Here is a 57,671-nt window from a genome sequence, read left to right on the forward strand (position 1 = left end):
GTCAATGGTTTTTATGATGTGCATTTACAAAAAGAGATGGCTCATAAAGCGATAGTCTTGAAAGAACGAGTGGCCAAGGCGGAATCGTTGTCACTGCAATTAAAAGGAGGACTTGGCGGCTTGCAGACGTTGGAAACGAGTACTGCTGCACTCCAGCAACAACTTGCTCCGATTGTCAGCTTGACTGGCAGCATGAATGCTGGGCTCAACCAGTTGGCTAACACTGTCGGCCAAATTGATACCAGCATTGAGCAAATTTCTAACCGTGTAGGCAGCGCGAATGGAGAGACAGCGCAAATTTCGAAAAATGCCGCTTTATTACTTGGTGTATTGCAGCAACTACAAACTACGAATGAAGACGCTAACGCACGGCTGCAAAGCATGACAGCGAGTGAACAGGAGATTAATCAAAACCTGCAACAAATGGACGCTAAAACATCGATGATTCCCTGATAGAGGAGGTTTTTCTATGAGCACACAGCCCGCCCCTCTGCTGCCACAGGGTGTTTCCGAAGCAACGCCCACAAAAGGCGCATTGGCCGCATTCAAACCCTTGTTGCTTAAAGGCGCTGTTGGTCTGGCCTGCTTAGCCACCTTCGCAGGTGGATTTGCTTACGGCGGCGGCAAAGTGAAAGACGCGGCGCAAAAGAATTTGATTACACTTGTCCATCAACTGGATGGAACCACAGGTCAGATTGTGAATCGTTCTGCTGATTTAAAATCACGCGTGGGATTGGTCGATCAGCGACTGTCTCTTTTGCCCACACAAGTTGAAATTCTCCAGGAACAAACGAACACCGGACAACAATTGAGCGCTGCTTTAAATACACAACAACAACTGACTCAACACGGTGTCCAACTGATGCAACAAATTCTCTCCAAAGAACGTACGAATGACCAATTGACTGAACATTTATCTCTTGCAAGCGGAAGCATGATTGGTACGCTCACTCAAAACGCCAACAGTTTGCAACAACTACTAGGAGCTTTGCAAACTGCTACGAACGGATCGGCCGAATTAAATCAGCAGTTAAACACCCTGCTGGCTGCCCTGCAACAATCACTGACGGAATTTCGCCTGTTTGGTCAACTTCATACATTGCTTAGCCAACTCCCTAACCTGTTGCAAAAATCACCCCTTGGCGGAGTAACTGCGCCCGTCAGCAAAGCATTGGGTGGCACGGTTTCATCACTCGGTAACGCTACATCCTCACTGGGTCAATCCCTTGCTTCCACAGGTGGCCTTGGCAAGGGCGCAGGCGGACTACTGAGCAGCCTTGGTAAAGGTATGAGCAGTTTGAACAACAACAGTCAGAGTAGCAGCCCATCAGGAGCAAGTTCGCAAGAAAATCAGACGACAGGGTCATCTGCATCTTCAAGTTCAAGTACAGGTTCGGGTCTAAGCGGTCTACTCTCAGGACTGTTAGGTTAAGACGCGAGTAGAAACCGAAGAGAGGAGTGAAAGGCGATGGTAAAAGGATGGCATGCGGCGTTTATCATCAAGTTTGCCGCTGCACTCTGCGGATTGGGAATGCTTGGTGCTAGCTTAGCCGAGCAAACGCAAATTCAAGGACAAATGAATACGACCATGGCCACTATACGCCAATCTATAGCTGCAACCATTCCGGTTGTGGAAAAAACTGCAGACGCATTGACTCCACTGGTAAATATCTCGACTTCTTTGCAACAAATTGAGCAATCGGAACAGCAAACTGTGCTGAATATTGATGGCATGAACCAGCATTTGTCTATCATCGGCCAAGAGGAACTCTCTATTTTGGGTAATTTCGGAACCTTAAATAACGTCACACTGGAAGTGGGTCAACATTTGAACACGATTGGCAGTCTAAATCAAAACTTACTCTCCGTATCTTCAGCGTCAGCTGCCACTGCTGACAACGAAGATGGATCGGTTTTGATGTTGAACAGAATCACCGCACAGTCTGTGGCACATTTGCAAAATATCAATCGACGCCTGCAAGCTTTGAGTTTATTGCCCTAATTCTGAGTGAATGAAACATAATTTGTAAAACGATGGGCACTATAAAATCAGCGCCTGTAGTTTGGGCTTAGCAATAGGCACTGCCTCAAGACGTCTGTTCTGTTGCATATGCAGACTACAGCGCTTGGGCAGTGCCAGTTGTATAACTGCAGGTTGCTGACTGTTTTACAGCGGCTTTAGATGCACGCTCGCTACCTTTTTAAGCGATGCGTCACAGTTTCCAAGAAGAGAAGGAAAACAGCGCAGAAAACGCCGAGAAACGGGGGACTGGGTCATGCAACAACGTCCTGACATGGGCAAAGTGATTCAAGAAACCGCTCACCAATTGATCCATCAAGGTGTACCTGAGCGAGCAGCAGCTTTTGCTGCAGCCATGGGATATTTGCGCAACCTTAAAAAACCCGGCGCCTCACGTTGATGATTTCCATTCTCAGTAAATAGACCAACATGGCCGCGTAAGACAGCATTACGGTTAGCCAGAGCAAGACATAGGTGACAGCGTGGGTGGGCCAAGCAAGAATGACGGAACAAATGGTGATGTAATAAAACAAGGTAGTCGCTTTCCCACCCACGTTGGCTCTGGGAACCGCACGTTTCCCTTGAAAATAAAAGTAGGCGGCACCCAGAATCATGACGGCATCGCGTAAGATGAGTAACCCAGCTACAAGCCAGGGTATACGATTCGTATCCAGCAACGAGAACAGCACAGCCAGCATCATCAGCTTATCTGCAAGCGGATCGAGCAATTGTCCTGCTTGGGTTTGCCAGTGGAACCTGCGTGCCAGATAACCGTCCAGTATGTCTGTGAGACCAGCCAAAAGCAAAATGCACAATGCGCCTACTTTATGTGAACTTGGCGTTGCATAGAACGCCCATAGATAAACCGGAATTAAAACAAGCCGCAAGATGGTTAATAGATTCGGAAAATACAATGTTTCGCCCCCTGCTTTCTGGGCCATTTTATGAGTGTATAGATTCCTTCAGTCAACCCACGCTGCCACCCCAAAACCCCTACCCACAATGTTCATTATACTGGACTACCAGCTCCAATTTAAATGAGCATGAATGGCAAAAGAAAAATCTGCACAGCGTCTTTAGGAACACTGTGCAGTGCAGAGTCGATCTCACGAAGGATTACCACGCGCCAGATGTGGGAGATGCATCATGAAACGGTTGTGAATCTGGCGCTTACAAAATCGTATTCGCAATCCCCATCATTTGATTGGACATCTTTAAACTTTGAGCGTTTAGACTGTAAAGCTCTTGAGCTTGCATCAACTTGACCAATTCATTTGTAATGTTGACATTACTCTGGCTTAGATACCCTTGTAGAACCGTCGATTGAGGGGAAGGTATGGCTTTCCATCCTTGCGCAATGGCGTATGTGTCATTGCTTTGCGGAATCAAACTTTGACTGGGAACCGCCACTTGGACAATATTGAGCTTGGGTCCCGGTTTACCGTTGAAAAAGATTTGTCCATCTTTACCTATACTCATGCTTGCAGCGGAATTCGGCTGAATAATGGGTTGATGCTGAGTATCCAACAACAAACTCCCATCGGGTAGCGATAAGGCAAAAGAACCGTTTGGCTGTTTACTCCAGATGAAATTGCCTGCTTTCGTGAGTAAAGTTTGGCCGCTCAATGACTGAACGGTAAAGAAACCCGGCCCTGAAATGGCAGCATCCATGGTATTCCCCGTTGCTTGTAGCGGCATTTGGGAAAAATCAATTTCCGGCTGAGTAAAGTACGCGCCACTACCTCCCCAATATCCAGGCAATGTATACCGGCTGGCAACCGAAGGAGCCGTAGCCGCACTACTCAATTGACGGGTCAATGTATCGGCGAAAGAACCGTTCTGGCTGGCATAACCTACAGAATCCAGATTGGCTATGTTGCCTGAAATGGCATTTAACCATTGGGATGCCGCATTGACACCATCTAAACCCGTCCACATGGATTGCATGTAAATAGCCCTCTTTCTCAAACATTTTATCGAAGAATGGATAGAATTATGGAATCTTACCGATATCCTCAGCCGCTACACCAAGTGTTGAATTCTCTGTAGAGAGAACTTGCTGATTCGCTTGATAAAGATTGAGAATTTGCTGCATCTGTACGAGCGCGTTAGTTGCATTGACATTGCTGCCTTCCAAATACCCAGGCATCAAGGTTCCTGTACCGGGCTGCAAATGGGAAAGTGCTGTGTTTGTGGCAAAGCTACCCCCCACTTCAAACTCAGTCGCTCCGAGCGGCGTGACCTGAGTCACGTCCGCATTGACTGTGCCCAACTTGGCACCTGTCACGGACTGACCGTTTTGTCCGACGACTGTGTAAGACAACTGACCGGCAGCATCCCGTACAGCTTGTCCATCCGAAGCAAACAGTGCCTGACCTGTGTAGTTTGGATTGATGATGATACGCGCCCCCACAATCGGCATTCCATTGCTTCCAACAGGCAAAATAGGATGCCCGGCAGCATCCACCAACTCGTGTTGTGCATTGACACTGAAATGGCCGTCTCGGGTCAGTACAACACCTGATTGACCATCTGCCGAAGTATAGGCAACCGCATAAAACGAATGCTGCCCCATATCGTTGCTCGTACCTATTCTGAGTGCCAAACCAGCGGCCTGCAAAGTTCCAGGAACAGCCAGAACCTGACCTTGAGCGTTTGCAAACAAATAGGAAGGTTGACCAGCAGCATCGTAGTTTGGCATGCCGTCTGCGGCATAGAGCGACGTTCCTGTATATTGAGGGTTCTTCATGGCGTACCAGCCAGGAACAGGTTTACCGCTAGCATTAAGAACCGCCAAGGGTTGCTGATTGACCGTCAGCCGTCCCCCCGTCCCTACAGTTACCGGCCCAGCTACAGAAACAGCCTGTCCACCAGGTGAATTTACAGCCGCATAAGGTCCAGGCGGCGTATTGTCTTGAATGGCTACATCCAGCGAACGGTCAGTTTTGTTCAATTGACCTTCCGACCAGAGCGGTACGCCTTCCTGAAAAAGCACACCCGTTCCCATCTGCCCAATCGGCTGAATCAATTGCCCATCTTGGGACTGATACAGATTTTCTACTGGATATTCGCGAGCCGACCCTAAAATTTCTTTAAATCCTGGTGTGTTTAAGTTAGCCAAATCATTCGCCAGAGCGGCTTGCAGCCGTTCTTCAGTCAACATTCCAGCTGCAGCTGTGGTCAATGCCCGAATCATGCTATCCCTCGCTTTCCTGAACCTCAAGCGGCAGTTCTTACAGGCTAGCCACCATTCACGCAAAGTGGAGTGACGCCTTACAAAGCTTCTTTTACCAACGCGACCTGCGCCGAGATTTTCCTCCTGACACAGCTTTATTGACACGCAAATTGTCTCGCATCTCCAAATACTTACCGGTTCCCAAAACCACGCACTGCATAGGATCTTCCGCAATATGCACGGGTACTTCTAATTCTTTCTTCATGAGCTTGTCCAATCCGTTGACCAGCGCTCCGCCACCGGTCAACACAATGCCTTTGTCAAAAATGTCAGCAGCTAATTCAGGCGGCGTGCGTTCCAAAACAGATTTAGTGGCTGCAATAATAGCCGAAACTGGTTCTGCCAAAGCCTGCTCCATTTGTTCCGCATGTACTTCAATCGTCTTTGGCAGTCCCGTCATCATATCGCGACCGCGTACCTCTCGAGACTCGTTGCCCGAACCCGGATAGACGTGAGCCAATTCCTTTTTCAATTCTTCGGCAGTTCTCTCGCCAATCATAAGATTAAATTCACGACGAATAAATTTAATGATGGCTTCATCGAGCTTGTCCCCCGCCACACGCAGAGACGTGGAAGTAACCACATCTCCGAGGGAGAGCACCGCGACGTCCGTTGTCCCGCCGCCAATATCCACCACCATGCTGCCGCTTGGTTCAAAAATATTTAGACCAGCACCAATAGCAGCAGCTTTCGGTTCTTCAATTAAATCTACCTGCTTGGCTCCACTCGCTTCCGCAGCCTCCCGCACAGCCTTCTGCTCTACGGAAGTGATGCCAGCAGGCACACATATCATCAATCGGGGACGCAACATGGAACTCTTCCCAATTGTCTTTCGCAAAAAATGGCGCAGCATGATTTCAGTGACATCAAAATCAGCAATCACGCCCTCGCGCAACGGACGGATGGCCACTATGTTTCCAGGAGTGCGACCCAGCATCTGACGCGCCTCTTCGCCAACAGCCACCACCTGTTTTGTGACTTGATCGATAGCTACGACAGACGGTTCATTCAGTACGACCCCCTGCCCTTTCACATGTACCAGCACATTGGCCGTACCCAAATCAACCCCAATATCCTTGGAAAGCATCTGGCACTTTTCCTCCCCGGCTCGACTGAGCGTACGCAATCTAATATTCTAATCAAATGGTGCGCCCGCATATCCTAGATTATTCAGGTCTAATTTCTACAATCCACCGGGAACTCCTTTTTGCATTTCGTAATCTTTTTCGTCAGATTCATCGAGATCGTCATCTTTGTGGTATTTGAGCTTAGTGGCTTCACCCCCGCGCAAATGGCGAATCGCTTTATGATACTCAAGAATCTCTTTGACACGATTTGCGAGGTCGGGATTGATTTCCGGCAAACGTTCCGTCAAATCTTTGTGCACTGTACTTTTTGAGACTCCAAATTCACGAGCAATGGTGCGCACCGTGTTACGCGTCTCCAGAATGTATTCACCAATTTTGAGCGTGCGCTCCTTGATGTAATCGTGCACATCCTCGCCTCCCCATCCTCCGTGATCGACTGGTTTGGTGCCTGGTCTGATACACTATATGAGGAGATGTACACCGTATTCCTCGCTTTTTTGTGATTATTCAATCTATGCCGCTATTTATTCTGTCTATCTCAAAATATCTCTACGGGAAATAATCAATTTATTATTTCCGAAAATACGATAGTTTTTGTCCTTCAGTTGCTTACCTCTCCTCTCTTTCCTTAAAAATAGACAGAAAAAAACCGCCTACATACAGGCGGAGAAGAAAGAGATAGAAGACTAATATTTTATTCTTTCGGCAACAAATCGAGCGGATTCAACAATTTCCCATCCTGATTGACTTGGAAGTAGAGATGGTTGCCCTGATTCTCTTCGAACCGGCAGGTTCCGCTTGTGCCAATGGTTTCTCCTTGCGACACATTGTCGCCCGTTTTCACGGTGACATTGCCTAACGATTCATACTTCTCTACGTAACCATCATTACTTGTGACTTCTACCGTCCATCCGTAGAGAGGGTTGTTTTCTACCAGAGTGACTTTGCCAGCAAGAGCGGCTAAAACATCAAAACTAGTCCCCGTGTCACTCTGAATATCCACACCCTTGTGCGCATAGTACGATCCGCCATATTGCACTAGCGCCGCTGCTTGTTGTTTCGCCGTGCCGTCAGCAGAGAAAAAGCCCAGCGTAACCTTATGCGCGACATTTACTGGCCAGATAAACGTATCTGCTTGAGTAGTATCCGGAGACGGATTGCCAGTATCCGTAACCGACGGAGACACAACAGGCGCAGTAGCCCCACCGCCTGATTGTGTCTTGGCGTAGACAACGCCAATGATGACGGCTGCTGCTCCCAAATAGAGAGCTGGGTAAATCCAACGACGTGTTTTGCTGCGTTTGAGAATCGGACGAGTCATATTAGGATTTTCCGATTCTGCAGTAGACTGGTCACGTTTGCTTTCTGATGAATTTGGATGTTTTTTCTCATCCATGTAGCGCTCACCTCTTTAACGAGTGTCGCCACAGTCTCTTGATTCTATACCTTGATAAACTGACAGAATGAGAAATTTTTCTTATTCAACTGCTTCAAGGGATTCAATGAGAATCCGTGGTGCTGTCAAGAGAGCCAGGTACTATCCAATTGCAAATGACTGCCCGGATAAAAACGACTGAGTATTTGTGTATCCGTCATTCCAGAAGCCGCCCAAACCGCAGCCTGGTGTAGACTCATTCCCATGCCTGTACCTGTACCATTGACCTCAATTTGCAAGGGTTGGCGTATGGAACCGCCCAGAATATCATAGTTCCAGGAAGGAATACCTAGATTCGCCGCAAATTGCGAACCTGTAAGGCGCTTGTTGCCTACCATGACTTCTAAGACGTCTCCTGACGGAGCGCGATCGACCACTCTAATCCAACCATTCCACGATGCTATGTCTGAAGGTGGTTGTTCTGAAGGGAAAACCTGCCGCCAAGTGCTGCCAGCGATACTGATACGTCGATTTTGAACTGGATAAGACGCATCACTCGGACAATTGACACGAACGAGATATGGAATGGAGCGGCCAAGCACTTGACTGGCTGGAACTGTGGCGCCAGTAGTAACAGGCGTTTGAAAGGACAGAATGGGTTGACCTCGATAAGTAAGTATTTGTCCGTCCGTCGTTTCAATGGCTGCTTTTATCTGGGCCAAAAAGAGGCTACTCTGCTCTCCGTATGCATTTTCTACCTGATGACGCGTCCACAACGGCAAATCGTTGTCTTCCAGTTGCGCTACCCACGGGCCATGACCGGTATTAGATTGTCCGCCGCCAAGAGGCATGAGAGCGCGAATCACCATGGTGCGTGTCGCAATGGCTGCCGCTTCTACAGCCGCTTGCGGAGTATTGGGCGACAATTCAGCAGAAAGCACCTCAATTTCATACTGTGTTAAAGTCATGGTGCTGGAAGTATTTTGTTGAGCAGGAGATTGTAACTTTACCTGCACGCGATTGTCCAATGGATTCCCCACATGATTGGCGTTCACAACGCGCCCTCCAGCCAGTTCTGCTGCTAGTGTGGGCAGTCCCAAAATGACCGCTATAACAGCCGACCCTATAGCCAGACCAGAGAACAACTGGGTAAGCATGCCGCTGGAATGACTCGAAGTATGCGCAGGCGACTTCATGAAGGCAATCGATTCCTTTCTTTCGGCCGATCTCGATAAGACCCACCTTCTAGACTTCATGCATTCAACTTTGCTATTCCGAAATCTATGATTTTTTTTAATAGAATATGCAAAATCTTTCTTTCCTCCGTTATAATTTTCATAGAATTTTGAGTGAATTGGCCCATCCCACCTACGATCCCGTTTTGGAAGGAAAGAAATTATTGTGAATGCAACGCATAACAACCGTTTTTTTCAAGCATCACTGGATTTAACCGACAGTATTCGCATGAAAATTATCCAATTCGCTCATATCCTTCTCAGCGGGGACGAACGAAAAAGTTGGGAATTTATTGAGCAGCAGTTAGTGAACGGAATTCACAGCACGGAGATATTCTGTACCTATATCCCTTTAGCGATGACGTATATCGGGGAATTATGGATAGAAAATGCCATCTCTGTAGTAGATGAGCATATTGCTTCTTGTGTGTGCGACTATCTTATCATGCGCTACCAAGCCCAGTACATCACCCCTCCAGATCAACAAAACTGTCAAGCGGTTGTAGCCTGCGTGGATGGTGACCCGCATGAACTGGGTGCTAAATTGGCTGTTCTTTTGCTTAATAGGCATGGCTTGCAGACACACTATCTAGGCGTTCATTGTCCTCTACACCATTTTCTTGCCTTTATTTCCAAATGGCGGCCATCGATTGTAGCTTTGTCTGTAACCCAATCTCATCATTTGAAAAAGGTACAAGATTATTTGGAGGCCTTGCAGGGACTGCCCTATCAACCAGAAATCATTGTGGGCGGCCGACTGATTCACCACCTGTCTTATACAAGCTCGAAAGGTGCACCGAACAAACAGCGTCTTTTTTTCATGCAAAATCTTCACGAACTCGCTGGATGGTTGGAACAGGATTACTTGCCCATCAAACCGGAGTGATATCTATGGCTGTTTGCCCTGACTTTTCTATACCAGCCCCATTTTTCTATGTAAACACGTTCTACGACATCCTCTATCAATCTGAGGACGCGAAACGTATCTTTGGCGAGCATGCTAATTTTTTCTCACTCATTGATGTGGAGAGTCGGAGGAAATTTCAGCGTTTGGCCGAGCGTCGCTTTGAACCTCAAAAGTTTGAACTGCTTTTAAATACAGTTCAATCACCTGCAATGCTGTTTGATATTCATCTAAAGTGGAACCGAGACAATCATTGCTCTATTCTCTGCATAGAACAAAGTCAACGTTATCAGCAAATCACTGAGGTTCTGACACGTTTTACACAGCGTTTGGGCATGACCAACTACGACCTTCTCCGTCGTAAAGAAGAATTGGAGCGACTCTTAGCAAACCTCCAGCAATCGAACGCGCAAAATGACAGATTGGCCGAACTTGGCAGAATTGCGGCAAGTATCGCGCATGAAATTCGTAATCCGTTAACTTCCATCCGCGGTTTGGTGCAGTTATTAGCGCCGAATCTGACTTCCTCCGCCAAATTATCCTATATTGATATCATTATTAGCGAAATCAATCGCGTCAACAGCATCATCACAGAATTTCTGAAAACTGCCAAACCTGCACCACCGTTGAAAGAAGCCATTCCTGTGACTGACTTATTCGCTGAGCTGGAACTTTTATGCCACAGTGAGTCGCTCTTGCAAGGGATTGAACTGGTGATTTTACCGGTCGATCCGTCCCTGATGATTTATGCGGATCGCTTACAAATGAAGCAAGTCCTGCTGAATATGCTCCATAATGCGATGGAAGCCATTTCCGACTTACCAAACTCGCGTACAGGAATGATTCAGTTTGAGGCGGAACGGTTTGGCAGATATGTGCAGATTCGCATTGAGGATAATGGCGTTGGTATGGATGAACAGACGAGGACACATCTCTTTAGCCCATTTTTCACCACCAAAAATAGTGGAACGGGACTGGGACTCTCGACTTGCTATCATATTGTCGAACTGCATGGAGGTACGATTGATGTGGAAAGCACACCAGGGCATGGTACCGTTTTTCGTATCTATTTGCCAACCGTAGATAAGAAACCCGAATTATCCTAAATAAGACCACTCAGGATACACTCTATGAAAAAACCTCTACATCGGAAAATTTCATGTCGATGTAGAGGTATCTGTAGAAACTCGCACTTGTACGGCATTACGCAGATTCTGCGTCGCTCTCCTCCATAGGAGTTTCCAGACGTTTGATACGTCCACCAAGCTGTTGGAATTTGCTGACCAGATTGTCATAGCCGCGATCGATATGATGCAATCCCAATACTTCAGTCTGGCCCTCTGCCAATAGCCCCGCAATCACAAGGGCCGCTCCCGCCCGTAAATCCGTGGCAGTGACCAGCGCGCCAGAAAGTCGGTCTACACCTTCAATGACTGCCGTCCGGCCTTCTACATGAATATTGGCGCCCATACGTTGCAATTCACCCACATGCAAAAAGCGGTTTTCAAAAACGGTTTCTGTCACCGTGCTTGTTCCGGCTGCTACAGACAGGGCAGCCACCATTTGCGCCTGCATATCTGTGGGATAAGAAGGATAAAAATGCGTTTTCACATCAATAGAGGAAAGCCGTCCACGCTCTGCCGGCCATACCTGAATACCGTCTACCTTGTCTTCAAAGCGGGCTCCCGCTTCTTCGAGCTTTGCAATCACCGACATCATGTGTTGAGACACAGCATTTTCCACATATACACCTGTACCCAGTAATGCACCAGCCACCAAGAATGTACCTGCCTCAATACGGTCGGGAATGACGGTATGCACAGCGCCATGCAGGCTGTCGACACCATCAATACGAATCATATCTGTTCCAGCACCGCGCACTCGTGCGCCCATCGCGTTTAAATAATTGGCCAAATCCACGTTTTCTGGTTCTTTGGCGGCATTTTCAATAATCGTCTGTCCTTTAGCCAGCACGGCTGCCATCATGATATTCTGCGTTGCCCCGACACTGGGAATGTCTAAATAAATGCGTGCTCCTCGCAAACCTTCCCGTGGCGCTTGGAGATGGACAAAGCCATTTTCAGTGTGTGCTGTAGCACCCATGGCTTCAAAACCTTTAATATGCAAATCTACTGGGCGGTTGCCAATTTTACAACCCCCAGGCAGTGAGATGGACGCTTCTTTAAAACGAGCCAACAGCGGTCCTGCCACTACAAACGAAGCGCGCATACGCCTGACCAAATCCTGAGGCGGCTCCACACTATGTATGTGACTGGCCTGAATGCGCACAGTGGTTCCTCTTCTCTCCACTCTAGCGCCCAGGGATGCGATAACTTCAATCATATTGCGTACATCTAATAAATGAGGTACGTCTTCAATCTGACTCACGCCGGACTCTGCCAGCAGACTGGCAGCCAAAATGGGCAATACCGCATTTTTTGCGCCGCCAATCCTTACGGAGCCTGAGAGCGGATACCCTCCGTCAATCACTAATTTTGGCATACCGTAACCCCCGTTACACGACAAGATTGTCTTACGAAGCGTTACGAGGACGATTTTGCATCAATACGTTGTCGTAATGATGGGTGTTCCGACCAGGACGTTCGTGTCGTGTTGATATCCATCGTAATGAACAGCTACCTGCAGGTTGATGGGCTGGCCGCGCGATACAATGTAAGTCAAATTTCGCGGCGCATATCCTGAGATGCTCGTTTCCAAGCCGCTTTGAAACGTCTGCACAGATTTAGCATCTACTGCATGCAGCGCTCGCTCAGCCAGTTGATTCGCTTGAACGCCGACCATTTTAGCATCGAGATGACCAATCAGACAACTGCTAATTTGCGGTTTAGCACCAATCTGCAAAAGTGCTGCTGCCAACTGTTCTTCATCCGCAGTCAATGCCTGTGATGTATAACCTTGATGCTCTTCTGTCACTGCCAGTACGGTGGAGGAATCAACTAATTCTCCGGCTGTAGTACCTTCCACCGAAGTCGTAGGAGCAAAAGAAGTGACCACCAATTCCACTCGGCTTCCGGTTGGACTCAACGCATCAACCAATACATAGTGTTCTACAGAAGTAGCCGTATGATACAATTTCGCTCTGCGCAGTTTCATTTCCTGCACCATTTCCCGTGCAATGGACAAATCCTCGTTTTCGCTTAAAAATTGATGGTTTAAGCTGTCCCAACTATTCAGCAAATATTCATCAGGTTCAGCACCAGTGGCAGACATTGTCTGTGATAAAAAATGGCTTTCTTCAGCTGCCCAATCATGGGCTTCCATGCCTTGACGGTTTACATGCAACTGATGTGTTTGATTTTTTGCCGTAACCTGTAAACTATTTCCGGTTGCAATCAAAGGATGCGTCCAAAGAAATGCAGCTACAGAAACAATCGCTGTCCCCCACAGCCAATGTTTGCGTCGGCGGTTTTTTTTACTGCTTCGTCCTCGCTTCACTTGTCGAGCCACGTTCTCCATCCCCCATCTGTTTCCGATGTTTCTAGTCTGGTCTTGGGGAATGGATTTTATACGTACTCTACCTGTTAAATTCGCTCAGATTGCGAGATTTATGCGGGTCAGCCAAAAGTTGCTAAGATCTCAGACGCCAATAACTCGAGGAACAGAACATGACCAGCCTTCATTGTGCAGGAAAAATTCTTTACAAAGTACGCATCCACTGCATCATGATGAGTAACAATGCGGCAAACGTGTCCCATAGCAACGCTCCAGCCAAGGCCAACATAAAACGAATCATTTGCGATCGCGATGAGAGGGGGTGACGGGTAATTTTGTCCCATGGCAAGGCGCCAAGCGCCCACCATGAGACAAGTAGACCAAAGAAAAAAAAGAGGGTGATCATCAGCGGAAATACTATGGAGATTTGAAAAGGTAAATGACTTTCATTGAACTGGGTATACATGTGAATCCTCCTAGTACCACTGCACGTGGCTAAAGGCCTGCAATAAAATACCTGGCCAGACACCGAGCAACAATGTCACCAGAACACAGAACGCAATGACCGTTTGCGTAGCCGTTTGACGCGACACAGCCTGAACTTCCCCATTGTCTGTAAAAAGTTGTTTCTGGTACATGGTGCGAATCGGTTTCAGATAATAATAGAAGGAAATCACGCTTACAGCAAAGAGTAAAACACCAAGCCATAGCTCATGCAAACGAAGAGCGGCAATCAGCAGATAGAGTTTTCCCATAAACCCCGAAGTCAGCGGCATGCCAGCAAATCCGAGCAGAAAACAGGCAAATGCGGCGCGCAGCCAACGATATGGACGCGGCAAACGTGATAAATCCGCAATCTCTTGAACTTCGTAACGCTGTTCTAAGATGGACAAGACTGCAAACGCGCCAATGGTCACGATTGAGTACGAAACGAGATAGAACACAAGACTGTTGTATACGAGTGGCCAAGTATTTGGTGTGGCTTGCGCTAACAAAGCGATAGGAATGAGCAAATAGCCAGCTTGAGCTACACTGGAGACAGCCAGCAATCGACGCAGCTTATTCTGCCCCAACGCCAACAAATTTCCCGCCACCATGGTTAACGCTGCCATAGCAGCTACATACGGAAAAACATCATGCGTACTGCCAAGAAACAGATAGAGCAGCACACGCAAGGTCATGGCAAACGTTGCACTCTTCGATACGGAAGCCAAAAAGCCAGCCACGGATGCCGATGCGCCTTCATATGCATCCGGAGTCCAATAGTGGAAAGGAACAAGCGATAGTTTGACGCCCAGTCCACAAAGCATAAGTAAGAACGACAAAACTACAATGGCTGGATTCAATAGCCAAAGTTGATGGCTCATACGAGCAATCGTATAGAGATTGGTTTGCCCTGTCATGCCATAGATAAACGAGGCGCCGTATAAAAACAGAGCCGACCCGACACCACCAAGCACCAAATACTTCATTCCGCCCTCAAGAGCTAACCGCTTACGCGTCATAGCGACCAATATATAAGAAGAGACTGAAAGCAATTCCAGACCAACATAGAGCGTAACGAGATCGACCGCAGTGACCATGGCTAAAGCGCCTGCAGTCGCGAAGAGAAATAGATAGGCTCCTTCGCGGGGAAATGGGTTAGTCTGAGATTTTAGTTCATCTACATGAAACAGCAAGAGCAAAAAACTTAAGAGCAAAATGAGACAAGTCAGTATGCTAGCCAGCCCGTCGGAGACAAGCGTATGCAGCGAATACTGAGGCACCTGGGAAAGATGAATGAACGCGTCCACTAAAGCAACCAATAGTCCCAATAAACTGAGCCAGACAGGAAGCTGCAAAAAACGGGTTGGAAGCAGGAGTTCAATCAACATCACCAAAACTGCAGAGATAGCTACAATAGACAAGGGCCCCATGGTGAGACCTAGATGGGCGTGCAAAAGTGAATACAAGCTCATCTTTCAGCCCCCTAACGCGCGCAGATGATGAAACGCGGAAAGCGCCACTTGCGCGAATGGATTGGGTAGAATGCCGAGCAAGAGCAAAAATAAGGAAAGCACAGCTAGTGGCCAGCTTTCCAGCCAACGTAAGTCAGCCAATTGCATCAGGGTGCTGTCTAAGACCGGGCCAAACGTCGTTTTGCGTATCGCGTTGAGGCTGTATATGGCGCTCAGCAAGAGGCCGAGTAAAGCTACAAAAGCAAAGCCTGGCAAAACGGCAAACCCGGAAAAAATCGACTGGAATTCACCCACAAAGCTACTGGTCAAGGGCAGGCCCAAACTTCCCAGAGCAGCAAAAAGGAGAAACCCCGAAGCGATGGGCATCGATTTTGAAAGCCCCCTAGACGACTGAATTCAAGAGAATGCAAGCGCTTAAACATCCCCTCGGAAGTGAGCAGGAACAATGCGCTAACAAGACCGGACGAAACGAGCAGAAACAATGCTCCGAGCATTCCGGTTTGGCGCAAAGTAGCCACTGCAAAGAGCGCTAACCCCATATGGGAAATGGAAGAAAAACTGATGAGTCGCCGCCAATCTTTGGCTGACCAAGCAGCAAACGCAGCATAGAGTAAATTGATAATGCCGACAGTGGCTATCAAGAGTCGATAATCGTTAGCATCCTGCGGCATCATACCGACACCAAATCGAATCAACGCATAAAGTCCTGTTTTGGTCAAAATGCCAGCTAATAAAACCGCCACGCCAGCACCAGCATCCTGCATAGCATTGGGGAACCAACTATGCAGCGGTACAAACGCCTCTTCCAGAAGAACACCTATAAACAGTGCCAAAAAGACGATATGAGGCACAGAATGATGAAAAAGCACCGCCGATAAAACAGCATAAGAAGCTGGCCACAATCCTCCGCGACTTGCTGCAGCAGCCAAACCTAGGAGCGCCAGAATGATGAAAACACTGGCCAGGCCACGATAAAGGAGAAACTGCAGGGCGGCATCCCAGTGTTGTTCCTTGCCCTGTCGCAAAATCAGGAAAAAACCTGCTAACAGTGTCAACTCCATGGATAGAATAAACGTGAGTAAATCTATTGCCGCAAAACTGGACATGACTGCAAACAGAGCGAGCAACATCCATCCTGTATAGGCGCGAATTTGTTCTCCAGGCGGACGTACAGCAAAAAAGATGATCCAACCGAGCAAGACGGCCAAAGAAAATAGTGGCAGACTTAGTCCATCCAAACCATAAGCGATTCGCAACGTCCAGTGTTGATGAAATCCAAGCGAAAATTGAAACCAACGAAAAGAAAAAGCAAATTGGTAGACATCCGACAGAAGGCGCATCTTTATCCAAAGAACAAACATACATAGGAAACTGATACTCATTGCAACCCGGCCAATCCAGATAAAATGGTCTTCATGCGAGCGATGAGGCTGTTTGAGACCTTGCACATTGTTGGATGGAGATGAAGCCGGCAAAAGCCAGACCAATAAAGAAGCTACGAGCGGCGTTATAAGCGCCAGAAGCAGGAAGGCCATAGACTAAAACACACCTCCAGCACGAAAGACCGCAATAGCAAACCAAACCACTAGAGCAGCCAGCGCAATTGTCCCATACGATTGCAACAATCCATCTTGCGTCATTCGCAATGCATTGCCAATACCGTAGAAGAGTAACGCTATCAAACGAACCAGACCTTGGAGAAAATAGCGATCGAACAAATCAATCAGCATGGAAAGAAATCTTCCGGCTCGTTGAATGGTATGATAGTAAATCTCGTCTAAATAAAATTTGCGATAGGATATTTGAATCCACCAAGGACGTCCTCTTTCAGGCGGTACAGGTGAACCTTGATCTTGCCAGCGTTGAAAAGCGAGATACGCTACGGCAATGCCCAGTAAAGCTACAAGAGTGCTGATCAACATGGACAAGATGGGCCAATTCTGGTATTCAGACATCGGTATACCCGGTTCTAAATAGCGGGTTAGCGCATCATCATTGAGCGGCGTATTGAGAAAACCAGCAAAGGTTGCAAAAATAGCCAGAAAAAGCAATGGAGCTTTCATTTCCCAACCGCCTTCATGCGCATGCTCTGTCAAGGCTGGCTGTCTGGATTGACCCGCAAACGCCAGGAAAATCAGGCGAAAAATATAGACTGCCGTACAAAAAGCGGCTATTAACAAAAGCGCATAAACTATGTAGTGACGAGAGGCTAGCGCAGCGCTGAGAATTGCATCTTTTGACCAAAAGCCAGCAAACGGTACAACACCGGATAAAGCGAGAGCGCCGGCTAAAAAAGTGTAGAAAGTGATGGGCATTTTTTTCCTCAAGCCGCCCATTTGGAACAAGTCCTGCGTACCTGCTAGAGCATGTATGACACTCCCTGCCGCAAGAAACAGTAACGCTTTAAAAAAAGCGTGGGTCAATAAATGAAAAACTCCATCCGCATAGGCGCCAATACCTAAAGCAGCCATCATGTAACCTAGCTGAGAGATGGTGGAATAGGCTATCACTCGCTTGATATCCCGCTGCGACAAGGCAATGCAAGCTGCAAGTAAAGCTGTGCCAGCGCCGATATAAGCTATAGTTTCCAATACACCGGGAGCAAGTTGAAAGAGTGGATATAACCGGGCTACTAAATAGACGCCAGCCGCCACCATTGTTGCAGCATGGATCAATGCCGAAACTGGAGTGGGACCTTCCATGGCATCAGATAACCAAACGTGTAACGGAAATTGTGCTGATTTACCGACGCAGCCAAGAAAAATGAGCAACATTGCCAACGTCAAGAGGTGCGGTTGGCTAAGCCAGGAAAGGTGAAGATTAACGCTGGCAGCGAGCAGGGCTTGCGTTGAATCGTTAAAGGAGTGGGCAGCCAATGCCAGCAAAAGGATGCCACCAAGCATACCTGCATCTCCTAAGCGAGTGACAACAAACGATTTACGGGCTGCACGTGCCGCTTCATTCTTAAAGAACCAAAAACCGACCAACAGGTATGAACAGAGACCTACCATTTCCCAAAAAATATATAGTTGCAATAAATTTGCCGACATGACCAATGCCAACATGGAAAAAGCAAAAAAATTGAGATAAGCGTAATATATACCGATTCGTTCATCAGTTTTTAAATAGCCGTAAGAGAAAAGCATTACGTTGAGTGAAACCAGTGTAACAATCACAAGCATCAGATTGTTGAGCGCATTGAGACGCACACCGACTGTCAGCATAAAATCGTGATTCAGCGCCAGCCAATGAATGCTAGCTTCCATAGCATGACGATGGTATGGATGAAAAAAAACAATCAGTGCAAGCAGCGCAGAAATTAGCATCGCTAACGTTGCCACAAGTGCATGCAACCACGCAGATGACTTGCGCAGGACAAAAGAGAATACAGCAGCTACTAAAGGCAGCAAACAAAGGATGAGGGCTAGTTCTATCATTTAAACACCTTCTTCCTATCCGCTTGATATATCAGAATGAAAATCCGGCGTACATGCCGTCAACGCTTTTGCGAGTTTGCATCATCCGCGTCTGCTGATTTGCGAAAACGAAAAAATGCAAGCACGATGGCGAATCCTACAGCAATTTCTGCCGCCGCTACCGTAATGGTAAACAAAGAGAACACTTGTCCGCGCAAATTTGGAAAAGCGCCAAGTTGAGAAAATGCCACGAGATTGATGTTGACACTGCTTAGCATCAGTTCCAACGAAACCAACACAATAATGAGACTACGTTTGCTAAGGGCACCATAAAGTCCAATGCAAAAAAGAATGGCTGCAAGCGCCAAAACGGACGGCAAGGGAATATGCACGGTCGTCAATCTTGCTTCTCCTCCTTTGTCTGCCTTGCAATCCATACCGCTCCTACAAGCGCCGCCAAGAGCAACAAAGAGACAAGTTCAAAAGGAATTGTATATTGTCGAAAAAGCATAAATCCTATTTTGTCTACATTGTGCTGCGTATCCGTATTGACTACGAGCGACTGACGCCAGTGCGTAGCGCGAATGGTGAACAGCAAAATCACTGCCAAGAGAAAAGCTCCTAGCGCGGCTAGCCCTTTGCGAATGCCAAATGCTGATACCGATTCAGTAGCCTCATGATTGGTCAACATGATGGCAAACATCATAAGAATCGTAATGGCTCCAGCATAAATCATGACTTGAGCTATACCTACAAAAACTGCACCAAGTAGTAGGAAAAGCGCGGCACACCCCACAAAGATAGCGCCCATAGCCAGAGCCATATAGATAACTTTACGAAATTGCAGGAAAAGCATTGCGGAAAGCAAAATGATGAGTGCCAATACATAGAAGGCCAGGCTATCTCCGTGCGAAAAAAAATGAACCATCAACCCTCACCCTTTTCTGCAACATCAACAGCCTCTAACTTAGGAGCGCGATCAGGATATTTTTCTTCGTATTCTTCTTCACTCTCCACCAACCATTGCATGTCAAGCTTCAAATGATTGCGCGACTCTACTGCCAATTCAAAAGTATCCGACATGAGAATCGCATCCGTAGGACAAACTTCCACACACAAATCACATAGAATGCAAATTTCAAAGTTAATGTCGAACGTCTCGATGTGCATCTTCCTGTTTTCATCGCGCGATCCGCTAAGAGTGATACAATCTGTGGGACAGATTCTTGCACATTGATTGCAGACAATACAAAGATCAGGAATAAATCGATGTACTCCTCGAAAACGATCTGGCCACTCAGGCTGAACGTCTGGATATTCCAGTGTGACTTTCTTTTTCGGCAATTGACCAAGCGTCACACCTAAACCTTTGACGAATCCTAACAAGACGCTTCCTCTCCTTTAGTTGGATTCCGTCCGATCTCGTTGGAAACTGTGCTGTCTGATGATTTCTACCCAAATGCATCATCAGCGCAAAGAAACTAAGGTTTGAATCACGGCTGTGCCTACCAAATTAAGCATCGCCACAGGAAGAAGAAACTTCCAACTAAAGCTCATCAGCCCATCCACACGAATACGCGGCATAGTGGCCCTCAGCCAAAATTGAAAGAAGATAAACGCTGTGACTTTGATGGCAAACCACAGCCAACCTGGCAACCAGGGTCCAGACCATCCTCCTAGATAGACCGTGGCGGCCAGACATCCCATGGCAAACACGTAGACATATTCCGTTAACATAAAGAATGCAAAGCGAAATCCGGAGTACTCTACATGATATCCAGCCACTAATTCTGATTCCGCTTCTGGCAAATCGAAAGGTGTACGGTTCAGTTCAGCGGTGGCGGCAATCAAGAAGACTAGGAATCCCACTATTTGAGGAATGATATTCCAAATCGTATGCGATTGTTCTATAACGATGGAATTCAAGTTCAGCGAATGTCCCATAAGGGCTACTCCGACAAGCGACAGACCAAGCGGCACTTCGTAAGAGAGCATTTGAGCAGCGCTACGCATACCGCCGAGCAGCGCATATTTGTTGTTAGAGGCCCAGCCAGCCAGCATGACACCATGAATGGTCAACGCGGAAAGCGCTAAGTAGTACAATAATCCGGCCCCAAAATCGGCAGTAAAAACATGCTGCATACTAAATGGAATGACCGCAAGGGTCATAAAAGATGGAACGAAGGCTATGATGGGAGCAAGCAAAAACAGAGCTCTATCGGCCTTTTCTGGAACTATGTCCTCTTTCACCAAAAGTTTTAAAATATCTGCAATGGATTGAAGTAAACCAAGTGGCCCTACCCGATTGGGACCTATTCGTCCCTGCATCCAGCCTAATACCTTGCGCTCGGCATAAATGGTGTACGTTACTACACCTAGCGTTAACATCAGTGTAATCACAGCACCGATAACCATAGTTAAAAGATGTTGCCCGTTGAGTGGACTATTTTGCCATATCCAGAAATTCTGACTCACGCATCCACCTCCCCAAGCACGATATCAACCGCACCAAGAATCGCTATTAGATTGGAGAGACTTTGTCCGCGCAATAATTCTGGAATAAGTTGTAAATTTACAAAGGAAGGCTTGCGGATTTTCATTCGATATGGCTTGTCTTTGCCATCCGCCACAATATAGAAACCAATTTCGCCACGCGCCCCTTCAATACTGGTGTAATACTCTCCAGCAGGAACACGAATCATTTTAGGAACCTTACCAATAACCGGGCCGTCTTTGGGCATTTGTTCTAAAGCTTGCTCAACAATGCGCAACGATTCACGCATTTCTAACAAATGCAAGTAATAGCGATCAAAACAATCGCCATGCTGGCCAACAGGAATTTGAAAATTAAATCTGTCGTAAAGGCTATAAGATTGTTGCTTGCGCAAATCCCAACGAAACCCTGTTGAACGCAGATTGATGCCACTGATTCCATACTCAAGTGCTGTCTTGGTATCAAAGACTCCTATCCCACGTACACGATTGAGAAAAATCTCATTGCCAGTAATCAGGCGGTCGTACATTTCAATTCGTTCGCGCATGAAGGGCAAAAAATCTCGGACATCTTCTAACCAACCTGATGGAGCATCGGCCTTGACACCGCCAATTCGCATATAGTTGTAGGTGAGACGAGCACCGCAAATACGATTGAATAACTGCACGATCCGTTCACGTTCTTGAAAAACGTAAAGAAAGGGAGAAAGTGCACCGAGATCGAGCAAATAGGCACCTACAAAAAGCAAATGAGAAGCTACACGTTGCAGTTCCATGACAATGACGCGCAAGTATTCTGCTCTTTCGGGAACTTCCAGTCCCAACGCCGTTTCTACGGTATGGCAAAACGCGTAATTGTTGAGCATAGAAGCCAAATAATCAAGTCTGTCTGTATAGGGAATAATTTGTGTATACTGCAAATTTTCTGCTAATTTTTCCGTGCCCCGATGTAAATAACCAATCACCGGTTCAGCGTCCACAATGGTTTCGCCGCGCGCTCGAACCAGCATTCGCAACACTCCATGCGTACTCGGATGTTGCGGACCTACGTTCAACAGCATTTCTTCCATGCGTTCGCCTGCTTGCAAGGCCGATTCAAGTCGATGGACCATAGGATTCCTCCTGCGGCTCTACGAAATCTTTACGTAATGGATGACCTGCGTACCCTTCCCAGAGCATAATGCGGCGTAAATCTGGATGACCTGCAAATTCAATTCCTAATAAATCGAACATTTCTCGTTCTTCCCAATTCGCTCCCGGATGTACGGTGGTCAATGTTGGTAAACGAGGACTTTCTTTAGAGACACGAGTTTTAAGGCAAACCATATGCAGCAGGGATGAAGAACGCACGTAACTGACCACTTCCAACTCTTCTCCGTAATCTACCCCTGTATAACAGCTTTGATAGTTTAACTGCCAATCTGGATGTTGTTTGAGATAGGCGTGGACTGTTACAAACTGTTGAGCATCCACCTGTATGCTTGGCACTCCCCGTGCCATTCCTGACTTTATGACACATGATTCGCCAAAGCGACGAACCAACTCTCCTGCTAAATCATCTGCCAACGGATTGGCTTCCACCTCAGCCTCGTGAGACTTTGAAGCCGATTCTTTTTTATCCAATTGGTTTTCTGGCTTAGACTCGCTCACGCGCGCGCCACACTCCTTCTAGCATCGCGACGAATTTTCTTTTGCAGTAAATTCAAACCATAGATGAGAGCGGGCGGTGAAGGCGGACAGCCTGGAATATAAATATCTACGGGGACAACCTGATCGACACCTTTGACCACACTGTAACTTTTCACATAGGGACCGCCTGCTGTCGCACAAGAACCCATTGCAACAACCCATTTTGGTTCTGGCATCTGATCGTAAAGCCGGCGCAACAGCGGCGCCATTTTTTTCGTAACCGTACCTGCCACTATCATGACATCCGACTGACGGGGCGAGGCTCGAAAAATGATGCCAAAACGATCGAGATCGTAATGAGAAGCGCCTGCCCCCATCATTTCAATGGCGCAGCAAGCTAAACCAAACGTCATAGGCCAAAGAGAGTTGCTGCGCGCCCACGCCTTCATTTCCTCCAAAGCGCCTATCAGAATCCCGCCACGGTTGAGTTCTGCATTTTCCTCTGCTGAAAACCCTTCAAATTCAACACGACGCGGTTGCATGCGTGGATTCAATTCCATTCCAGCACCTTCTTTCGCCAAGCGTAGATGAGACCAACAGCCAGGAAGAGAATAAAAAGAACAGCTTCTATCAGTCCAAAAACACCCAGCTGATGACTGGCAACTGCCCAGGGATAAAAAAAGACGGTCTCGACATCAAATACGACAAACAAAAGCGCAAACAGGTAGTAACGCGCATGGTATCGTACATGCGCATCGCCAAACGGTTCCACCCCACTTTCATAACTGCTTTGTTTGGCTTGGGACGGCTTATGCGGCCGCAGGCGTGGACCCAGTACCCAAAGCGATGAAACTGGCAAGAGGATTCCCAAAAGCAAAAAAATAACAAAATATAAATCAGAGTTCCAAATGGATGCCACACCAATCCTCCTCTTTATGGAATTCATTTTCTTTGAGAAAGCCAACCATCCTTGCGTGAATCATGTAAATAATCATGCCATGTTGCTCCTGCAAAAATCTTAAATACATCTGATTTGCTCACAATTATAACATGAATGTCACAAAATTTTTGCTCTAATCGCAACACTCTGATGATTTTCCAATAAATTCATAGTGTTACTTGTTTTGCATTGTACTATCCTTTAGAGTATGCACATATAGAACTTAATTTTTTTTTTGTCTCTCAGCGCTGTTTGAATCTACTCATGACGGATTGAATTTCAGATGCTGACCACTCAGCTAGGAGGATTTTAAGTGTATTCACTGCAAGACTTGCGCGATGTAATTGTCGCACTTTGCGACTCGCCCATTGTCATCAGTCCCTGGCTGGCCTATATACGCTATGGTGTTGATTTTGAAAGCGATGTTTACGAAACCATGCGTGATGAAGCTCATGAATTTTCTCTACTTCATTGGAACGAATCCTACGATATCAATGTATTTGGTACTCTGCCAGTTTCGCCGCGCCTACCAGAAAACGCTTTTTACGAAACGGCTATCTCCACAGCGTATTACTATTCCTACAATCAAGGAAAATCAACGATTATTCATCAAGATGCTGCGAAACAAGCGATTTGGTCATTGACTACTTTTATTGAACAGCACGGGTTTGATAAATTTGTCTCTACTTACGCTTATGTGACTGCCTACGAAAACTATGTAGCACTCAATTATTATGGCGAAATGCGAGAGCTTGACTTTGTTTTTGGAAAATTACACCGTCCTTGGATTACTTACACTTTACGTGACGAATTAATGTTTATGCATGTTCTCGGTGTAGTGGAAGTTTTTATTAAAAACAACACTCGGTATATTCGATTGACCGATTTGGGTAAACAGAGATTTTTTGAAATTCAACATTTTCTTGATGAAGTTGGTTTTTTGAGCTTGCGAAGCAATTTACTCAGAATTTCGTCGTTTAGTGAATTAAATGATTACGATAATATTTTTGATGTCATTTTCCCAATGGGCAAGAAAATTCGTAAACAATTATTGGATTTGGCCATACCCGAGCCAGGCATGAAGGTACTGGAGTTTGGCTGTGGCAGTGGTTCCTTTACTTTGGAGTCAGGGCTTGCAGACACAGTGGGCCCGAAAGGATTAGTTCTTGGTATCGATCCCGCTCCAGGACTGCTGGCACAAGCGAATTACAAAGTAAAAACCGCTCATAAACCGTGGGTACAATTTGTTCACGGAATTGCCGAACATCTCCCTTACGCAGACAATACGTTCGATCTCGTGATTGGTTTTGCTAGTCTTCATTTGACAAATTGGAACAAAGCTATTCGCGAGTTGCGGCGTGTTCTTAAAAAGGGTGGGCTATTTGCGAGTGCCCATCCCATTCATCACCAAGTTGACCTGCCCTTCTTTACAGAATGGTTTGAGCCGATTTTCAAATTGCCGGGCACTACGTTGAATAGTTCTTCAATGCCTTTAGAAAAGGAGATCCCCAACGCTTTGCAAGTCGGATTCTCTGACCTGCAGAGCTTTATCCAAATGGCACCTACGGTGTATGCTCACCCGGAATATGTTGTCCGGTTTCTCATACAATCGGTCGACTTATATGCTAATCGAATGTTACAGCTACCCTGGGGTGAAAGGCAAAAACTATTTGACCACCTCATTGACAGAGGGCAAGAAATTTTGGAGAAATATTCGAAAGAAGAATTAACCGTTGACTATCCTGTACAATTTGTCTTAGCCAGAAAAGTGGAATAAAAGCGGCTTGTCGGTGAAGAATAGTCCTTCACCGGCAAGCCGCTTTTCTTTCTATGCGAGTTTAATTTCAGTTCTCTGTTTGCAGAAGATTGCCGTGTTTTTGCGCCCAATCCAGTGCTTCCAAGCGCAACTCTGCTCTTAGCAGAGCTGCTTCAACATGTTTACGCTCTTCTTCCGTCTCAAGATTTGATGCCAATTTTGCCAATGCACGTTGTTTGGATGCCTCAGCTCTATCTGGATCAATTTCATGAGGAAGTTCAGCAGCGTCTGCCAATATGGTCACAGCGTTGGGCAATACCTCCAAAAAACCACCTGTGACAGGTATTTTAGCCTCGCCGTTTTCTAATTTGATTTTCACCAAACAAGGTTTGACGGTGGTGGCTAAAGGGGTATGTCGAGGCAATATACCCAATTCCCCATAACCGCCTTTTACTGTAACCATGGAAACTTCCCGTTCCAGAAGAACCCTGTCCGGTGTAATGATTTGTAACGGCACCGTACTCAATGTCAGTCCTCCTCGCACCGCGGATCTATACCGTCAACACTGAGAAATAGACCCCTCGTTTCGCGAATTACGGCTAGCCGATTTTAGTCTACTGCACCGTCTTTACGCGCTTTTTCGCGAACTTCTTCGATCACGCCGCAATACCGGAAATAAGTCTCAGGAATATCATCATGCTTACCATCGAGAATTTCACCGAAGGAGCGTACCGTCTCCTTCACAGGCACATATTTACCGGGAATACCCGTGAATACTTCACCGACAAAGAATGGTTGCGACAGGAAGTTTTGAATCTTGCGCGCACGAGCCACGGTCAGCTTGTCTTCATCTGTCAACTCATCCATTCCAAGGATGGCGATGATGTCCTGCAATTCTCTGTATCTCTGCAACACTTGCTGTACGCCGCGAGCTACTCGATAATGCTCTTCACCCACGATATCTGGTGTCAAAGCACGGGATGTTGAGGCAAGCGGATCGACCGCAGGATAAAGACCCATATCTGAAATTTTTCGATCTAGATTTGTTGTTGCGTCAAGATGGGCAAATGTATTAGCTGGCGCCGGATCGGTATAGTCGTCAGCAGGTACATATACGGCTTGAATAGACGTGATGGAACCTTTTACTGTAGAAGCAATACGCTCCTGCAATTGTCCCATTTCTGTTGCAAGAGTAGGCTGGTAACCTACTGCAGAAGGCATACGTCCAAGTAATGCTGATACTTCAGATCCTGCTTGCGTGAAACGGAAAATATTATCTACAAAGAAGAGAATGTCTCTTTCCTCTACATCGCGGAAATATTCCGCAATGGTCAGTCCCGCCAATGCTACCCGCAAGCGAGCACCTGGTGGTTCATTCATCTGACCAAAAACCATGCTAGTTTTATCAATAACTCCAGAGTCTTTCATTTCATGATACAAATCATTACCTTCACGTGTACGCTCTCCGACACCTGCAAACACGGAATAGCCACCGTGCTCTTTAGCAATATTGTGAATCAGCTCTTGAATCAAAACGGTTTTACCTACACCGGCACCGCCAAAGAGTCCAACTTTTCCACCCTTGATGTATGGGGCAAGCAAATCTACAACTTTAATACCTGTTTCAAAAATTTCTGTACGTGTACTCAATTCACTAAAGGAAGGCGCATTGCGATGAATCGGCCATGTCTCGCTCATCTCTACGGGGCCTGCTTCGTCAATTGCCTCACCCAAGACGTTGAAAATTCTTCCCAGTGTAGCTTTTCCTACAGGAACCGCAATGGCGCGACCTGTATCTTCTACCTCTGTACCTCGCACAAGACCATCAGTGGATGACATAGCCACTGTACGTACGACGTTATCGCCTAAGTGAAGGGCTACTTCAAGTGTTAGATGGATAGGATATTCCCCTTGTGTTTCTATGCGCAAAGCGTTGTTCAGTGCTGGCAGTTGTCCTTCTGGAAATCTAACATCGACAACAGGACCAAGCACCTGCACAACCTGTCCTTTATTCACGTCATTCCCTCCTCGCTATGCGGGTCTAAATATGTCATTAAAGACGGGACCCGACTTCATTGAGGAACCTCTCAGTTCACCCAACCTATCACAACTTTGCAAGACGAACTATTCAAGTGCTTGCGCTCCGCTGACCACTTCGACGATCTGGGTAGTAATCGCAGCCTGACGAGCACGATTTAGACTGAGCGTCAATTGTTCGATCATTTCTTTCGCGTTATCAGTCGCATTTTTCATAGCAGCCATACGGGCGGCATGTTCTGAGGCTTTCGCATCAAGAACCGCCTGATAAACAAGCGTTTCCGCATAACGTGGAAGCAATTTGGACAGTACTTCCTGTTCGTCCGGCTCAAATAAATACTGCGGTTTCTTTTGTGTTGGCATTTTGCCCGGTGATGTTTCCTGAATCGCGTGCAAATTTGTGAGCGGTAAAACTTTTTTGACAATAGGTCGTTGAGTTACAGGATTGATGAATTCGTTATAAATAAAGTAAAGTTCATCAAATCTGCCTTCAGCGTAAGCATGGACTACTTTTTCTGCCAAGCTGGCTATCGAACGATATTCCGGGGAATCCGGCAATCCCGTAATTTCGCCATCTATTGGATATCCCGTTTTCCGAAAGAAATCTCTGCCCTTTCGTCCAACTGCAAATATGCTGTATGTCGATTTATCCCGATGTCCAAACTCCTGCAGAGCACGTCGGAAAATTTGCGCATTATACGGACCTGCACGTCCTGTGTCTGACGTGATGACAAGATATCCTGTTCGTTTGACCGGTCGAGAAACCAGTAATGGATGTTTTACAAATCTTGCTGATGCTGCCACACCCTCCAACATATCTTGCATTTTTGCCAAATATGGACGCGCATTAGCAACTGCGCTTTGAACGCGCCGCAACTTTGCAGCAGCTACCATCTCCAAGGCTTTTGTTATCTGTGCGGTACTTCGCACGCTTTTGATGCGCCGACGTATCTCTCTTGGATTTTCCGCCAACCGAAATCACCACCTTTATCCAGCGATGCACCTTCAGGAAAATCAAGCAACAAATGTCGCTTTAAACTTTTGAATTGCTTCTTTCAGCAAGTTTACTGTTTCCTCTGTCAAATCTTTCGTTTCTACTATTGAGCTGTAGATTTGCGGATATTGAGACGAAATGAAGGACAGCCACTCTTGCTCAAACTTACCCACGGCCTGCACATCAATTTCATCCAAATACCCATTGACCGCAGACCAAATGGAAACAACCTGCTTTTCAAATGAAAGCGGATGATATTGAGCTTGTTTAAGAATTTCAGTTGTACGGGCACCACGAACCAATCGCGAGAGCGTCGCTTTATCCAAATCTGAACCAAATTGCGTAAATGCCTGCAATTCTCGGTATTGTGCTAAATCCAAACGTAACGTACCTGCTACTTTTTTCATCGCCTTGGTTTGGGCTGAACTGCCGACACGTGATACGGAGGTTCCCACATTCACCGCTGGCCGTTGTCCTGCGAAGAACAAATCAGATTCCAAAAATATTTGACCATCCGTAATGGAGATGACATTCGTAGGAATATAGGCTGAAATATCGCCCGCCTGCGTTTCAATAAACGGTAGAGCGGTCAGTGAACCAGCGCCTTTCTCGTCACTCAACTTAGCGGCGCGTTCCAATAATCTTGAATGTAAATAAAACACGTCACCAGGGTAGGCTTCACGACCAGGCGGACGGCGCAAAAGCAAAGACATTTCACGATAGGCTGCTGCCTGTTTCGTCAGATCATCATAAATAATCAATGCGTGTTCGCCATTGTACATAAAATACTCACCCATGGCGCAACCAGCATATGGAGCCATAAACAAGAGCGGAGCGGGATCGGACGCATTAGCTGCCACAACAATGGTGTAATCCATAGCTCCATGTCGACGCAACGTTTCTACAACTTGCGCAACTGTGGACTGTTTCTGTCCAATGGCTACATATATACATTTCACACCTGTGTCTTTCTGATTAATGATGGTATCAAGTGCAATTGCCGTTTTACCCGTTTGTCTATCGCCAATAATCAACTCGCGCTGACCACGTCCAATAGGTATCATTGCGTCAATGGCCTTGATACCCGTCTGCAACGGTTCATGGACTGATTTACGATCTATAACCCCTGGAGCACGCGACTCAATATTACGAAATTGCTTAGCTTCAATTGGACCGCGGTTATCCAAAGGCTGTCCTAAAGGATTGACGACCCTGCCAAGCAACTCTGGACCGACTGGAACTTGTGCAATCCGTCCTGTTCTACGGACTTCGTCGCCTTCTTTAATGCCATCAACTGACCCTAAAACAATAATACCCACATTGTCTTCTTCAAGGTTAAATGCCATGCCGTAAGTGCCATTCTGAAATTCCACCAATTCCCCAGCCATAACGTTGTCCAACCCATAAAGGCGGGCAATACCGTCACCAACCGTCAATACGACGCCCGTATCATAAACCTTGACGTCCGACTGAAATTCTTCAATTTGTTTTTGTATCAGCCGACTAATTTCGTCAGGTCGAATGCTCAATTTGGTCACTCCTTCACGAGACCTCTGAAATTCGTTACGCCCTTTGTAACACCTGTGCTTGCGCGGCAAATTGTTGAAGAGCCCCTGTCACAGTAGCATCTAAAAGACGATTGCCAAGGCGCGCGCGATAGCCACCCAGTAAATCTGGAATTACTGAGATTGTTGAACGTACGGATTTTCCCAACAAAACAGCTAATTTTTGTTCGATCTCGGTTTTTTCTTCTTCTTTCAATGGACGCGCTGTCTGAATTTCAATCTCGACAATATTTTGCGCCTCATCTGCCATTTTCTTAAATTCCTGATAGAACAAATCAACGTATTCTGAACGTTTATGTTCAAAGAGAACGAAGAGAGCTCGATAGGTTAGTTCGTCCACATTTGTTGCAAATACGGATTTCAGAAAGGCTTTCTTTTGTTCGGGAGAAAGCAAAGGATGTTCAATCAGTATCCTTGCGTCTTTAAAATCTTGTAGCAACTGGGAAACTTGTTGCAAACTTGTTTGTACAGCTTGTACTTGCTGTTGTTTCATTGCCAGGTTAAAAAGAGCTCGCGCGTATCGTCTGGCAATTGATGTGTTCAGCATACGAGCTCACCTAGTTTCTGTTCTGCCTCTTTGATCATTTCAGCATGAACCTGCTCATTGGCGTAACTATGCAGCAACTTGCTGGTAAGCTGAACTGATAGTTCCGTCATACGTTGCATCGCCTGATTCATCGCTTCTGCCCGTTCGCGTTCAATTAACTCTCTGCCTTCAGCGAGAATGCGAGCAGCTTCTTCCTGAGCTTCTTTGAGCATCTGCCGAGCTTGTTCATCCGCTCTCTGCCGAGCAGCATCAAGAATATTTTTAGCTTCTTGGCGTGTTTGCTCCAGTAATTTTCTTTGCTCTTCCAGCAGTCGTTCTGCTTCATGACGATTTTTCTCTGCATCTTCCAATTGTGAGGTTACATAGACACGACGCTGTTCCATCACATTTGCTAAAGGTTTAAAGCCTACTTTGGAAATAATCCAGAATACGATTAAAAATGAAATGATGGAAACTATAAACGTTCCTAATTCAAACACTTACGTCACTCCCTTCTGGGTGAGACCTTCAGCCAGGCGGCAAGCTCTGCGCCGCCGCCTTGAAAATCTTTTACCGGGCACAAAGAACACTGTGCCGCACAAGGATTACAGAGCGCCTTGAGTGAAAAGCATGATGATACCGAAAGCCAACGCAATAACCGGGAAAGCTTCAACAAGAGCAACACCAAGCAATGCGCTGGCAAAAATGGTTCCACGCGCTTCTGGCTGTCTCGATACACCTTCTACATATTTGCTCATAACCAGACCGTCGCCCACACCGGAACCTACGGCTGCCAAACCCAGCAACAATGCTACCGCAATATCAAAAATCGCCTTTACCATTCGTTTGTTCCTCCTCGCTCCGCGTCCTTTAAACAATCTATAGAAGAAGACTGTTCTTTTGCGGAAATAAGTAATTGATGATTCCTGTTTTTCACTCAATGAAGCATGTACAAAGATGCTGTTGAATAATGATTTAATGATGCTGATGACCTTCAAATGATTTATTTCCAACATACAGACACATCAGAATAGAAAAGACATATGCCTGTATGGTGCTAACAAACGCTGAATACAAAAGCCACACAATGGTTAACGGCAATGTTAGAGGTACCCAGCCAAAGAGTCTCGGCGCCGAAACCAACACATTCAACAATGCCTCTCCAGCAAAAATATTGCCATAAAGACGCATGCCGTGCGTAAGCGGATTTGTAATTTCTTCTATAATCGCCAAAGGAGATGGCTTGTAAAAATGAATGAGCCATTGTTTGGGATGCCTGAGACCACGCGCATGTGCTAAAAGCCAAACCATGACTGCCAGACCAAGCGTCATACTCATATTGGCTGTTGGCGAATCAAACAGTTCTACAATGCCCTTCGATTGAGCAAAATCCTGCGGCGTTATACCCCAATGCTGAATCGGATGGTGAATATGCACAGCAACAATCGCAATCAGGCCGAGCCAGTTTGCAACAAATAAGAAGAACAACATGGTAAAGGCAAGCGGTAAAATAAACCGCACCGCTTGTTCCGTCGGCATCGTATCACGCGCCATATTGGCAGCAAACTCAGCTGCCCATTCCAACATGTTTTGAAGTCCGCGAGGATTTCGCATATCCAACCGGCGCAAGCCAACACGCATCACAATGATGACAATTAGCCCTGTCAGAAAAATCATGGCGATGGTTGTCAAATTGATTGGAAACGTGTGTCGAAAGAGCGTCGGAAAAGCTGGCACCTCATCACCTGCTTTCACTGGAAGTGGTATCTTGGTTCTTGGCATACCCGTAGAGACCTGCAAAGATGAGCACGAATCCGAATAAAAATCCCACCAACGCCATGTAGGGGTTGAAGATATGGCGCCATTTAGCCGCTATCACCATAACCACTACAAGCGCGGCAAAGCGAATCACCATGCCTAGCATACCGGACAAAAAAAGCGGTGCACCCGACGAACGACCATCCGGTTGCCCCCCGCGTATCATGGATAGCACAACGACTGCTCCTCCTAATTCTCCGAGCAACAAGCCGTTTATCCAGACACGCCAGTGCGCAATGACCAACCACAATAGCGCTGTTACGACAAAAATCGCCACACCTGTCCATTGTATAGCCTTCAGTCGCGCTTGCAATCCATCCCGCTTCACGGCGACTCATCCCCTAACAACTTTTTGATGAGGAACGCCAGTCCCGAAACGCCAACCGCCACTCCAAGCAGCACGCCGCCAAACGTCAACCACATCTGATGAATTTCAACTGCCAGGCGATGGCCCAAGTAACCAAAAACGATGACGCTCACCGCGAGTTGCATGGTAGCACCGGAATAAACTGCAAACGTTTTCCACATGCTAGGCTCTCGTCTTGACTTTTCTCGCCGCCGATTAGAACGCCGGTCGTTTTCGAATTTGTACACCACCCACGTAGATATGAAAAGAGAGGCGAAACTGATAAGAATCGCAGTCTAGCGCGGTTTAGTCCGGGCCAGGAAGATAGTGATACTTTTCCCATCCTGCCCATTAGGGAGCTGATGTAACCTCGAATACGGGATAAAATACCTTACGTTTGCGTATTTTTCCCTTTCTCTATGGTGGGATGCCCGAACCCTCGCCTATAGTACACTAGAAAAAAAACAAGTGTCAACGCAAAAACCCGAAATTCCGGCGTTTTCAGCCAAAAATAGCGTTTTGTTCACAAAAAATCCGACTTTTCTTTGATTTACTCACTTATAGTCGCTCAACCACCATAGCGACTCCCTGTCCGCCACCAATACAAAGTGTTGCCAAACCATAGCGAGCTTGCCGACGTTTCAGCTCATGCAACAGTGTAACAAGAATTCTCGCTCCACTTGCGCCAATCGGATGTCCCAGGGCAATTGCACCACCGTTCACATTCACCCTATCCATGGGAAACTGTAAGTCTCTTGCTACAGCAAGAGATTGGGCAGCAAATGCTTCATTCGCTTCAATGAGATCGATTTCATCTATGGACAAGCCCGCTTTACGAAGTGCTCTTTGCGTAGCTTCAATCGGTCCAAGACCCATCACTTCTGGCTGCACGCCTGCTGACGCGTAGCTGACAACTCGAGCCATGGGCTCTAATCCATGCAGCTTGGCAGCACTCTCACTAGAGACAACTAAAGCTGCCGCTCCATCATTGATACCGCTTGCGTTCCCAGCAGTAACCGTACCTTCTTTACGAAAAGCCGGACGCAATTTAGCCAATCCCTCAATCGTTGTATCCGGGCGAATAAATTCATCTTCCGATACAGTAAGCGTCATTCCTCGTTTTTGCGGCACAGCCACCTCTACTATCTCATCCGCAAATCGCCCGGCTGCCAAAGCTGCAGCTGCACGCTGCTGGCTCTGGACGGCAAACGCATCCTGTTCTTCACGCGTAAGGCCATAGCGAGAAGCGATATTTTCCGCCGTGATCCCCATATGAACATCACAAAACGCGCACCAAAGCCCATCTCGAATCATGCTGTCGACTACGTTACTATCACCCATTCGATAGCCTTTACGTACACCTTCGAGCAAATATGGAGCATTGGACATGCTCTCCATCCCGCCAGCCAGAAGCACATCCGCATCTTCAGCCCGAATGGCTTGCGCGGCTAACATCACCGCTTGCAATCCACTCCCACATACTTTGTTGATGGTCATGGCTGGTATACTATCGCCAAGGCCCGAGCGAATCGAAGCTTGCCGAGCCGGATTTTGTCCCAATCCCGCCTGCAAAACGTTGCCCATCAACACCTCTTCAACTGCATCCAAAGGCAAACCCGTACGTCGAACAGTCTCTCGCAACACTAAAGCACCGAGATCGACCGCAGAAAGCGGCGCCAAAGCCCCCATAAAATTACCAATCGGAGTTCGCACGGCTCCTGACAAAACTACTTCACGACCCATTTGGATTCCATCCCTTCTTCCAAACCAAACTCAAATACCTATTCTCTTTCATCTATTATTGTAAGCGCATCCACATGAATAGGAAAGCAAGTTTCCATCCATTCTTCACTTCTCACTCAGCGAAATTTGTTGAATAAAAGGCGGAAATACATCCGCCCTATGCCTGTTCATGATTTTCATTATAGACAAATGCCTTAGGTCGATCACGATGCCCAAAGTAATGCAAAATCGCTTCGACGATTCGCTCTGACGCTTTTCCATCACCATATGGGTTTTTGCGCCCAGCCATATCCTTGTAAAATTCTTGATCCGTCAACAAACGACTGGCTGTTTCATAGATTTCCTTTTCGTTCGTCCCCACAAGCTTTAACGTGCCCGCTTCAATGCCTTCCGGACGTTCTGTTGTATCACGCAGAACGAGAACAGGAATGCCCAGCGACGGCGCCTCTTCCTGAATCCCGCCTGAATCTGTCAGAATCAATTTGGCTCTCGCCATAAAGTTGTGATTATCCACAATGCCGAGCGGATCAATTAAATGGATACGTGGATGACCGCCCAACATGGTAAATACCGTATCCCGTACACTGGGGTTGAGATGCACCGGATAAATCAGTTGAACATCGGTGTGGGACTCCACTAAACGAAGCACTGCCGAACAAATGTTACGCAACGGTTCACCCAGATTCTCTCTACGATGCGATGTCATATAAACCAATTGACTATGGGGAGGTAATTGTTCGAGAATCGGGTGACGATAGGTTGAATAGACGGTTGTCTTCATTGCATCAATGGCTGTATTGCCAGTCACATAAATAGCCTCATCAGGCTTCCCTTCTCGCCGCAACTGTTCAGCCGCCAAATCGGTTGGCGCAAAGAAAAGGTCGCTGAGCACATCGGCCAGTTGACGATTCATTTCCTCTGGAAAGGGACTGTATTTGTCGTATGTACGCAAGCCCGCTTCCACATGACCAATGGCTACCTGTTGATAGAAAGCAGCCAGAGCAGCAGCAAACGTGGTTGTTGTGTCTCCATGCACAAGAACAATGTGCGGACGCCGCTTGGCAATGACTTGTTCAATACCTTCCAACGCCTTGCGTGTAATCGTACCCAGTGTCTGCTGAGGTTCCATAATATCCAGATCGTCATCAGGCTCAACCGCAAACACATTCAAAACTTGATCGAGCATTTCGCGATGCTGAGCGGTCACGCATACGATGCTCTCCACCAGTGGCTCTGACTCCAACGCCTTGACGAGCGGAGCCATCTTGACAGCTTCCGGCCGCGTCCCAAAGACCGTCATGACACGTATTTTCTCCACTCTTCCACTCCTCTCGCTGTTCATCAAAATGTGCCGTACAGACGATCTCCTGCATCGCCAAGCCCAGGAACAATATAACCTTTCTCATTCAAACCTTCGTCAATAGCTGCCGTATATATGTCTACGTCCGGATGGTCTGTTTGGATTTTTTTTATGCCCTCCGGTACAGCTACCAATACCATTAATTTAGGATGTACAGCACCATGTCGTTTGACGACCGTTAGCGCAGCAGATGCGGACCCTCCCGTAGCAAGCATAGGATCCACCACAATCACGTCGCGTTCCTGCAAGTTACTGGGGAGTTTGCAGTAATATTCAACAGGCTGAAGTGTATCGTGATCGCGATACAGCCCAACATGACCTACCTTGGCAGCTGGGATAAGGTTCAAGATGCCATCCAACATACCGAGCCCTGCCCGTAAAACTGGCACAAGCGCCAGTGTCTTGCCGGCAATCACCCGGAATTGGGCATTCGTTACCGGGGTTTCTATGGTAACCTCCGCCAATGGCAAAGAACGTGTCAATTCGTAGGCCATCAACATAGCCACTTCCTGAAGAAGCGCACGAAATTCTTTTGTGCCTGTACGTTTATCACGCATGAGCGTCAGTTTATGTTCGATTAACGGATGCTCCATGACATGGATTGTTCCCACCAACTCTACCCTCTTTCTATGGCAAGCGTTTTGCACCAACCCATCCGCTCATTTGTTGAAACTGTCTTATTGTCCCGCCCATTATAGCAGAATCTCCTCAACGGTCGAAGAAAAGATATGATCAGCCGATTATTTTTTGGAGAAAGGTTTACAGGTTGCCCAGAATGTCGAAAATGGAGGTAGCATCTTCCTCCCTCCACTGGGAGATGAAACTATTCGCGAGAGGTGCGATTCCATGGCGCGATTGTCGCGACTCCTTATCCTTTCCGCTGCATACGGAGAAGGCCATCAGCAAGCCGCGCGCGCCGTTGAGGCGGCCGTTACAACACTCTGTCCAGAAGCGGATGTACAAATTCTCGATTATTTGCATGATGTCCATCCAAGATTGGACGCCATGGCCAAATACTTTTACCTGCAAAGTGTCAAATATGCACCCACTCTTTATAAATGGTTCTATCAGAGTACCAGCCAGTTGACTCCACAATCACTCATTCAGCGGCAATTGAATTCCTTGGGCATCGAAACACTGGCTGCTACACTTCACAATTTTCGACCCAATATTGTTCTAGCCACTTTTCCCACACCAGCAGGCGTGGTTTCTATGCTGAAACAGCAAGGCCGTACCAACATTCCGCTGACGACACTGATTACTGACCATGCTATTCACAGCCAGTGGATTCACCCGCAGACTGACTTATATTTCGCGCCATCCAACTACGTCCGCGAAGGTTTAATGGAACGGGGCACTTCGCCCGATCGCGTTGAAGTAACAGGCATTCCTGTGCGTGAAGCTTTTTGTCGCCCATGGAATAAAGCTGAACTGCGTCGAGAACTTGAACTGTCTGAAGAGAAACCGATATTGCTCTTGATGGGCGGCGCTTATGGAGTTCTGGGCGATCTCGGTCAAGTAGCTTTGCAGCTTGCCAAGTACAGCAATCAATTACAGTTAATTGTCGTTGCTGGAAAGAACGAACGCCTGTACCAGCAGCTTTGCGGTATGCCAGAACTAGCTGAAGCGGGTGTCAAGATATTCGGATTTGTGCGTGATGTCTATCGCCTGATGGCTGCTTCCGACCTGATGCTGACCAAAGCTGGCGGTTTGACCGTCAGTGAATCCATGGCTCTGGGCCTGCCGTTGATTATTTATCGACCTATCCCTGGCCAGGAAATTCAGAACTGCCATTATCTTACCAAGGCTGGCACAGCCTGTTTAGCTCGTAACCAACAGGAAATTGTAGACATCTCGCTTCGATTGCTGATTGACAATCCAGAGGAAATTCGCAAAATGCGTCAACGAGCTTTGGCTATCCGACACGTTAACGCTGCAGAGGTGATTGCCCAACGTTTAATAGCTTTGGCCAACGGTCGAATCGTCTATCCCACACCGAAATTTGCAACTATGTCTGCCAATTCAACAGGTGTTGTCCGGTGAGTACACAGGAAAAATCGCAAAGGCGCTGGCTGAACATTATTCCTCGTGATTTTCCGCTGGCGCTCGTCAGCATTTTTTCTGCCCTCTCACTCTCAGAGTTGGTGCGAGGCGCATTGACTTTTTCCGTCCTGCCAACCTATGGAAGCGGTGTCCTCGGCTTGCCTGTGGAAATCACAGCACTCGCTATTTCACTGCACTACCTGATGGATACGTTGTTCCGTACACCTTTCGGTTGGATGATCGATCGCATTGGGCCTCGCTACCCGCTCATGGCAGGCTTTGTGGCTGCACTTTGTGCTGTTATTTTCATGTTTCAAGCCAGAACTGGCGCTATGCTGTTGCTGGCCGCTATGCTCTTTGGCTTTGGTGTTTCGCCCATGTGGCCTGCTGCCATGTCAGCCATCGCTCATCGTATTGAGCCTCAAGAGCGTGCCTCTTATGTTGGTTATTTATACTTATTTTGGTTATGCGGCACCGGGCTTGGTCCAGTGCTGGCCAATTTGTTGATTGCTCGATCTTATCCAGCTGCGTTTCTTGCTCTTGGCTTGGCGGATGGTCTAGGCTTGTTGGTGGTTCTACTCTTTGTTCATAATCGACAATACCGTGCACATGACTCAATGCGCATATCCAACAAATACAGCTGGCAAAACCGCATTCAAAGCATTTTGACCAATGTACGCGAGGCTTCTTATTTATTCCCGGGAATGTTTGCCCAGACCTTTGCCATTACATCTCTGGTACCGATTCTCTCTTTGTACGCAAAGCTAGAACTGCACTTGTCACCCATCTACTATACAGGAATTCTTGTCTCAGGCGGCGCCTTGACAGCACTGACACTCATTCCTGCAGGTAAATTGGTCGATCGTTTCGGGGCGCGATACTTTCTCATTTTCGGCTTTGGAACGGCTGCTTTTGCACTGATTGTTTTCTCGTTTTACCATTCGCGTCTGGCCACATATCTAGTCGTCGCCTTTATTGGCATCGCCTATGGATTTGTTCTGCCAAGCTGGAATAAAACTGTGGATACGCATATCGATCCCGATAAGAAGGCTACGCTCTGGGGAATTTTTATGACTGTAGAAGGAATCGGATCGGCCGTCGGTCCTTATGTGGGTGGATTGGTTTGGCAAACTCTCTCTCCAGAAGCCCCCTTTTGGGTGGCTGGGAGTGTTATTCTTTTAATTTGTTTACTCTACATCTTTGTACCTTTACAGAAAAAAGACGGTGGCAGAGAATCCATTCGCCACCGCCAACGCAGTACCTTTTAGAATCTATGTCTTTCCTATTTTGAAAGAACCTCTAGATGCCACAGCCTTGGCTGTGGTATTTGTTTTTAAATGGTGAGATCTGGATAAAGCGGGAAGCGGGATGTCAAGGCGCTCACGCGACTTTTCGCTTCTGCTTCGCCAGCTTCTGTCCAATCTTTTTGCAAAACGAGCGAGAAAACTGATGCAATCTCACGCATTGCTTGCTCGTCCATGCCACGCGATGTGACGGCCGGAGTGCCGACACGAATACCGCTTGTAACCATGGGACTCGCCGGATCGAAAGGAATAGTATTCTTATTCACTGTAATGCCCACTTGATCGAGCCGTTTTTCTGCTTCTTTACCGCTCAATTCACGGCTTCGCAAGTCAATGAGCACCAAATGATTGTCAGTGCCACCAGAGACCAGTTGAAATCCTTCCTGAAGGAGAGCTTCAGCTAAAGTTTTTGCATTCTTGACAACTTGCTCGGAATACGTTTTGAATTCTGGTTTCAACGCTTCACCAAAAGCAACGGCTTTCGCGGCTATCACATGCATCAGCGGGCCGCCTTGTATACCAGGAAAGATGGATTTGTCTATGGCTTTGGCGAATTCCTCCTTGCAAAGAATCATGCCGCCGCGCGGACCACGCAATGTTTTGTGCGTAGTTGTGGTCACAAACTGCGCGTGCGGTACAGGAGACGGATGCAATCCTGTTGCCACAAGACCGGCAATATGAGCCATGTCAACCATCAAGTAGGCTCCCACTTCATCCGCAATTTCGCGCATTTTAGCAAAGTCTATGATTCGCGGATAGGCGCTCGCACCAGCCACCAACATTCTGGGACGGTGTTCTTGAGCCAATCTGCGTAATTCTTCATAGTCAATACGTTGCGTCTTTTCGTCTACACCATAGGAAATAAACTCGTAAAGTTGTCCTGAGAAATTAACTGGACTACCGTGCGTCAAATGTCCGCCATGCGAGAGATTCATGCCGAGCACTTTATCTCCTGGCTTGAGCACAGCAAAATAAACCGCCATATTGGCCTGCGCTCCGGAGTGAGGCTGCACATTGACGTGCTCCGCACCAAACAATTGCTTGGCGCGATCGCGAGCGATATTCTCGACGATATCAACATATTCACAACCACCATAATAGCGACGTCCTGGATATCCTTCGGCGTACTTATTCGTTAGCGGACTTCCCATAGCTTCCATAACAGCCGGACTGACAAAATTTTCAGAAGCAATCAATTCAATGTTGTTACGTTGACGGTTTAACTCTTGCTGCATAGCCGCAGCCAACTCAGCATCATACTGGCTCAAGTTCATTCGTCCGTCTCTCTCCTTTATGCTGGCTACCTATTTTGCCAACCAACGTTTTTCAGCTTCTTCCCTACTGTAAACAGCGCGCATGCCACCAATCAACGGCGGCCTTGTCCTAGCCAGCACCAAATGCGCATGACCAATGGACTGGACAGAAACACGTACAGGAACCGCGACTGGTTTCAAATGCATACCGATTAAAGTGTCACCAATGTCCACACCCGCATCGGCCGCAATGGCAGACACCAGACAGGCATCGCTCATTTTACGATAGGCTGCAGCTGCTACCGCACCCCCCGCACCCGGCACGGGTATAGCAGAAACCTCCTGCCAACCATGCGTCATCGCCAATTGGCGGCTGACGACCAGCGCCCGGTTCAGATGCTCACAGCATTGAAAGGCGAGTTGACAGCCTGTTTCCGACGACCATTGCAGGAAAATATCAACTATCTGCTGACCAATGGCCATTGAGGTTGCCGTCCCAATTCGTTGACCTGCCACCTCACTGCTTGAAGCTCCTACCACCAAGACTTGCCCAGTTCCCAAGCAAGCCAGTTGTTGAAACTCGTCCAAAATGGCGCGCAACGGTTCTGCAATATTTAAATTTTGCTGTTGTCTGTCCACGACTTGTGGAGATGGATGGTCACAAGAATCACTCTCTGTTGGCAGCATTCTTTCCATCTTCACCGCCCTCCTCTGAAGATTGCGGCAAAAGGCGGATCATTTCCCTGATCAATTCTTCCAATTGGGCAGCGCACGCCTCATACGCCTCGTCACACTGTCCGAACGGATCTACAATATCATACCCAGAGCCATCGCGATCGACCTTTTTCACAAATTCCGATAAAGTATAAATTTTCTCCGCAGCATCTGGAAATTTTTCAAGCATCGCTTGTTTATGGGCTTCTGTCATGGTAAAAATGAGATCCGCTTCCTTAACCATGGCATCCTCCACAGGCTGAGAAGCGTGATGTCCGACCACCACTTGGCGACGCAACAACGCATCTACTGCCGATCGCGACATCAGTTGACCTGGAAATGCATACAATCCTGCTGAACGAACCGTATGGTGAAGTCCCAGTTTGGCTATCTCATGACGAGCTAACCATTGAGCCATCGGACTTCGACATGTATTCCCTGTACAAATAAACAGCAGATTCATTGGCTATAGACACCTCGCACAATCATCGCTTAGGGGCGACGAATTGCCTGGTAAGTTAGATGGTGAAAAGGAGTGCATGTCGCACTCCATCTTCTTGCCATTGTATCCTCTTTCTATAAACTTACTCAAATAAAAATCGCAAGCCAAGAAAAATCAGCAAAAGCGAACCAAACAACTCTCCAAGCCAGCCTGACCAGCCTGAAGCTTTTTTCCCTAAATATAAACCTGCTCCTGTCATGACCGCACCCGCTACGCCAAACGCAAACGCCGAAACTATACCGTATGTGGCCGAACGCAAGCCAAGCGTAAAGCCAACGGACAAAGCATCAATGGATACTCCCGATGAAAAAAGCAAGAGAGAAAGCAAACTGTTGCCTCTTCTTCTGACAGTTTCTCTTTTTTTATGAAAACTCTCAAAAAGCATGTGGATTCCTAGACCAATTAACAAAAATGCTCCAAACCCTTTTGCAATTTGTCCAACTTTTGCTTCTACCCAAAATCCTACCCAAAGACCCAGGAGAGCAAAAACAATATGAAAGAGACCGATGCATATGCACATCTGAATCGCCCGCTTGCGATTGATCCCGTTTAAGCCCATGCCGATGGATAGTGAAAAAGAATCCATTCCAAGCGCGATCGACATCATGGCAATATTGAGCAAATCTCTCATGGAAAAAGGCACATGCACCCTCCTCAGGCAACAAAAGAACATCTCTGCCCAGAAGCATGGCTCGAGCAGAGAATGTTTCTATGAACTGCTTCCTTGTAAGGAGAGTATGCACCTATCCGGACAAACATGATGAATCATGTCGGCAAAGAGATGGCTTAGGATGATTCAGCGTGCCATAATCGACCTTCCGTTGCCTTCAAGAGTCGATTATGAATAGCTGTTCCGAGAGGATGAAATGCACTTGGGGCAAACACATAAAGTGCTTCCAAATGAGCTGTATCCGCTTCACGCATACTGCTGTATAGCTTGGCTGCAAAAGAAGGCGCATAGCTCCCTTCCTCTCCTTCTATCCAGCAGGTCCAAACAGGAGAAGGTTGCAGCAAGTCTGCTAATGTTTGAAAATTCCGGGGCGCGATGAGGCCAAATCGTTGAATGGATGACTGCAATAACGCCTGTTGCATAGCTGATTGAACGGACTCTACATTGCCCCACCAAGCGCTGACTGGTGTATGTGGCGCATAGTGTCGATATTTCATACCCGGAGCCAGTGGCGTTCCACCTTCTTGGAAACCTGTAGAAACCGTTACTGGCAACCCTGTGGCATCCTCTAGCATGGCGGCCGTAATCGCTCCTGGACGATAAATATGTATGCTCTCTTCCTGCACCGCTGCTACGGTAGATTCAATTCCCCACTCACAAGATCCACCTTCCACCAACACATCAAGATGATCCGCCAAATCAAGCAGGACAGTTTCTGATGTGGTAGGACTCGGCAAGCCAGAACGGTTAGCACTCGGAGCAGCTACTGGCACTCCAGACAGACTGAGCAGAAGTTGCGCAACAGGATGATTGGGTACACGAACACCAATCAAGGTCTGGCCAGGATAAACGTTTCTCGCAATAGTCCTTGCTGGCGGTAACAGCAAAGTGAGCGGTCCGGGCCAAAAGGATTCTATCAGTCGTTTTTCGTGCGGGCGAATACGTGCTATATCAACAGCTGACGAGATGGCTTCAACATTGGGTAGATGGACAATGAGCGGATTGTCAGCCGGTCTCCCTTTGGCTTGAAAAATACGCAGAATGGCTTCCTCCAGATTGGCATTCGCGCCCAATCCGTAGACCGTTTCTGTAGGGAAGGCAACTAAGCCGCCCTGTCTCAGAGCGGCAGCAGCAGGGGATAACAGCCTGATTGCCTGGGTTTTGTTCTCTCGCGCCATACTTACACTTACTTGGATGCGCTGCACACTCTGCTACCTCCTTTACGATGGGGTTTGTTTCCCAGCGAGTGATTTTATCCGGCTTGCACATGTTTTTTAGATGGACCACTGGTGAACCAATGTATGCCATAGCTCTTCTCCATAGTCAACTACAGCCAGCCGTACCTGAACCTTCTCTTCTTTGCCGTTGGGACCCATCATATTGAGGACCTCAAGAGGAGGTAAATCCGGAAAACTCCCTGTATTCGGAACCGCGTCACCCTCAGCAATATCGACAAAACAGAGAGGCGGGAAAAGGACGCACCACCAATTGGCACCTTGTCCCTTTCCGAGAATAATGCGTAACGCTTCATAATTACCGGCTGGATAAATTTGATTCCCATAAATTTTAGTAGGAAAAGGAACTTTGCCTATATTGGTTTGCACACCGTATGTAAAGCCATGCTCACGAGTCACCTTTAAGGCAATTTGCTCAATATCTGCTTCGTGTTCTTCCAAGATACGCCGAGCCTCTGCAGAACTCGTAACTCCTTTTAACCATTTTCCTACTTGCAGGACTATAGCATTGCGTACTTCCCGTTTCAATTGTTGATCTTGAGGACTATCGCTGTTTGCAATAATTCTTAAACGGAGCGCCTCTTTAGGAATGGGTGCATCATGAGGCACGGCAAAATCAATGGATTGAATCTTCGCTGTTGACATATCGGTTACAGCGCTGTTCGTCGAAGCTGTGCTCGTTTCCAAAAGATGTCCAGCTACACAGATACCACCCACAATTGTTGCCAATACCATCATTCTACGCCACATTCCTATTCGCCTCCCTATCTTCTCTAGCAAAAGTCTGCCCAGAAAAAGATAGGTTTAAACCATCCCCCATAAATTCATTGCCGTACTAAAAGGTCAGCTTCTATGGTGGCGAATGACAGCTACCACACGATGAACGCCCCGCAAATCGCAATGTAACTGCGTTGCAAAAGAATGCCAAGGCTTGGTTGAAAAAAGTTGCTGTACTTGCTTCGCCTGTCCCATACCCACTTCTAAAAAAAGACCCACAGCCTCTTCGTCTGCAAGTATTCCCGGCCCTAATCGGGCAAATTCTCGATAAAAATCGAGGCCGTCTTTTCCAGCAAACAGGGCAAGATGGGGTTCAAATCGAACAACCTCTTCATCCACACGGCGATACGGATCTGATTCCGCAATATAGGGTGGATTAGATAGAATGATGTGAGGTTTTTTCCCATTACGCTTATTGATCTTAGCTAAAAGACGCAAACCGTCTGCTCGAATAAAGCGGACGGCTGCCTGGTGAAGCATCTGATTTTGACGTGCCACTTCCAACGCCTCAGGGGAGATATCCACTGCCCAAACTTGCCAGGCTGGATACTCCAGAGCCACAGAGACTGCCAAGGCACCGCTGCCGGTACCGAGATCGAGCAAACAACCTGTGTGTCTGCCACTTTCCTGCAAAAATGCCAGAGAAATCTCTAAAAGACTTTCTGTATCAGGACGAGGAATTAAGCAACGCTCGTCAACCACAAATTTTCTACCCGCAAAATAAGCATGCCCCAGAATGTAAGCTAGTGGCTCACCTTGCAGGCGACGTTCAAGAAATGACTGCATTTGAAGCCAAACTTCCTCCTCAATCGGATCTGACAAGTGACGCCACAATTCTTCTACCTTCCATCCTGATGCGGCGGCTAGAAGTTCTGCCGCTTCATGATGGCATTGATGAAATGCATCGTCTGGCTGCCACTTTTGAAACAGTGGCTGTTTGAGCAATTGATTCCTTGCCTCGCTCCAGCATGTTGTCACTGTGCGAATCATGCCTCTAATGCCTCATTCAATTTAGCGCTTTGTTCAGCAATAATTAGATGTTGAATAATCTCTCCCAAATCTCCCGCCAAAACACTTTCTAAACGATGCAGGGTCAGGCCGATCCGGTGATCCGTCACGCGACTTTGTGGAAAGTTGTATGTCCGTATCCTTTCACTGCGATCGCCCGTACCTACTTGATTTTTGCGATTAGCTGCCTGCTCTTGCTGTTGTTCTTCTAAATATTTTTCATACAGTCGTGCACGCAGGACTCTCATGGCTTTATCTCGATTCTTCAACTGTGATTTTTCATCCTGGCACGAGACGACTAACCCTGTCGGCAAATGGGTAATTCGTACTGCCGACTGAGTGGTATTGACACTTTGTCCACCTGGTCCAGTTGAACAAAACGTGTCAATGCGCAAATCTTTTTCATGAATTTCCACTTGTACATCTTCAACTTCCGGCAAAACAGCCACTGTAGCTGTGGAAGTATGAATACGACCACCCGATTCTGTGGTTGGTACACGTTGTACACGATGTGTTCCACTTTCATATTTCAGCTTGCTGTATGCTCCCTTACCTTGCACAGAAAGCGTTGCTTCACGAAATCCTCCTATATCCGTATAACTAGCATCGATGAGCTCTACCTTCCAACCGCAATTTTCAGCATAGCGTGTATACATACGTAACAAATCTCCCGCAAACAACGCCGCCTCTTCGCCACCAGCCGCTGCCCGAACTTCGAGAAAGACATTTTTATCGTCATTTGGATCTTTGGGAAGTAGTAAAATCTGTAATTTAGCTTGATAGTCATCTATCTTATTTTGCAAATCATCGAGTTCAAGCTTGACAAGTTCTCGCATTTCATCATCCAATTTCTCATCAAGCATAGCCTTCGCACTTTTAAATTGCTCTTGTGCTTCCCGATAGGCGCGATAAATTTCTACAGTTTCTTGTAAATCAGACTGCTCTTTAGCGTATTTGCGCAACTTTTCTGGATCGGACGATATATTAGGGTCACACAACCAATCACTTAATTGTTGATAACGCCGTTCCATAGATTCAAGTTTCTCAAACATAAACTCACCTTCTTTTCTCGCATCGTTGGCATTAACCTGTTCTCTAAATAGCGGAAAAGAGCCAAATTACGCCCGCCCTTATGCAAAATAAACGCATAAAAAAGCGACCCTGCGGTTAGCAGGCGTAACTGGCCCTTTTCAAAAGGCAAACTATTGAGCGTTCTTCATTCCGTATTTTTTATTAAAGCGATCTACACGACCGCCGGCATCTACCAGCTTTTGCTTACCGGTAAAGAAAGGATGGCATTTGGAACAGATTTCAACTCGAAGATTTTCCTTCACAGAACCTGTTTCAAATGTTTCACCACAGGCACACGTTACAACAGCTTTATGATAAACTGGATGTCCTTCTGCTTTCATGCGTTTCACCTCTTTCACATTCCGCAAAATAGCACTGTGGAGTAGTATATCACGTTGTCTGCCTTCTGTCACGTCATTTCAAGGTTTGAAAAAATGACATACTTACCAAACGGTACAGATGGATATTTCAAAGGATCAAAGAACGAATAAACCTTGCATAAGCGCTGATACTTCGTTACACACAAGCATTAAAATATTTCAAGAAATCATACAAAGAGAAATCATTTTTCACTCCTAATAATTGTTAGAAAGCTTCATCTTTTTTACGCTTATCTCAGGTCGAACCACCTACTATCGACCACACTTTATCAAAGGAGAGAATGATACCATGAAACACAAAACACTCTGGACCATCGCTGGCGCTACATTAGGATTTCTTTCATTTGGAGGACCACTTTTGGCACACGCCATGCAACCTAATTACGCCACCAAACCGCCTTATTATGACGAAGTCACAAAGGTGACAAGTCAACCCAACTACGCTGGAAAGCCACCCTATTATGATGAAGTTATCATTCCACCCAAGGCAGGCTTTCATGAGCGAGTCAGCAGTGGCACCTTGATTTGAAAATTGAAATTTATTTACTGAGAAACCTTAGTCGTTTTTAAGCAGAAATTTTACAATTTTAGTGTTGCAATATTCGCCGTTGAGGTGGGCGGTGTGTAAAAGAGCCTATCTCCAGACCAGGGCACTCTGACCGCAATGCTTCCATCATACCAAGCATACCCAGCCATCCCCCCCTGGTTCAGGAATGCGTTGCAAATAATAATCTGGATCGATGTTTAAGTTGCGCATTTGTACTAGTTTAACTTTTGTACGTCGCAAAAACTGAATCATCGCTTCCACTTCTTCTTCGCGGTCAGAGATGCCTGGAAATACCAGATAGTTAATAGATGTATAGACACCCTGTTCAGATGCATAACACAACGACGTGGCAACATCATCCAAACTGTAATTTCGCGGCAAATAATAGGCCTGATAATGTTCCGGAATTGCACTAATGATAGAAACTCGCATTAAGTCGAGGCCGGCATCGACAATTTTCTGTATTCCTCTTACGAAACCAGCATTTGTATTTATATTGATATATCCATTGTTTGTTTTTTGTCTCAGCTTGCGAATAGCATTTGCGATATCCATGAATCGCGTAGAAGGTTCTCCTTCACAGCCCTGTCCAAAAGAAACAATTGCATCTGGATTTTTCTGAATATGAACAAGCATAACCTGAGCCATTTCTTCGGCTGTAGGACGAAATTGTAAACGCGTTTGCGGAGCCGGAAATGGAGAGTCATCCGGTTGCTCAGAAATACACCCTACACATGCGGCATTGCAAACCATGGAAGCAGGTACGGCTCCCTCGGATTTGGATAAAAATGTATTGCGCGCTGTCATACATCCATATTCGAGGGCACAGTGAGACAAATGCTGAAACAATCGATTTTCCGGATATTGTGCAAGAGTATCTTCAACCAGTTGATGCAATTCTATTTCATTTATAGTCGCAGGATTCCATTCAGTTGGATCATCTGTTGGATGGGCAGCTACATAGAACTGTCCATCCATCCACCCTACTGCTGTATAACCAAAAAGAGGGAGAGTAACTTGTTCATTTTTTCTTTTGCTATAGCCAGGTAGCAGTAACCGAGTATAACCTTGTGGCAAAAGTGCCCCTACCGCAAAGACATCGTTCGGTAGACGCAACATCTCGTCCGTCTTTGGATGACGTCCAACCGCATAAGTGCCGGGTAGCCAGGATAACTCCGCACCTTCCGGCAAGGGAATCCATTCTTCCGATTCAATTGTCGTTATCCAATCCGCTGTACGTCCAACAGCAAGAAACTCTGGATGCTCCATCACTTCTCCATGACTATTTGCATAGAGAAGCTTGGGTAATCTCGTAGACATGATTTTCTGTGCCTCACAGTTCTTAGCCAATCTTGTTTCGCGTAAATGCGCAACTAATGTCAACTGTTTTCTGGTTATTCACAAAATAACCTACTTCTTCATTCCATCATTATAAACTCATATATTCATCCTACCCAAATGATTGATGAAAATACAGCATCCAAATCTTAAGAACTCACAGGTGCAACAGTAGAAGTGGCTGGCGTTGAATGGGAGGTTTGCCCACCAGATTGAGATTGCGGCTGTTCTTGGTCATTGTTCTTCACTGCAGGTGCTCTCTTTTCCCGTTGTAACGATAGGGAATCCAAAAAGTCATCATTCGTCTTATAATGCCTGAATTTACGCAAGAACATTTCTGTGAAATCTTGATTATCTCCCATAGACTTACGAATAGCCCATACTTTTTCAAGCTCAGTTTTCGGTATGAGCATTTCTTCACGACGAGTTCCGGAGCGACGAATGTCAAAGGCAGGAAACACACGTTTTTCTGCTAATTTCCTGTCCAGATGGAGTTCCAAATTTCCTGTGCCTTTAAATTCTTCATAAATGACATCGTCCATACGCGATCCCGTTTCCACCAAAGCTGTGGCAAGAATAGTCAAACTTCCTCCTTCTTCCACATTTCGGGCTGCGCCAAAAAAACGTTTGGGCCGATGGAAGGCTGCTGGATCTATTCCACCAGATAATGTTCGACCACTGGGAGGTACGACAAGATTGTAAGCTCGTGCCAAGCGAGTAATACTGTCCAGCAAAATGACAACATCCTGTTTATGCTCGACCAATCGAATAGCTCTTTCAAGAACCAATTCTGCTACTTTAATATGATTTTCCGGAACCTCGTCAAACGTAGATGCTACGACTTCACCTTTCACGGAACGCTGCATATCGGTAACTTCTTCAGGCCGTTCATCAATGAGCAAGACAAACAAATGTGCATTTGGATAATTTGTAGAGATGCTATGGGCAATTTCTTTAAGAAGCAGTGTTTTACCAGCTTTGGGAGGTGCAACAATTAGACCGCGTTGGCCGAATCCAACAGGAGCAAACAAGTCAATGACTCTCGTTGCAATATGGTCAGGAGTAGTTTCCAATTGTATCCGAGTTTTGGGGAAAAGGGGCGTCAGCGCAGCAAAATGAAGTCTTTCAGCAGCTTGCTCAGGACTGAAGCCATTGACAGCCTCCACGTGAAGTAATCCAAAATAACGTTCACTCTCTTTGGGGGCACGCACTTTACCTGAAACCAAATCTCCTGTGCGCAGGTCAAAACGCCGAATTTGTGACGCTGCTACGTATATGTCTTCTGAAGAAGGCAAATAACCAATAGGCCTTAAGAAACCATAACCATCCTGCATTATTTCAAGTACGCCTTCAGCAAACATCAGTCCATCTTTTTCCGCTTGCGCTTTGAGAATCGCAAAAATTAATTCTCTTTTTTTCATATTTCCATAATAAGGAATTTGAAACTCCTTAGCAAACTTATACAGTTCAGTAAGTTTCTTTTCTTCCAGTTCTCTTATATCCAAGCCATTCCCTCACATTCTTTCAAGGGGGTAACCCCTTATCCATCCAATATAGCTTGTTTCATTCATTCTTCCTTGCTTCAAATCTCATTTACTTTCACAATGGTTGAAAGCTTGGTTATCTGATGCTATTCTTACTTCCGCAAAGAAATGAATTCTTTATTCAATGATGAATGGTAGGGAAAATCGGCTTTCTGCTTAAATCGTGCACAGCATCAATAAACCTTACAGTGCCTGTACGCGCCCGCATGACAACCGAATGAGTACTTGCCCGATCTCGTGTTAAAAATCGTACACCCCGCAACAACTCACCATCCGTCACTCCGGAAGCGGCAAAAATCGCGTCATCTCCACTGACTAAATCATCTAACATCAAAGTCTTCCGAACATCGTGGACACCCATTTTATGACAGCGTTCTTCCTGCTCCTCATTTTCCGGCATCAGACGTCCCATAAAATCTCCACCCAGACATTTCAGGGCCGCAGCAGCTAAAACACCTTCAGGTGCACCACCCATTCCAAGTAACATATCCACACCTGTACCTTCAAAAGCTGTATTGAGTGCAGCTGCTACGTCTCCATCCTGGATAAGCTTGATTCTTGCGCCTGCATCTCGCACTTCTTCTATCAATTTTTCGTGTCGAGGACGATCCATAATTACTACGACTACATCAGAAATATCTTTATTGGTTGCTTTTGCGACGGCGTTCAAATTCTCTTTGACCGAAGCATCCAAATGCACTTTTCCTCTAGCTCTGGGTCCAACTGCAATTTTGTCCATGTACATATCAGGAGCGTGTAAAAGAGTTCCTTTTGGAGCTACAGCAACCACAGCCATAGCGTTCCATTGTCCTTTAGCGACAATATTGGTACCTTCCAACGGATCGACCGCTACATCTAATTCCGGCGGTGTGCCCGTACCCAGACGTTCACCAATGTAAAGCATAGGAGCTTCATCCATTTCGCCTTCACCAATCACAACTGTTCCATCCATCTGAATAGTATCAAACATGGCACGCATAGCATTGGTAGCTGCCGCATCTGCCTCATTTTTCCGACCGCGCCCCATCCATCGCGCGCATTCAAGCGCAGCCATTTCTGTAACCCGAACAATCTCCAGCGCGAGTTCTCTCTCCATAGAATTCATGCACCTCTTCATACGCACGACGCACTGTTTACGTTTCCAATGTTGGAAAGAAGCAATGGAAACAGCATACGCACCTTTAAAAAACAGCCGCAATGCCAAAATGTATTTTCATTAATTTTTGGAGCCATACATGGAAGGAAGGCAATCAGAAAAAGAAAATGACCCAGAGAGCAGAATATTGTAGAGGGAGCAGTTTCACCGTCACTGCATCACACGTACCTATAGTATAGTGACTTCCCCTGGGTCGTGTCAAAAGGAATATTCGAAAAGAAATCCATAAAATAAATTTCTTTTTAGTTTGATTTATATTTTCAAAATTTATTGTCGGCGAATTGTATATATTTATTCTTCCGCCATAATTTCCGGTCGACGATTGGGCACCCATACAGTAGCGATTAAACTCAATATGACAACCCACAGCATGATCAGATAGACCGAGTGCAAACCATACACCAGCGCGTGACGAAAGAAGTCTGCTATATGACTGGGAAGCCGCACTGCTGTAGCCGGATTGAGCAAAGCGTTCAGGGCGCTATTGGCATACTTTCCTCCGAGTGTCGGATGCAACTTTGTATATAATAGAATTTTTTGATTAAACCAGGAACCAAACACTGCAATGCCAACAGTCTGACCCAACGTTCGAACAAATTGATTTGAAGCTGTGGCTGATCCGCGCATGGACCAACCTACAGAAGACTGTACAACTACGGTATAAGCAGTGGTAGCAAATCCAAAACCAAACCCCATGATCAGCATAATCGCAATCAAAACCCATTGCGGAGTTGCAAGTGAAGCTGTTGCCAGCCAAATACCTCCTGCCAAAAGTGCCAGTACGCCAATGCCAGAAGTTTTTTTAGGACCAAGAGAGATAAGCAATCTTCCACCTAATGTCGCGCCAATGGGCCAGCCAATCGACATCGGTGTCAATGTCAAACCGGCGTTGGTTGCACTGTGACCAAGTAAGCCTTGTATCCAAAATGGCAGATAAGTAGTCAACCCAATCAAGACAGCGCTAATAAAAAAACTAGCAATATTCGAGACTAGAATCGTGCGATGGCTAAACAGTTTGAGAGGAACCATAGGTTCACTGCTGCGCCATTCCAGGAATACAAAAAGCGCCAGCCATATCGCTGAAAAAATAAACAGACCCACAATGACCATTGACGACCAAGCAAAGGTTTGCCCCCCTGCCAATAATGCGTAAAGAAATGCCGTAATTGCCATACTGAAAACCACAGCACCAAGAAAATCAATCTTTCGCTTTTTACGTTCAAACGGTTCATGCAAAAACAAAATGAGCAGAACAATGGAAATGACGCCTATTGGAAGATTGATATAAAAAATCCATCGCCAACTCAAAACGTCGACAAAAAAACCTCCCACAAGCGGTCCCAGGACTCCAGCAATCCCCCATATTGCACTAAAAAGTCCTTGCATTTTGGCCCGCTGTTCGTATGGATAAAGATCTCCGACAATCGTGAGAGTGATAGGCAGTACCGCGCCTGCGCCTATGCCTTGGAACGCTCGAAAAATAATGAGTTGGGTCATGGTGTGCGAAGCACCAGAGAGCATAGACCCAACCATAAAGAGCAACGTGCCAATGGTAAACATCCATTTGCGGCCCCACAAATCAGACAGTTTACCCCAAATGGGTGTTGTCACTGCGGAAGTCAGTAGATAGACTGCAAATACCCAACTGATGAGACGAATACCGCCCAAATCACTGATAATAGTGGGCATAGCCGTACTTACTACTGTACTGTCCATCGCAGTCAAAAAAGTTGCAACCATCACGGCTGCCGTTACACTGGGACGATTGGTTGAAAGATGTTTGTCATTTTTCATAGCGTCAGTATACGGTTGATAATGCAAGAAAACAATGTTATTCTACCCATTTTTTCTTTTGTAATGATTTCCCATACATAGCAAATCAGAAAACATTCAGTCTTTCTCTCATTTAGAAAATAAAGCGAGCAGAGGACATACGACGAAAAAGCTCTTCCATCACCGCATCCTCTGTTGCTTCATCTGCTGCTTCGTAAGTAACAGAAAATCTCACAAAGTGACCGTGATCGTCCCATGGAACTGTGGAAATAGAGTATTCCTTAATGAGAAATTCTGAAAAAGCAGCTGCATTTTCAAACGTTCTTCCGTCTTCTAACCCTTTTGGTGCCTGAACGTACAAGAAAAATGAACCTTTCGGCTTCTTGGCGGGAAATCCAAGTGACTGTAAAACTTTGACCAATTTATCATGTCGACGTGAGTATTTCGCCGCTGTAGCTTCTGTCCATTCTGGATGTTTCAACGCTTGAGCAGATGCTACCTGAATGGCGCGAAATTGTCCGGAATCCTGGTTATCTTTCACAGTAGCAAAAGCTTTGACAATTTGTTCGTTGCCGGCCACAAAACCGAGGCGCCAACCTGTCATGTTAAATGCTTTGGACATGGAGTGCACTTCTACGCCCACATCAATTGCACCCGGAACACTCAAAAATGAGAGCGGTTGTTGCCCGTCAAACGTAAGCGCACCGTAGGCATTGTCGTGCACGACCACCAATTCATTTTCACGCGCAAACGATACGACTCGTTCAAAAAATTCTCTGGACGCAACAGCTCCGGTAGGATTGTTTGGATAGTTTAAATAGAGCATTTTTGCTTTTTTTCTAACGTCGAGTGGCACACTTTCCAGATTGGGCAAAAAATCATTTTCCGGGCCAATCGGCATATTGTAACTTCCTCCGCCAAGCCATGTCGCAATTGTCGCCATGACTGGATAACCAGGAACTGTTTGCAGTACCACATCGCCAGGATTGATAAACGCCATAGGAAGCATTGCAAGCGCAGGCTTCGAACCGATACTGTGGTTGATTTGAGTGTGGGGATTCAATCCGGTCACACCGTACACACGTTGCAAATAGTCTGCAGCTGCCTCTTTATATTGTTCAATTCCGTTGTCAGCATAAAAGCGGTTCGCCGGATTTTGCGCCGCCTCATAAAGCGCCTGTATAATTTCACGATGCGCTGGTTCATCCGGTTCACCTACACCCATGTCAATCATCGCTCGCTCCGGATGCGCCTCCAGAGCTGCCGCCTTCGCTCTCTTGATGCGCTCAAACTTGTAAATCACCGTGTCTTTCCCAAAATTTTTGCCACCTATTCGATCTGCAAATAAATTTTGCAAGTAACTATCACTCACATTATCAACCTCCATCATATTTTACTGACTGTACTCCACTCTATCAAAAATCTTTCTATTTCTCCCTCTGTCAAAGGGTGATAAGCCATTTTTTGCAGTACTTCAAAAGAACAGAGAACAGCCTTAGCACCTGCCGCCACAGCATGGATAACGTGGCGTGGATGCCGAACACTGCTGGCCAATACGCGTGCATGAAGTTGTTGTTTCTGGAAAAGTTCTGTAATACTGCCTAACAAACGAACCCCGTCCATTCCTATATCCTCCATACGACCGAGCAATACTGAGACATAGGTCGCACCAGCTCGGGCAGCAAGCAACGCTTGTGCTTCACTGTAAACCAGCGTAACTTCTGTTTCCACACCCAGCTGGCAAAAACGCTCAACAGCTTTAAGTCCTTCTAACGACATAGGGAGCTTGACCAATAATTGTGGAATTTGTTCACTCAGCGGTAACATCTCTTCCAAAATACTTTCTGCATCCAGATGAGTGGTAGAAACAACCCATTTCCCAACGAATTGTCCAGACAACGATTGCCATAGGTCAGTCGCCCGCATACCCATTTGCTGAAGTTTGACAGGATTGAGCGAGAGCGCGGAAAGAACACCCCACGACGCGGCTGTCCTCACTTCCCACTCGTTGACTGAATCAAGCCAAAATTCCACGAATTCGCCCTCCTACCGCAGGCAATCAAGCTTTCACCGATGGTAAAAAATAGCCATCCATTCATCAGAGATTAACGTATGGCAATACCAAGTATTTGCCTCGCCTCGTCTGGCGTTGCCAAGGGACGCTCCAACTCCGCAGCAATGCGCGCCATACGCTCTACCAATTGTGCATTGCTCTCCGCCAACTCGCCTTTGCGATAATAAATGTTATCTTCAAAACCAACTCGTACATGTCCACCAAGAACTATGGCTAACGCCCCCAATGACAATTGATGGCGTCCCATACCTGCTACGCTCCAACTCGCTCCTGCCGGCAACAATTCAGTCAAGAACAGGAGGTTTTTGGCACCTGCAGGTAGAGCACCCGGTACACCCAGCACAAAATCAAAATGAAAAGGAGGCGTAACTAAGCCCGCTTTCGCTAGCTGCATAGCATTTTGAATCATTCCAGCATCAAAAATTTCAAATTCTGGGCGTACATTGTACATCTGCAATTCTTGAGCAAAACGAATCAGATCTGCTGGAGCATTCATAAACACTTGCTGCCCAAAATTAACCGTTCCACAGGTCAGTGTTGCCATTTCTGGCCGAAGTGAAACCGGCTGTAAACGTTCATCAGCTGTCATACCTACAGCGCCACCGGTAGAAACTTGAATAATCACATCAGTCTTGGCTCGAATCGCTTCTATGGCTTCAGCAAATTTCTCTCTACTCTGCGTAGGCGTTCCGTCTTCATTGCGAACATGTAAATGCACAATACTCGCTCCAGCATCCCGACACGCGGCGGCCGCTGTGGCAATTTCCTCAGCAGTAATCGGTAAATGAGGTTGATCTTCCCGCGTAACTTCCGCTCCAACCATAGCTGCCGTAATGATTAATGGTTGCAACCAAAACCCTCCTACCATTCGACTTCAATCCATGGATAAAAAAACGCCCTCTCCTCTATGTTTTCTTCACATAAAGGAGAAAGAGCGTCGCTAGAATAGCGGGGTGATGCTGGTGTGACTACTTTACCCCGCATTGCCTTGGCGCCGCCATCAGGAACGATTTCTTTGCTTGTCAAGCGGCACGACACAAGTTCCTGTAGCGTAAGTCACGATTTGCGGCGGTGAAAGCGGCCGCGCTGCCGACGGACAAAGTGAATCGATATTTGCTTCAATCACTTTTAGCGCCGTAAACTCCATCTTACGGGAGGTCTTGCCTACTTTTGTAATACGACCGCGCGCCTCAATATAATCACCCGCATAAACAGGCGCCCGAAACTCCACGCAATCGTATGCGACAAACAACCCTTCGTCCCCATCATGGCGTATTAAAAGTTCAGTAGCCACATCCCCAAAGAGCGCCAACATCCGTGCACCATCAACAAGTCGGCCCCCATAATGGGCATCGTGCTCGCCCATTCGCAAGCGAATGACACTTTCCCAGGTATTCTCTTCCAAGTGAGTCACCCCCGCAATTGGGCGTTTACTGCATGCCGCAATTCATCAATGTCAAACGGTTTGGTGAAATGTGACAATGCTCCCATTTCCATCGCTTCTTGAATCAAATCAAGTTCTCCGTAAGCTGTCATCATAATGACCTTTGTTTGTCGATCTCGTTTACGCAAGTTACGTAGGATTTCCAAGCCGTCCATTCCCGGTATTTTCATATCAAGAAGTACCAAGTCAGGATTCTCTTCCTCAACAATATCCAGTGCCGTAGTCCCATTGTGAGCCAAAAATGTCTGATATCCCTCTCGTTCCAAAACCTCTTGGAGCAATACGCGAATCCCAAATTGATCGTCCACTACCAATACTTTATGTGACAAAGAGGACCCTCTCCTCAGCGCTCCTCCCCGTACGCCAACGCTGCTCCTATAAAATCACGGAATAGCGGTTGGGCACGGTTGGGCCGCGATGTAAATTCTGGATGAAATTGAACTCCTACAAACCAACGATGACTCGGTATCTCGATAATTTCGACTAATCGTCCGTCCGGAGATGTTCCTGCCACGACCAGTCCCGCCTTTTCCAATATCTCGCGGTAGGCGTTGTTAAATTCGTAGCGATGACGATGCCGTTCACTGGCCCATTCCCCACCATACGCGCGGTAGGAATGCGTATCAGCAACCAATTTGCAAGGATAGGCGCCTAGGCGCATGGTTCCGCCCTTCTCCTCAACTTCTTTCTGCTCCGGAAGCAAATCAATGACAGGATAAGGTGTAGAGGGTTGAATTTCGCTGCTGTGCGCAGCTTCCAGTCCGGCTGCATGACGCGCAAACTCAATTACAGCTATCTGCATACCCAAGCATATCCCGAAATAAGGTATATTCCGTTCACGCGCAAATTGAGCTGCGACAATTTTTCCTTCGATACCGCGGTCGCCAAATCCTCCTGGTACCAATATACCGTCTACGTCACCCAGCAGTTGCTCAACATTCTCTTCC

62 protein-coding genes and 1 pseudogene (2 of these 63 cut by a window edge) are annotated in these 57,671 nt (G+C 46.7%); 10 read left to right on the plus strand and 53 right to left on the minus strand.

What is annotated here, in order from left to right; all coding sequences use genetic code 11:
* The 4 genes from FY534_RS12945 to FY534_RS12960 form a co-directional block, all read left to right on the plus strand.
* A protein-coding gene (locus tag FY534_RS12945) for a hypothetical protein (RefSeq protein ID WP_203114804.1) crosses the window boundary here: on the plus strand, positions 1-453 show its 3' portion. The gene continues 66 nt to the left of window position 1, outside the view; only the last 453 of its 519 coding nucleotides appear in the window; its start codon lies beyond the left edge, outside the window; its stop codon occupies positions 451-453.
* A 16-nt stretch (positions 454-469) separates the two neighbouring features.
* Positions 470-1,432, plus strand: a complete 963-nt coding sequence (locus FY534_RS12950) for a hypothetical protein (RefSeq protein ID WP_203114805.1) — start codon at positions 470-472, stop codon at positions 1,430-1,432.
* 36 nt (positions 1,433-1,468) lie between these two features.
* Positions 1,469-2,002 (plus strand): hypothetical protein, encoded by a 534-nt coding sequence (locus FY534_RS12955; RefSeq protein WP_072874463.1) that lies wholly within the window; start codon positions 1,469-1,471, stop codon positions 2,000-2,002.
* A gap of 274 nt (positions 2,003-2,276) precedes the next feature.
* Positions 2,277-2,420, plus strand: coding sequence for a hypothetical protein (locus FY534_RS12960; RefSeq protein WP_165611989.1), 144 nt, complete (start codon positions 2,277-2,279; stop codon positions 2,418-2,420).
* Here FY534_RS12960 and FY534_RS12965 read toward each other — a convergent pair.
* The 7 genes from FY534_RS12965 to FY534_RS12995 all read right to left on the minus strand — a co-directional run bounded on the left by FY534_RS12965 (position 2,395) and on the right by FY534_RS12995 (position 8,914).
* Entirely contained in the window at positions 2,395-2,934 is a 540-nt protein-coding gene (locus FY534_RS12965; RefSeq protein ID WP_072874462.1) for a CDP-alcohol phosphatidyltransferase family protein, read from the minus strand. The two genes, FY534_RS12960 and FY534_RS12965, sit on opposite strands and share 26 nt — an antisense overlap.
* Positions 2,935-3,190: 256 nt before the next feature.
* On the minus strand, positions 3,191-3,967 hold the full coding sequence (locus tag FY534_RS12970; protein WP_072874461.1) for a flagellar hook-basal body protein: 777 nt from the start codon (positions 3,965-3,967) through the stop codon (positions 3,191-3,193).
* Between the two features lie 46 nt (positions 3,968-4,013).
* The gene (locus tag FY534_RS12975; RefSeq protein WP_203114806.1) at positions 4,014-5,216 is read right to left on the minus strand and encodes a flagellar basal body rod C-terminal domain-containing protein; all 1,203 of its coding nucleotides are present in this window, start codon (positions 5,214-5,216) and stop codon (positions 4,014-4,016) included.
* A gap of 91 nt (positions 5,217-5,307) precedes the next feature.
* Positions 5,308-6,342, minus strand: coding sequence for a rod shape-determining protein (locus FY534_RS12980; protein WP_072874459.1), 1,035 nt, complete (start codon positions 6,340-6,342; stop codon positions 5,308-5,310).
* A gap of 96 nt (positions 6,343-6,438) precedes the next feature.
* Positions 6,439-6,750, minus strand: a complete 312-nt coding sequence (gene spoIIID, locus FY534_RS12985) for a sporulation transcriptional regulator SpoIIID (protein WP_072874458.1) — start codon at positions 6,748-6,750, stop codon at positions 6,439-6,441.
* A gap of 287 nt (positions 6,751-7,037) precedes the next feature.
* Positions 7,038-7,739, minus strand: a complete 702-nt coding sequence (locus FY534_RS12990; protein WP_072874457.1) for a M23 family metallopeptidase — start codon at positions 7,737-7,739, stop codon at positions 7,038-7,040.
* Between the two features lie 125 nt (positions 7,740-7,864).
* Positions 7,865-8,914, minus strand: a complete 1,050-nt coding sequence (locus FY534_RS12995; RefSeq protein WP_203114807.1) for a SpoIID/LytB domain-containing protein — start codon at positions 8,912-8,914, stop codon at positions 7,865-7,867.
* A 205-nt stretch (positions 8,915-9,119) separates the two neighbouring features.
* Here FY534_RS12995 and FY534_RS13000 point away from each other — a divergent pair, with 205 nt between their 5' ends.
* Both FY534_RS13000 and FY534_RS13005 read left to right on the plus strand, forming a co-directional pair.
* Complete coding sequence (locus FY534_RS13000) at positions 9,120-9,839, plus strand: cobalamin B12-binding domain-containing protein (protein WP_072874455.1); 720 nt, start codon at positions 9,120-9,122, stop codon at positions 9,837-9,839.
* Between the two features lie 5 nt (positions 9,840-9,844).
* Positions 9,845-10,963: a two-component system sensor histidine kinase NtrB gene (locus tag FY534_RS13005; protein WP_203114808.1), complete on the plus strand. Its 1,119-nt coding sequence runs from the start codon at positions 9,845-9,847 to the stop codon at positions 10,961-10,963.
* Positions 10,964-11,060: 97 nt separating this feature from the next.
* On the opposite strand, the gene murA is transcribed toward FY534_RS13005, so the two are convergent.
* The 14 genes and pseudogenes from murA to FY534_RS13080 all read right to left on the minus strand — a co-directional run bounded on the left by murA (position 11,061) and on the right by FY534_RS13080 (position 23,725).
* On the minus strand, positions 11,061-12,359 hold the full coding sequence (gene murA / locus FY534_RS13010; RefSeq protein WP_072874453.1) for a UDP-N-acetylglucosamine 1-carboxyvinyltransferase: 1,299 nt from the start codon (positions 12,357-12,359) through the stop codon (positions 11,061-11,063).
* A 60-nt stretch (positions 12,360-12,419) separates the two neighbouring features.
* Complete coding sequence (locus FY534_RS13015; protein WP_203114809.1) at positions 12,420-13,325, minus strand: YwmB family TATA-box binding protein; 906 nt, start codon at positions 13,323-13,325, stop codon at positions 12,420-12,422.
* 190 nt (positions 13,326-13,515) lie between these two features.
* Positions 13,516-13,776 carry a DUF1146 family protein gene (locus FY534_RS13020; RefSeq protein WP_072874451.1) on the minus strand — a complete coding sequence of 87 codons (261 nt, stop codon included), beginning with the start codon at positions 13,774-13,776 and terminating at the stop codon, positions 13,516-13,518.
* A 10-nt stretch (positions 13,777-13,786) separates the two neighbouring features.
* Positions 13,787-15,268, minus strand: coding sequence for an NADH-quinone oxidoreductase subunit N (locus FY534_RS13025; protein ID WP_203114810.1), 1,482 nt, complete (start codon positions 15,266-15,268; stop codon positions 13,787-13,789).
* A gap of 3 nt (positions 15,269-15,271) precedes the next feature.
* Positions 15,272-16,803: pseudogene (locus FY534_RS13035) on the minus strand (NuoM family protein).
* Positions 16,804-16,806: 3 nt separating this feature from the next.
* Positions 16,807-18,705, minus strand: coding sequence for an NADH-quinone oxidoreductase subunit L (nuoL, locus tag FY534_RS13040; protein ID WP_203114813.1), 1,899 nt, complete (start codon positions 18,703-18,705; stop codon positions 16,807-16,809).
* A gap of 59 nt (positions 18,706-18,764) precedes the next feature.
* Positions 18,765-19,076, minus strand: coding sequence for an NADH-quinone oxidoreductase subunit NuoK (gene nuoK / locus FY534_RS13045; protein WP_129583598.1), 312 nt, complete (start codon positions 19,074-19,076; stop codon positions 18,765-18,767).
* Between the two features lie 5 nt (positions 19,077-19,081).
* Positions 19,082-19,612: an NADH-quinone oxidoreductase subunit J gene (locus FY534_RS13050; protein WP_072874446.1), complete on the minus strand. Its 531-nt coding sequence runs from the start codon at positions 19,610-19,612 to the stop codon at positions 19,082-19,084.
* Entirely contained in the window at positions 19,612-20,070 is a 459-nt protein-coding gene (locus FY534_RS13055) for a NuoI/complex I 23 kDa subunit family protein (RefSeq protein WP_072874445.1), read from the minus strand. Before FY534_RS13055 ends, FY534_RS13050 begins: the two co-directional genes overlap by 1 nt.
* A gap of 81 nt (positions 20,071-20,151) precedes the next feature.
* Complete coding sequence (gene nuoH / locus FY534_RS13060; protein WP_203115641.1) at positions 20,152-21,099, minus strand: NADH-quinone oxidoreductase subunit NuoH; 948 nt, start codon at positions 21,097-21,099, stop codon at positions 20,152-20,154.
* A gap of 56 nt (positions 21,100-21,155) precedes the next feature.
* Positions 21,156-22,289: an NADH-quinone oxidoreductase subunit D gene (locus FY534_RS13065; protein ID WP_203114814.1), complete on the minus strand. Its 1,134-nt coding sequence runs from the start codon at positions 22,287-22,289 to the stop codon at positions 21,156-21,158.
* Complete coding sequence (locus FY534_RS13070) at positions 22,273-22,827, minus strand: NADH-quinone oxidoreductase subunit C (RefSeq protein ID WP_203114815.1); 555 nt, start codon at positions 22,825-22,827, stop codon at positions 22,273-22,275. Before FY534_RS13070 ends, FY534_RS13065 begins: the two co-directional genes overlap by 17 nt.
* A complete protein-coding gene (locus FY534_RS13075; RefSeq protein ID WP_238413573.1) occupies positions 22,824-23,366 on the minus strand; it encodes a NuoB/complex I 20 kDa subunit family protein in 543 nt (180 codons plus the stop codon). Before FY534_RS13075 ends, FY534_RS13070 begins: the two co-directional genes overlap by 4 nt.
* Positions 23,357-23,725: an NADH-quinone oxidoreductase subunit A gene (locus tag FY534_RS13080; protein WP_072874443.1), complete on the minus strand. Its 369-nt coding sequence runs from the start codon at positions 23,723-23,725 to the stop codon at positions 23,357-23,359. Before FY534_RS13080 ends, FY534_RS13075 begins: the two co-directional genes overlap by 10 nt.
* Positions 23,726-24,059: 334 nt before the next feature.
* Between FY534_RS13080 and FY534_RS13085 the strand changes: the two genes are divergently transcribed.
* Complete coding sequence (locus FY534_RS13085; RefSeq protein WP_203114816.1) at positions 24,060-25,523, plus strand: class I SAM-dependent methyltransferase; 1,464 nt, start codon at positions 24,060-24,062, stop codon at positions 25,521-25,523.
* A 67-nt stretch (positions 25,524-25,590) separates the two neighbouring features.
* Here FY534_RS13085 and atpC read toward each other — a convergent pair whose 3' ends face one another.
* The 13 genes from atpC to upp all read right to left on the minus strand — a co-directional run bounded on the left by atpC (position 25,591) and on the right by upp (position 36,484).
* Positions 25,591-26,019 carry an ATP synthase F1 subunit epsilon gene (gene atpC, locus FY534_RS13090; protein ID WP_238413767.1) on the minus strand — a complete coding sequence of 143 codons (429 nt, stop codon included), beginning with the start codon at positions 26,017-26,019 and terminating at the stop codon, positions 25,591-25,593.
* A gap of 92 nt (positions 26,020-26,111) precedes the next feature.
* Entirely contained in the window at positions 26,112-27,518 is a 1,407-nt protein-coding gene (atpD, locus tag FY534_RS13095; RefSeq protein WP_072874440.1) for a F0F1 ATP synthase subunit beta, read from the minus strand.
* Between the two features lie 108 nt (positions 27,519-27,626).
* Positions 27,627-28,511, minus strand: coding sequence for an ATP synthase F1 subunit gamma (atpG, locus tag FY534_RS13100; RefSeq protein WP_072874439.1), 885 nt, complete (start codon positions 28,509-28,511; stop codon positions 27,627-27,629).
* A gap of 42 nt (positions 28,512-28,553) precedes the next feature.
* On the minus strand, positions 28,554-30,062 hold the full coding sequence (atpA, locus tag FY534_RS13105; protein ID WP_203114817.1) for a F0F1 ATP synthase subunit alpha: 1,509 nt from the start codon (positions 30,060-30,062) through the stop codon (positions 28,554-28,556).
* 34 nt (positions 30,063-30,096) lie between these two features.
* A complete protein-coding gene (atpH, locus tag FY534_RS13110; protein ID WP_072874437.1) occupies positions 30,097-30,645 on the minus strand; it encodes an ATP synthase F1 subunit delta in 549 nt (182 codons plus the stop codon).
* Positions 30,639-31,124 carry a F0F1 ATP synthase subunit B gene (atpF, locus tag FY534_RS13115; protein ID WP_072874436.1) on the minus strand — a complete coding sequence of 162 codons (486 nt, stop codon included), beginning with the start codon at positions 31,122-31,124 and terminating at the stop codon, positions 30,639-30,641. Before atpF ends, atpH begins: the two co-directional genes overlap by 7 nt.
* 105 nt (positions 31,125-31,229) lie before the next feature.
* On the minus strand, positions 31,230-31,466 hold the full coding sequence (atpE, locus tag FY534_RS13120; RefSeq protein ID WP_072874435.1) for an ATP synthase F0 subunit C: 237 nt from the start codon (positions 31,464-31,466) through the stop codon (positions 31,230-31,232).
* 133 nt (positions 31,467-31,599) lie between these two features.
* Positions 31,600-32,361 carry a F0F1 ATP synthase subunit A gene (atpB, locus tag FY534_RS13125; protein WP_072874483.1) on the minus strand — a complete coding sequence of 254 codons (762 nt, stop codon included), beginning with the start codon at positions 32,359-32,361 and terminating at the stop codon, positions 31,600-31,602.
* Between the two features lie 4 nt (positions 32,362-32,365).
* Complete coding sequence (locus tag FY534_RS13130; RefSeq protein WP_238413574.1) at positions 32,366-32,770, minus strand: hypothetical protein; 405 nt, start codon at positions 32,768-32,770, stop codon at positions 32,366-32,368.
* A complete protein-coding gene (locus FY534_RS13135) occupies positions 32,767-32,970 on the minus strand; it encodes a hypothetical protein (protein WP_238413575.1) in 204 nt (67 codons plus the stop codon). Before FY534_RS13135 ends, FY534_RS13130 begins: the two co-directional genes overlap by 4 nt.
* Positions 32,971-33,346: 376 nt before the next feature.
* Positions 33,347-34,531 carry an acetyl-CoA C-acetyltransferase gene (locus FY534_RS13140; RefSeq protein WP_072874433.1) on the minus strand — a complete coding sequence of 395 codons (1,185 nt, stop codon included), beginning with the start codon at positions 34,529-34,531 and terminating at the stop codon, positions 33,347-33,349.
* Between the two features lie 157 nt (positions 34,532-34,688).
* Positions 34,689-35,849, minus strand: a complete 1,161-nt coding sequence (wecB, locus tag FY534_RS13145) for a non-hydrolyzing UDP-N-acetylglucosamine 2-epimerase (RefSeq protein ID WP_072874432.1) — start codon at positions 35,847-35,849, stop codon at positions 34,689-34,691.
* 23 nt (positions 35,850-35,872) lie between these two features.
* Complete coding sequence (gene upp / locus FY534_RS13150; RefSeq protein ID WP_370541577.1) at positions 35,873-36,484, minus strand: uracil phosphoribosyltransferase; 612 nt, start codon at positions 36,482-36,484, stop codon at positions 35,873-35,875.
* Positions 36,485-36,737: 253 nt separating this feature from the next.
* On the opposite strand from upp, the gene FY534_RS13155 reads away from it, so the two are divergent.
* Together FY534_RS13155 and FY534_RS13160 are read left to right on the plus strand one after the other, a co-directional pair.
* The gene (locus tag FY534_RS13155; RefSeq protein ID WP_203114819.1) at positions 36,738-37,934 is read left to right on the plus strand and encodes an MGDG synthase family glycosyltransferase; all 1,197 of its coding nucleotides are present in this window, start codon (positions 36,738-36,740) and stop codon (positions 37,932-37,934) included.
* The gene (locus FY534_RS13160) at positions 37,931-39,202 is read left to right on the plus strand and encodes an MFS transporter (RefSeq protein ID WP_203114820.1); all 1,272 of its coding nucleotides are present in this window, start codon (positions 37,931-37,933) and stop codon (positions 39,200-39,202) included. Before FY534_RS13155 ends, FY534_RS13160 begins: the two co-directional genes overlap by 4 nt.
* A gap of 65 nt (positions 39,203-39,267) precedes the next feature.
* On the opposite strand, the gene glyA is transcribed toward FY534_RS13160, so the two are convergent.
* The 9 genes from glyA to rpmE form a co-directional block, all read right to left on the minus strand.
* Positions 39,268-40,512, minus strand: coding sequence for a serine hydroxymethyltransferase (gene glyA / locus FY534_RS13165; RefSeq protein WP_203114821.1), 1,245 nt, complete (start codon positions 40,510-40,512; stop codon positions 39,268-39,270).
* Between the two features lie 30 nt (positions 40,513-40,542).
* Positions 40,543-41,187: a TIGR01440 family protein gene (locus FY534_RS13170; protein ID WP_238413576.1), complete on the minus strand. Its 645-nt coding sequence runs from the start codon at positions 41,185-41,187 to the stop codon at positions 40,543-40,545.
* On the minus strand, positions 41,159-41,668 hold the full coding sequence (locus tag FY534_RS13175) for a low molecular weight protein arginine phosphatase (RefSeq protein WP_203114822.1): 510 nt from the start codon (positions 41,666-41,668) through the stop codon (positions 41,159-41,161). Before FY534_RS13175 ends, FY534_RS13170 begins: the two co-directional genes overlap by 29 nt.
* Before the next feature lie 121 nt (positions 41,669-41,789).
* Positions 41,790-42,350, minus strand: coding sequence for a manganese efflux pump MntP (locus FY534_RS13180; RefSeq protein WP_238413577.1), 561 nt, complete (start codon positions 42,348-42,350; stop codon positions 41,790-41,792).
* 143 nt (positions 42,351-42,493) lie between these two features.
* Positions 42,494-43,582 carry an L-threonylcarbamoyladenylate synthase gene (locus tag FY534_RS13185; RefSeq protein WP_203114823.1) on the minus strand — a complete coding sequence of 363 codons (1,089 nt, stop codon included), beginning with the start codon at positions 43,580-43,582 and terminating at the stop codon, positions 42,494-42,496.
* Between the two features lie 69 nt (positions 43,583-43,651).
* On the minus strand, positions 43,652-44,362 hold the full coding sequence (spoIIR, locus tag FY534_RS13190) for a stage II sporulation protein R (RefSeq protein ID WP_072874425.1): 711 nt from the start codon (positions 44,360-44,362) through the stop codon (positions 43,652-43,654).
* A gap of 93 nt (positions 44,363-44,455) precedes the next feature.
* Positions 44,456-45,379 carry a peptide chain release factor N(5)-glutamine methyltransferase gene (gene prmC / locus FY534_RS13195; RefSeq protein WP_238413578.1) on the minus strand — a complete coding sequence of 308 codons (924 nt, stop codon included), beginning with the start codon at positions 45,377-45,379 and terminating at the stop codon, positions 44,456-44,458.
* Entirely contained in the window at positions 45,376-46,449 is a 1,074-nt protein-coding gene (gene prfA / locus FY534_RS13200; RefSeq protein ID WP_203114825.1) for a peptide chain release factor 1, read from the minus strand. Before prfA ends, prmC begins: the two co-directional genes overlap by 4 nt.
* A gap of 150 nt (positions 46,450-46,599) precedes the next feature.
* Positions 46,600-46,809 carry a 50S ribosomal protein L31 gene (gene rpmE, locus FY534_RS13205; RefSeq protein WP_072874422.1) on the minus strand — a complete coding sequence of 70 codons (210 nt, stop codon included), beginning with the start codon at positions 46,807-46,809 and terminating at the stop codon, positions 46,600-46,602.
* A gap of 328 nt (positions 46,810-47,137) precedes the next feature.
* On the opposite strand from rpmE, the gene FY534_RS13210 reads away from it, so the two are divergent.
* Positions 47,138-47,377 (plus strand): hypothetical protein, encoded by a 240-nt coding sequence (locus FY534_RS13210; RefSeq protein ID WP_072874932.1) that lies wholly within the window; start codon positions 47,138-47,140, stop codon positions 47,375-47,377.
* Between the two features lie 144 nt (positions 47,378-47,521).
* Here FY534_RS13210 and FY534_RS13215 read toward each other — a convergent pair whose 3' ends face one another.
* From FY534_RS13215 to FY534_RS13260, 10 genes are all read right to left on the minus strand, one after another.
* A complete protein-coding gene (locus FY534_RS13215; protein WP_370541537.1) occupies positions 47,522-48,715 on the minus strand; it encodes a radical SAM family protein in 1,194 nt (397 codons plus the stop codon).
* Between the two features lie 167 nt (positions 48,716-48,882).
* Positions 48,883-50,238, minus strand: coding sequence for a transcription termination factor Rho (gene rho / locus FY534_RS13220; protein ID WP_072874934.1), 1,356 nt, complete (start codon positions 50,236-50,238; stop codon positions 48,883-48,885).
* 160 nt (positions 50,239-50,398) lie between these two features.
* On the minus strand, positions 50,399-51,373 hold the full coding sequence (gene glpX, locus FY534_RS13225; RefSeq protein ID WP_203115645.1) for a class II fructose-bisphosphatase: 975 nt from the start codon (positions 51,371-51,373) through the stop codon (positions 50,399-50,401).
* A 351-nt stretch (positions 51,374-51,724) separates the two neighbouring features.
* Positions 51,725-53,254: an MDR family MFS transporter gene (locus FY534_RS13230; RefSeq protein ID WP_238413579.1), complete on the minus strand. Its 1,530-nt coding sequence runs from the start codon at positions 53,252-53,254 to the stop codon at positions 51,725-51,727.
* Between the two features lie 85 nt (positions 53,255-53,339).
* Positions 53,340-54,593: an LL-diaminopimelate aminotransferase gene (locus FY534_RS13235; protein ID WP_203114827.1), complete on the minus strand. Its 1,254-nt coding sequence runs from the start codon at positions 54,591-54,593 to the stop codon at positions 53,340-53,342.
* The gene (locus FY534_RS13240) at positions 54,593-55,240 is read right to left on the minus strand and encodes a transaldolase family protein (protein ID WP_072874936.1); all 648 of its coding nucleotides are present in this window, start codon (positions 55,238-55,240) and stop codon (positions 54,593-54,595) included. Before FY534_RS13240 ends, FY534_RS13235 begins: the two co-directional genes overlap by 1 nt.
* A gap of 71 nt (positions 55,241-55,311) precedes the next feature.
* Complete coding sequence (locus FY534_RS13245) at positions 55,312-56,130, minus strand: 3-keto-5-aminohexanoate cleavage enzyme (protein ID WP_203114828.1); 819 nt, start codon at positions 56,128-56,130, stop codon at positions 55,312-55,314.
* A 150-nt stretch (positions 56,131-56,280) separates the two neighbouring features.
* The gene (locus tag FY534_RS13250; RefSeq protein WP_238413580.1) at positions 56,281-56,685 is read right to left on the minus strand and encodes a 3-aminobutyryl-CoA ammonia lyase; all 405 of its coding nucleotides are present in this window, start codon (positions 56,683-56,685) and stop codon (positions 56,281-56,283) included.
* A 5-nt stretch (positions 56,686-56,690) separates the two neighbouring features.
* Positions 56,691-57,053 carry a response regulator gene (locus FY534_RS13255; protein WP_072874938.1) on the minus strand — a complete coding sequence of 121 codons (363 nt, stop codon included), beginning with the start codon at positions 57,051-57,053 and terminating at the stop codon, positions 56,691-56,693.
* 14 nt (positions 57,054-57,067) lie between these two features.
* Positions 57,068-57,671: the 3' end of a CTP synthase gene (locus FY534_RS13260; RefSeq protein WP_203114829.1), read on the minus strand. It continues 1,004 nt past the right edge of the window; the window shows 604 of its 1,608 coding nt (coding positions 1,005-1,608); its start codon lies beyond the right edge, outside the window; its stop codon occupies positions 57,068-57,070.

This window comes from Alicyclobacillus sp. TC (genome assembly GCF_016804365.1).
In the GTDB taxonomy this organism is placed as follows: Bacteria; Bacillota; Bacilli; order Alicyclobacillales; family Alicyclobacillaceae; genus Alicyclobacillus_I; species Alicyclobacillus_I tolerans.

Excerpts from the sequence above, each read along its gene's own strand:
- FY534_RS13175 (WP_203114822.1), bottom strand. The coding sequence starts at position 41,668 with ATGAATCTGCTGTTTATTTGTACAGGGAATACATGTCGAAGTCCGATG.
- upp (WP_370541577.1), bottom strand. The coding sequence starts at position 36,484 with ATGGAGCATCCGTTAATCGAACATAAACTGACGCTCATGCGTGATAAA.
- rpmE (WP_072874422.1), bottom strand. The coding sequence starts at position 46,809 with ATGAAAGCAGAAGGACATCCAGTTTATCATAAAGCTGTTGTAACGTGT.
- FY534_RS13065 (WP_203114814.1), bottom strand. The coding sequence starts at position 22,289 with ATGGTCCATCGACTTGAATCGGCCTTGCAAGCAGGCGAACGCATGGAA.
- FY534_RS12950 (WP_203114805.1), top strand. The coding sequence starts at position 470 with ATGAGCACACAGCCCGCCCCTCTGCTGCCACAGGGTGTTTCCGAAGCA.
- FY534_RS12970 (WP_072874461.1), bottom strand. The coding sequence starts at position 3,967 with ATGCAATCCATGTGGACGGGTTTAGATGGTGTCAATGCGGCATCCCAA.
- glyA (WP_203114821.1), bottom strand. The coding sequence starts at position 40,512 with ATGAACTTGAGCCAGTATGATGCTGAGTTGGCTGCGGCTATGCAGCAA.
- FY534_RS13235 (WP_203114827.1), bottom strand. The coding sequence starts at position 54,593 with ATGGAGGTTGATAATGTGAGTGATAGTTACTTGCAAAATTTATTTGCA.
- FY534_RS13075 (WP_238413573.1), bottom strand. The coding sequence starts at position 23,366 with ATGGAATTGAATCCACGCATGCAACCGCGTCGTGTTGAATTTGAAGGG.
- FY534_RS13005 (WP_203114808.1), top strand. The coding sequence starts at position 9,845 with ATGGCTGTTTGCCCTGACTTTTCTATACCAGCCCCATTTTTCTATGTA.
- FY534_RS13135 (WP_238413575.1), bottom strand. The coding sequence starts at position 32,970 with ATGTGGAAAACGTTTGCAGTTTATTCCGGTGCTACCATGCAACTCGCG.
- FY534_RS13050 (WP_072874446.1), bottom strand. The coding sequence starts at position 19,612 with ATGGTTCATTTTTTTTCGCACGGAGATAGCCTGGCCTTCTATGTATTG.
- FY534_RS13170 (WP_238413576.1), bottom strand. The coding sequence starts at position 41,187 with ATGGAAAGAATGCTGCCAACAGAGAGTGATTCTTGTGACCATCCATCT.
- FY534_RS13210 (WP_072874932.1), top strand. The coding sequence starts at position 47,138 with ATGAAACACAAAACACTCTGGACCATCGCTGGCGCTACATTAGGATTT.
- FY534_RS12960 (WP_165611989.1), top strand. The coding sequence starts at position 2,277 with ATGCAACAACGTCCTGACATGGGCAAAGTGATTCAAGAAACCGCTCAC.
- FY534_RS13020 (WP_072874451.1), bottom strand. The coding sequence starts at position 13,776 with ATGTATACCCAGTTCAATGAAAGTCATTTACCTTTTCAAATCTCCATA.
- FY534_RS12980 (WP_072874459.1), bottom strand. The coding sequence starts at position 6,342 with ATGCTTTCCAAGGATATTGGGGTTGATTTGGGTACGGCCAATGTGCTG.
- FY534_RS12995 (WP_203114807.1), bottom strand. The coding sequence starts at position 8,914 with ATGAAGTCGCCTGCGCATACTTCGAGTCATTCCAGCGGCATGCTTACC.
- atpH (WP_072874437.1), bottom strand. The coding sequence starts at position 30,645 with ATGCTGAACACATCAATTGCCAGACGATACGCGCGAGCTCTTTTTAAC.
- FY534_RS13140 (WP_072874433.1), bottom strand. The coding sequence starts at position 34,531 with ATGGGTCGTGAAGTAGTTTTGTCAGGAGCCGTGCGAACTCCGATTGGT.
- spoIIR (WP_072874425.1), bottom strand. The coding sequence starts at position 44,362 with ATGTGGCGTAGAATGATGGTATTGGCAACAATTGTGGGTGGTATCTGT.
- FY534_RS12955 (WP_072874463.1), top strand. The coding sequence starts at position 1,469 with ATGGTAAAAGGATGGCATGCGGCGTTTATCATCAAGTTTGCCGCTGCA.
- FY534_RS12975 (WP_203114806.1), bottom strand. The coding sequence starts at position 5,216 with ATGATTCGGGCATTGACCACAGCTGCAGCTGGAATGTTGACTGAAGAA.
- nuoL (WP_203114813.1), bottom strand. The coding sequence starts at position 18,705 with ATGATAGAACTAGCCCTCATCCTTTGTTTGCTGCCTTTAGTAGCTGCT.
- FY534_RS12990 (WP_072874457.1), bottom strand. The coding sequence starts at position 7,739 with ATGGATGAGAAAAAACATCCAAATTCATCAGAAAGCAAACGTGACCAG.
- FY534_RS13155 (WP_203114819.1), top strand. The coding sequence starts at position 36,738 with ATGGCGCGATTGTCGCGACTCCTTATCCTTTCCGCTGCATACGGAGAA.
- atpE (WP_072874435.1), bottom strand. The coding sequence starts at position 31,466 with ATGGTAAAGGCGATTTTTGATATTGCGGTAGCATTGTTGCTGGGTTTG.
- prmC (WP_238413578.1), bottom strand. The coding sequence starts at position 45,379 with ATGATTCGCACAGTGACAACATGCTGGAGCGAGGCAAGGAATCAATTG.
- FY534_RS13215 (WP_370541537.1), bottom strand. The coding sequence starts at position 48,715 with ATGTCTACGAGATTACCCAAGCTTCTCTATGCAAATAGTCATGGAGAA.
- FY534_RS13025 (WP_203114810.1), bottom strand. The coding sequence starts at position 15,268 with ATGAGCTTGTATTCACTTTTGCACGCCCATCTAGGTCTCACCATGGGG.
- nuoH (WP_203115641.1), bottom strand. The coding sequence starts at position 21,099 with ATGGTTATCGGTGCTGTGATTACACTGATGTTAACGCTAGGTGTAGTA.
- glpX (WP_203115645.1), bottom strand. The coding sequence starts at position 51,373 with ATGGAGAGAGAACTCGCGCTGGAGATTGTTCGGGTTACAGAAATGGCT.
- prfA (WP_203114825.1), bottom strand. The coding sequence starts at position 46,449 with ATGTTTGAGAAACTTGAATCTATGGAACGGCGTTATCAACAATTAAGT.
- murA (WP_072874453.1), bottom strand. The coding sequence starts at position 12,359 with ATGCCAAAATTAGTGATTGACGGAGGGTATCCGCTCTCAGGCTCCGTA.